Origin of the sequence: Brakhagea baltica, assembly GCF_052161605.1 — a bacterium.
In the GTDB taxonomy this organism is placed as follows: domain Bacteria; phylum Planctomycetota; class Planctomycetia; order Pirellulales; family Pirellulaceae; genus JBKCUI01.
Map to the genome: position 1 here is coordinate 6,516,877 of NZ_CP197409.1, position 57,671 is coordinate 6,574,547.

At 50.9% G+C, this 57,671-nt stretch carries 43 protein-coding genes (1 of these 43 running past the window's edge); 23 read left to right on the forward strand and 20 right to left on the reverse strand.

All coding sequences use genetic code 11. The annotated features are described in order from the left end of the window. The 3 genes in view from kdsA to SH449x_RS25370 are tightly spaced (at most 7 nt apart) and all read left to right on the forward strand, a layout consistent with a single transcriptional unit that may run on beyond the window. Positions 1–176: the end of a 3-deoxy-8-phosphooctulonate synthase gene (kdsA, locus tag SH449x_RS25360; protein ID WP_482378871.1), read on the forward strand. The gene continues 652 nt to the left of window position 1, outside the view; 176 of the gene's 828 nt are visible here — the last part of the coding sequence; its start codon lies off the left edge, out of view; the stop codon is at positions 174–176. Positions 177–183: 7 nt separating this feature from the next. Continuing rightward, complete coding sequence (locus tag SH449x_RS25365) at positions 184–2,016, forward strand: hypothetical protein (RefSeq protein WP_482378872.1); 1,833 nt, start codon at positions 184–186, stop codon at positions 2,014–2,016. Next, entirely contained in the window at positions 2,013–3,002 is a 990-nt protein-coding gene (locus tag SH449x_RS25370; protein WP_482378873.1) for a D-2-hydroxyacid dehydrogenase, read from the forward strand. The genes SH449x_RS25365 and SH449x_RS25370 overlap by 4 nt, the downstream gene beginning before the upstream one ends. Positions 3,003–3,101: 99 nt before the next feature. On the opposite strand, the gene SH449x_RS25375 is transcribed toward SH449x_RS25370, so the two are convergent. The 5 genes from SH449x_RS25375 to SH449x_RS25395 form a co-directional block, all read right to left on the reverse strand. Beyond that, on the reverse strand, positions 3,102–4,346 hold the full coding sequence (locus tag SH449x_RS25375; protein ID WP_482378874.1) for an FAD-dependent oxidoreductase: 1,245 nt from the start codon (positions 4,344–4,346) through the stop codon (positions 3,102–3,104). Positions 4,347–4,520: 174 nt separating this feature from the next. Then, entirely contained in the window at positions 4,521–13,337 is an 8,817-nt protein-coding gene (locus SH449x_RS25380; RefSeq protein ID WP_482378875.1) for a glycoside hydrolase family 94 protein, read from the reverse strand. 88 nt (positions 13,338–13,425) lie between these two features. Next, positions 13,426–13,599, reverse strand: a complete 174-nt coding sequence (locus SH449x_RS25385) for a DUF1328 domain-containing protein (RefSeq protein WP_482378876.1) — start codon at positions 13,597–13,599, stop codon at positions 13,426–13,428. A gap of 55 nt (positions 13,600–13,654) precedes the next feature. Beyond that, positions 13,655–14,644, reverse strand: coding sequence for an SPFH domain-containing protein (locus SH449x_RS25390; RefSeq protein ID WP_482378877.1), 990 nt, complete (start codon positions 14,642–14,644; stop codon positions 13,655–13,657). Positions 14,645–14,948: 304 nt separating this feature from the next. Next, positions 14,949–16,508 carry a B12-binding domain-containing radical SAM protein gene (locus SH449x_RS25395; protein WP_482378878.1) on the reverse strand — a complete coding sequence of 520 codons (1,560 nt, stop codon included), beginning with the start codon at positions 16,506–16,508 and terminating at the stop codon, positions 14,949–14,951. Between the two features lie 595 nt (positions 16,509–17,103). Between SH449x_RS25395 and SH449x_RS25400 the strand changes: the two genes are divergently transcribed. The 3 genes from SH449x_RS25400 (at position 17,104) to SH449x_RS25410 (ending at position 19,098) form a co-directional block, all read left to right on the forward strand. Then, positions 17,104–17,565, forward strand: a complete 462-nt coding sequence (locus tag SH449x_RS25400; protein ID WP_482378879.1) for a hypothetical protein — start codon at positions 17,104–17,106, stop codon at positions 17,563–17,565. A 458-nt stretch (positions 17,566–18,023) separates the two neighbouring features. Beyond that, positions 18,024–18,350 (forward strand): hypothetical protein, encoded by a 327-nt coding sequence (locus tag SH449x_RS25405; RefSeq protein WP_482378880.1) that lies wholly within the window; start codon positions 18,024–18,026, stop codon positions 18,348–18,350. A 271-nt stretch (positions 18,351–18,621) separates the two neighbouring features. Continuing rightward, the gene (locus tag SH449x_RS25410; RefSeq protein ID WP_482378881.1) at positions 18,622–19,098 is read left to right on the forward strand and encodes a Na-translocating system protein MpsC family protein; all 477 of its coding nucleotides are present in this window, start codon (positions 18,622–18,624) and stop codon (positions 19,096–19,098) included. Positions 19,099–19,117: 19 nt separating this feature from the next. Here the strand turns inward: SH449x_RS25410 and SH449x_RS25415 are convergent, their stop codons facing one another. Together SH449x_RS25415 and SH449x_RS25420 are read right to left on the reverse strand one after the other, a co-directional pair. Further along, positions 19,118–19,777: a response regulator transcription factor gene (locus tag SH449x_RS25415; protein ID WP_482378882.1), complete on the reverse strand. Its 660-nt coding sequence runs from the start codon at positions 19,775–19,777 to the stop codon at positions 19,118–19,120. Beyond that, positions 19,774–23,571: a chemotaxis protein CheB gene (locus SH449x_RS25420; protein WP_482378883.1), complete on the reverse strand. Its 3,798-nt coding sequence runs from the start codon at positions 23,569–23,571 to the stop codon at positions 19,774–19,776. Before SH449x_RS25420 ends, SH449x_RS25415 begins: the two co-directional genes overlap by 4 nt. 320 nt (positions 23,572–23,891) lie before the next feature. Here SH449x_RS25420 and SH449x_RS25425 point away from each other — a divergent pair, with 320 nt between their 5' ends. The 7 genes from SH449x_RS25425 (at position 23,892) to SH449x_RS25455 (ending at position 28,967) form a co-directional block, all read left to right on the forward strand. Continuing rightward, the gene (locus tag SH449x_RS25425) at positions 23,892–24,167 is read left to right on the forward strand and encodes a hypothetical protein (RefSeq protein ID WP_482378884.1); all 276 of its coding nucleotides are present in this window, start codon (positions 23,892–23,894) and stop codon (positions 24,165–24,167) included. An 83-nt stretch (positions 24,168–24,250) separates the two neighbouring features. After that, the gene (locus tag SH449x_RS25430) at positions 24,251–24,994 is read left to right on the forward strand and encodes a DUF4142 domain-containing protein (RefSeq protein WP_482378885.1); all 744 of its coding nucleotides are present in this window, start codon (positions 24,251–24,253) and stop codon (positions 24,992–24,994) included. 143 nt (positions 24,995–25,137) lie between these two features. After that, positions 25,138–25,311 (forward strand): DUF3309 family protein, encoded by a 174-nt coding sequence (locus SH449x_RS25435; protein ID WP_482378886.1) that lies wholly within the window; start codon positions 25,138–25,140, stop codon positions 25,309–25,311. A 397-nt stretch (positions 25,312–25,708) separates the two neighbouring features. After that, a complete protein-coding gene (locus SH449x_RS25440) occupies positions 25,709–26,374 on the forward strand; it encodes a TIGR03000 domain-containing protein (RefSeq protein WP_482378887.1) in 666 nt (221 codons plus the stop codon). Between the two features lie 59 nt (positions 26,375–26,433). Continuing rightward, a complete protein-coding gene (locus SH449x_RS25445) occupies positions 26,434–26,976 on the forward strand; it encodes a hypothetical protein (RefSeq protein WP_482378888.1) in 543 nt (180 codons plus the stop codon). Positions 26,977–27,235: 259 nt separating this feature from the next. Then, positions 27,236–28,345 (forward strand): site-2 protease family protein, encoded by a 1,110-nt coding sequence (locus SH449x_RS25450; protein WP_482378889.1) that lies wholly within the window; start codon positions 27,236–27,238, stop codon positions 28,343–28,345. 409 nt (positions 28,346–28,754) lie between these two features. Continuing rightward, on the forward strand, positions 28,755–28,967 hold the full coding sequence (locus SH449x_RS25455; RefSeq protein WP_482378890.1) for a CsbD family protein: 213 nt from the start codon (positions 28,755–28,757) through the stop codon (positions 28,965–28,967). 56 nt (positions 28,968–29,023) lie between these two features. Here the strand turns inward: SH449x_RS25455 and SH449x_RS25460 are convergent, their stop codons facing one another. Continuing rightward, entirely contained in the window at positions 29,024–31,195 is a 2,172-nt protein-coding gene (locus SH449x_RS25460; RefSeq protein WP_482378891.1) for a sigma 54-interacting transcriptional regulator, read from the reverse strand. A 338-nt stretch (positions 31,196–31,533) separates the two neighbouring features. Here SH449x_RS25460 and SH449x_RS25465 point away from each other — a divergent pair, with 338 nt between their 5' ends. From SH449x_RS25465 to SH449x_RS25500, 8 genes are all read left to right on the forward strand, one after another. Further along, positions 31,534–31,818, forward strand: coding sequence for a 4Fe-4S dicluster domain-containing protein (locus tag SH449x_RS25465; RefSeq protein WP_482378892.1), 285 nt, complete (start codon positions 31,534–31,536; stop codon positions 31,816–31,818). Between the two features lie 11 nt (positions 31,819–31,829). Then, positions 31,830–32,162 (forward strand): HesB/IscA family protein, encoded by a 333-nt coding sequence (locus SH449x_RS25470; RefSeq protein ID WP_482378893.1) that lies wholly within the window; start codon positions 31,830–31,832, stop codon positions 32,160–32,162. Between the two features lie 54 nt (positions 32,163–32,216). Next, positions 32,217–33,662, forward strand: coding sequence for a Fe-S cluster assembly protein SufB (gene sufB / locus SH449x_RS25475; protein ID WP_482378894.1), 1,446 nt, complete (start codon positions 32,217–32,219; stop codon positions 33,660–33,662). A 26-nt stretch (positions 33,663–33,688) separates the two neighbouring features. Then, positions 33,689–34,447, forward strand: coding sequence for a Fe-S cluster assembly ATPase SufC (gene sufC / locus SH449x_RS25480; protein WP_482378895.1), 759 nt, complete (start codon positions 33,689–33,691; stop codon positions 34,445–34,447). A 45-nt stretch (positions 34,448–34,492) separates the two neighbouring features. Then, on the forward strand, positions 34,493–35,812 hold the full coding sequence (gene sufD / locus SH449x_RS25485) for a Fe-S cluster assembly protein SufD (protein WP_482378896.1): 1,320 nt from the start codon (positions 34,493–34,495) through the stop codon (positions 35,810–35,812). A gap of 39 nt (positions 35,813–35,851) precedes the next feature. Next, positions 35,852–36,724 (forward strand): sulfurtransferase, encoded by an 873-nt coding sequence (locus tag SH449x_RS25490; protein ID WP_482378897.1) that lies wholly within the window; start codon positions 35,852–35,854, stop codon positions 36,722–36,724. A gap of 21 nt (positions 36,725–36,745) precedes the next feature. Then, entirely contained in the window at positions 36,746–37,198 is a 453-nt protein-coding gene (locus SH449x_RS25495; RefSeq protein WP_482378898.1) for a SufE family protein, read from the forward strand. A gap of 98 nt (positions 37,199–37,296) precedes the next feature. Beyond that, positions 37,297–38,370, forward strand: a complete 1,074-nt coding sequence (locus SH449x_RS25500; protein ID WP_482378899.1) for a DUF21 domain-containing protein — start codon at positions 37,297–37,299, stop codon at positions 38,368–38,370. A 22-nt stretch (positions 38,371–38,392) separates the two neighbouring features. Here the strand turns inward: SH449x_RS25500 and SH449x_RS25505 are convergent, their stop codons facing one another. The 7 genes from SH449x_RS25505 to SH449x_RS25535 all read right to left on the reverse strand — a co-directional run bounded on the left by SH449x_RS25505 (position 38,393) and on the right by SH449x_RS25535 (position 48,001). Further along, positions 38,393–39,145 (reverse strand): DUF502 domain-containing protein, encoded by a 753-nt coding sequence (locus tag SH449x_RS25505; protein ID WP_482378900.1) that lies wholly within the window; start codon positions 39,143–39,145, stop codon positions 38,393–38,395. Positions 39,146–39,373: 228 nt separating this feature from the next. Further along, complete coding sequence (locus SH449x_RS25510; RefSeq protein ID WP_482378901.1) at positions 39,374–40,852, reverse strand: DUF1501 domain-containing protein; 1,479 nt, start codon at positions 40,850–40,852, stop codon at positions 39,374–39,376. Beyond that, a complete protein-coding gene (locus SH449x_RS25515) occupies positions 40,852–44,184 on the reverse strand; it encodes a DUF1549 domain-containing protein (protein WP_482378902.1) in 3,333 nt (1,110 codons plus the stop codon). The genes SH449x_RS25510 and SH449x_RS25515 overlap by 1 nt, the downstream gene beginning before the upstream one ends. A gap of 216 nt (positions 44,185–44,400) precedes the next feature. Then, positions 44,401–45,798 (reverse strand): Gfo/Idh/MocA family protein, encoded by a 1,398-nt coding sequence (locus tag SH449x_RS25520; protein WP_482378903.1) that lies wholly within the window; start codon positions 45,796–45,798, stop codon positions 44,401–44,403. Positions 45,799–45,946: 148 nt separating this feature from the next. Next, positions 45,947–46,885: a TIGR04222 domain-containing membrane protein gene (locus tag SH449x_RS25525; protein WP_482378904.1), complete on the reverse strand. Its 939-nt coding sequence runs from the start codon at positions 46,883–46,885 to the stop codon at positions 45,947–45,949. A gap of 13 nt (positions 46,886–46,898) precedes the next feature. After that, on the reverse strand, positions 46,899–47,480 hold the full coding sequence (locus tag SH449x_RS25530; RefSeq protein WP_482378905.1) for a glycine-rich domain-containing protein: 582 nt from the start codon (positions 47,478–47,480) through the stop codon (positions 46,899–46,901). Further along, positions 47,477–48,001 carry a DinB family protein gene (locus SH449x_RS25535; RefSeq protein WP_482378906.1) on the reverse strand — a complete coding sequence of 175 codons (525 nt, stop codon included), beginning with the start codon at positions 47,999–48,001 and terminating at the stop codon, positions 47,477–47,479. The genes SH449x_RS25530 and SH449x_RS25535 overlap by 4 nt, the downstream gene beginning before the upstream one ends. A 228-nt stretch (positions 48,002–48,229) precedes the next feature. Between SH449x_RS25535 and SH449x_RS25540 the strand changes: the two genes are divergently transcribed. Both SH449x_RS25540 and SH449x_RS25545 read left to right on the forward strand, forming a co-directional pair. After that, entirely contained in the window at positions 48,230–48,910 is a 681-nt protein-coding gene (locus SH449x_RS25540) for a hypothetical protein (protein ID WP_482378907.1), read from the forward strand. Between the two features lie 67 nt (positions 48,911–48,977). Next, a complete protein-coding gene (locus SH449x_RS25545; protein WP_482378908.1) occupies positions 48,978–49,952 on the forward strand; it encodes a class I SAM-dependent methyltransferase in 975 nt (324 codons plus the stop codon). Here the strand turns inward: SH449x_RS25545 and SH449x_RS25550 are convergent. The 5 genes from SH449x_RS25550 to SH449x_RS25570 are packed head-to-tail and all read right to left on the reverse strand — an operon-like array spanning position 49,945 to position 57,658. Beyond that, positions 49,945–51,243 carry a glycosyltransferase family 2 protein gene (locus tag SH449x_RS25550; RefSeq protein WP_482378909.1) on the reverse strand — a complete coding sequence of 433 codons (1,299 nt, stop codon included), beginning with the start codon at positions 51,241–51,243 and terminating at the stop codon, positions 49,945–49,947. The genes SH449x_RS25545 and SH449x_RS25550 overlap by 8 nt on opposite strands. Next, the gene (locus tag SH449x_RS25555; RefSeq protein ID WP_482378910.1) at positions 51,240–52,487 is read right to left on the reverse strand and encodes a glycosyltransferase family 2 protein; all 1,248 of its coding nucleotides are present in this window, start codon (positions 52,485–52,487) and stop codon (positions 51,240–51,242) included. The genes SH449x_RS25550 and SH449x_RS25555 overlap by 4 nt, the downstream gene beginning before the upstream one ends. Next, entirely contained in the window at positions 52,481–53,848 is a 1,368-nt protein-coding gene (locus tag SH449x_RS25560; RefSeq protein WP_482378911.1) for a hypothetical protein, read from the reverse strand. The genes SH449x_RS25555 and SH449x_RS25560 overlap by 7 nt, the downstream gene beginning before the upstream one ends. Then, the gene (locus tag SH449x_RS25565; RefSeq protein WP_482378912.1) at positions 53,838–56,159 is read right to left on the reverse strand and encodes an efflux RND transporter permease subunit; all 2,322 of its coding nucleotides are present in this window, start codon (positions 56,157–56,159) and stop codon (positions 53,838–53,840) included. The genes SH449x_RS25560 and SH449x_RS25565 overlap by 11 nt, the downstream gene beginning before the upstream one ends. 56 nt (positions 56,160–56,215) lie before the next feature. Then, complete coding sequence (locus SH449x_RS25570; RefSeq protein WP_482378913.1) at positions 56,216–57,658, reverse strand: SDR family oxidoreductase; 1,443 nt, start codon at positions 57,656–57,658, stop codon at positions 56,216–56,218. Positions 57,659–57,671: the final 13 nt, after the last annotated feature.

Here is a 57,671-nt window from a genome sequence, read left to right on the forward strand (position 1 = left end):
AGCCGCTAGCTCGCGCTGCCGCTGCGGTCGGGGTGGATGGTTTCTTTTTCGAAACCCATCCCGATCCCTCAGCAAGCCCCAGTGACGGACCAAACATGGTACCGTTAAACGAGTTTGGTGGTGTCTTGGAAAGAGTGCACACAGTTTGGCGAACCGTTCGTCCATGGCTAGCGTAAAACAAAAATGGCACATTTGATCGAATCCAATAAAGCTTCATGTCTCAACAACTTACCTGAGGATCGCTCACGTTTGGTTTCAGCAAAAGGGACCGGCCGTTCGGGCGTGAAATCGGTGTTGGTCACCGTTGGTCTGATTTTGGTCGGTATCGCTGGGTGCGATAACACAGCCCATGACCGGATCATCGATATTGAAACTCGAAAAACCGTTTCGAAAGAACGAAAGGATGCACTCCGCGAGGCGTTTGCTTACCTCCCTCAGCTGATTCGTTTGAATCGGACCGCTGCCATCAAAGAGATTCGTATGCACCTAAATACTTGGGCGGGGAGCGTCGAGGCTCCGAAGGATTGGAATTCGCCAGACCTTTTGTTCTCGGTAGCACCTGCATTGAGAACGATCGACTTCGCACAGCGATTAGACAAGCTCGAGTTTGGCGAGGCAGAATGTGAGTTTTTGTTGCAGTGCCAGATCCTAACGGATGTTACCAAATGGGTATTGGACCGACCTTATCAAGATCCACTTTTTGAGAAGTGGCTGGAAGGCAAGAGGTCCGAGCTGGAGTCAGAGAATTGGCAGCGATTGGAAACTTCGCTCAAACTTTTTGATTGGACGATGGCTAATGTAGGGCTAATCGGCAATCCCAAGGACGTTGAGCAATTGGTTACCAATCCAACCTCTGCCAATTCGGATCAAGGAAGCGTCTATCGTCAACTACCATGGCAGACATTGATGTTTGCGAGCGGGGATCGATGGGAGCGGGCGCGGCTATTTACCCAATTGATGTTCTCGCAGGGAATCGATACCTGCGTGCTTGCCTTGCCAAGTTTGAGTGGAGCCACCGACGACTCCGCTTTGCGGTTGTGGTGCGTGGGAGTACCAGTTCAAGGGGAGCTATATTTATTTGAGCCTCAATGGGGAATGCCGATTCCGAGTCAGGAGACCGGCGGGGTTGCCACCTTACGCGAGGCACGTTCCAATCCCAATGTACTGCGCCGTGCCAAGGTGCCAGGTCTGTTCGATTATCCTGTCGAGCAAAAGGACATCGAACAACTTGTTGCACTGATCGATTGTGATCCTTTCGCGGTTGGCAAGTCCATGTTCACGGTGCAGCAATCTTTAGTTGGCTCCAATCGGATTCGCTTGAGTCTCGACGTAGATGCGTTCCAGGATGTGCTGTTAGCCTCCACTCCCAACCTGCAGGTCAGACTCTGGAATGCACCGTGGTTAGCTTATGTTTACAATAAATCGATCCGCGAGCGATTGAATGAAAACTCGCCATTCTCGGTAGGCTATCTCGAGCGATTTGGCGCCCTGGTTACTGATACGCCTATCAGTCGAGCAAGAATGCTTCACTTCAAAGGCAAATTCGAAAGTTCCTTGGAGGAGACGGGCGCTCTACGGGCCTACATGGACTATCGGGTCGATGAACAAACCTTGAAAGAGATGCTCATAAACAAGGACGTTCAAAAGGAACTCGGATTGGTTCGCGGCGAGTTCGAGCCGCTCGAGGTGTTCGACGCTCGCTTGCTTCTGGCGCAAACCTACTTCCGCCGTTCCAAATTCGACGTCGGTATGTATTTGGCGATGGCGAATCGAGATCTCGGTAAACCGACAACAGCCATAAATTGGCTAAAAGAACGAACGCTGCAATTAAAGGGGTCCGAGTTTTGGCATTCGCATGCAAATTATCTTCTTGGGCGAATGTATGAATTGACCGAAAATTTCGTTGCTGCGGAAGAAGCCTATAAATTCGAGTCATCGGCGCAAGCCGCCGGAAACAGGATCCGCTTGAGAAAGCTTCGGCAAGAATTCGCCAGTGCTTTTGAGGGGACGCAATGAGTGACCGGAGCGGCATGAAGTGCAGAGTATGGACCAACACCGACTTTCAAGGCGAAACGCTCAGCCAGTTGCATTCAGGACTCGCGGAAGCGGAATTGGTTTTCGCGACGCAGACGGTTTCGGGAAATTTGGTTAGTTCACCACCAGATCCGAGCTTAGAGGACGCAGTCATTGCATTCGGTCAACCGGATGTCGGGCAGCTGTTTCATCTCCCGAAGCTTCGCTGGGTGCATCTAACGTCAGCTGGATACACTAACTACGACCGAGACGACTTGCGAGACTCTTTTAAGTCGCGGGGCGTTGTTCTCACCAATAGCTCTAGCGTCTACGCTGAGCCTTGTGCGCAGCATGCTCTAGCTATGATACTTGCGTTTGCTCGTCAACTGCCAATGGCTTGGGCAGAGCAAACTACGGATCGAGCCTGGTCGGACTCCGTTATACGTCGCAAGTCGACTTTACTTAACGACCAGAATGTTATGATTTACGGTTTCGGGGCGATCGCTCGTCGGCTCACCGCATTGTTAAAGCCGTTGGGATTGAACGTCGTTGGAGTGCGGCGACGCCTCACGGGCAAGGAACCGGTACCCATGGTTTCGCTGGATGAGCACAAAGCATGGTTGTCACAAGCGGACCATGTGGTCAACATTTTGCCCGCGAATGGTGCCACTAAGGATTTCTTTGATCGAGAGGTCCTGAGCCTGCTGAAACCAACGGCCTATTTCTACAACATTGGTCGCGGAGTTACGGTCGATCAGGATTTCTTGGGTGAATTGTTAACAGCTGGTAAGTTGGCAGGTGCCTATTTGGACGTAACAAATCCCGAACCGTTACCAACAGATCATCCACTTTGGAAAGCACCGAGTTGTTTTATAACGCCACACACCGCAGGAGGGTTTTCAGATGAGATGCCGCGGTTGGTGCAGCATTTCTTAGCTAACTTCGACCGCTTCCAACTGGGCCAAGACCTCGCGGACAGAGTGTTCTAGGTCCGGCATCATATTATCTCGTTGCATAATGCAGCACCCGTTCGGTATCAGGGCTGTGGTCGGGTAATTAGAGTGCACAAGTTTAACATCGCAAGTCAATTATTGCAGCGCTAGTGCCTGTTGAACAGCATAACTCGAGTTCACGCCGCTTTCGAGTAGCGGGACGCCGTCGCTGGCATAGGACCCACAAAACCAAATTCTTCGTTGCTTCTCCTGATGCAGTTCGGCCAATTCCGCGAGACCTTCGAGAGACTGTGGGTTGACGATTGGGCGTTGCAGAACACGCTCGCAGAACATCTTGTCCGGATCGACCTCCACAAATGGCATAATCGTTTGAAAGATAGGTGTTTCGATTTTCCATTCTGGACAAAAACGATTCATCCATATGGTACACATGGCCGTGTTCCTGGAGGCGTTGGTAATAATGTTGAAAGTTCCCCATTCTTTCCGAGTAGGGGGCATCAACGACTCATCTCGGTGCAAAACAACTTTCACAGGTTCGTAAGTGAACGACTCGAGCATTTGACGTTCGCGGTCAGCTAGGTCATCAAGAATTTTTAGGGCCGTATTGGCTTGAGTCGCCATTACCAAGTGATCCACCGCGAGAACTTCACGTGAGCTTAAGTTCAATTGAACTTGATGATCAACGATTTTCACCGACTCCAAGCTGGTGTTACATCGGATATCGGCGAGCGGTGCAGTAAGACGCATCGCAATATCTTTCGCCCCGTTTCGTGCACGCAGCAAACGAACTCCAGATGTCAATGAAATCATGGCTCTCAAGACCGTTGCCGCAGGATAACGCCACAGGCTCTCGTAGGAGCAGGTGCACACGGTTGAAGCTAGCGCGGGAAAGAGAAATAGTTCGCAAAAAGGCGCTGAATATTGATGGGAATTGAGATAAGTTTGAAAATCGACGGGATCGCGTTCGCAGGTTGTCAAGTCTTGGTGGGCGGATGCCTTCATCCGCTTAATATCGTGCCGGATCTGCCGACATTCCGATTGCCAAAGTCGACCAGCAGCCCATTGAGAAAAGTACGAGTCATCGAGCCGAAATACGGGATCCCTCTTCCATTCTCCAAATGTTTGGGCAGGATCAATCTGTTCCGTTTCAACTCCTAGTTCAGAATACAGTCGACACAAATTTGGCCACAGAGCCGCGTTAAACATACGCGAGGGTATGTCAGCCGACAGGTTCACCCCGTCGATCAAGAGTGGCATTCCGTGTGCCGAAAGCCCAAGATCAGGAAGCCGTTCGATCAGCACCACGTGGTGTCCTGCACGGTTCAACAACCAAGCGGCTGTCAGACCCGCAATTCCACTTCCCACAACGGCAATTCTCATCAGCAGCCTTTAAGTTAGCGAGTTATGATATCTCGAAAACCCGCCTGAAATCCGGCTCAAGTCAAATCTGGACATCGATTACTTGGCACATTGTATCATGCTGCACAGACCCTTCTTAGGGGGCTTTGACCAATTGCCCTATTCGGTCGCGTTTAGGACATTCGACCCTCATGATCAGGCCGCATCGCCTGCCTCACGTGTAAGCTCGACCTCGACCTGATGATCTTGTCCATCATCCGTCAGTCGTAGCACATCTCCCTGTTGCTCAATTCCATCAACCGTAATTCGCTTCACGATTCCGCCCGGTTCCGGTTGCAGCACGGTGATGTGATATCGAGTTTCCCGATAACGATAATGGATTTTCAACGATTTCCAGTCGGCCGGCAGACAAGGGGTGAATCGCAACCGATCGACCTCCAAGTGCAGCCCCAACAGGGATTCGATCAACAAGCGATACATCCAACTGGCTGAGCCAGTGTACCAGGTCCATCCTCCTCGGCCCGTGTGGGGAGGAACCGCGTAGACATCCGCCGCGACGACGTACGGTTCGACTTTGTAGGTTTGCACCTGCGCTGGGGTGGTGCCATGATGGATGGGATTGATCATCGAGAACAATTCCCATGCGCGATGGGTATCTCCCAGTTTTGCGAATGCCATGACGGTCCAGATGGCGGCATGGGTGTATTGCCCACCATTCTCGCGAACGCCGGGGACGTAGCCGCGGATATAACCGGGATCTTGGTCGGACTTATCAAACGGAGGATCGAAAAGCTGAATGAGTGAGCTGTCGCGGCGAACGAGCCGCTGGTCCACGGCCTCCATGGCTTGGCGTGCACGCTCCGGATCGCCGGCCCCCGACAAAACGGACCAACTCTGCGCTATGGAATCGATCTGGCACTCCGAGTTGCTGGCCGACCCGAGCGGTTGACCGTTGTCGAAATAAGCCCGCCGATACCACTGGCCGTCCCACGCGTGCTGTTCGATGTTAGCACGGAGTTGGGCCGCTTCCGATTCGCAGCGAGTCGCGAAGAGATCATCTCCCCGTCCGTGTGCTAGGGCCGCAAACTGTTGCAAATTTTCATGCAGGAAGAAGGCTAACCAGACGCTTTCTCCCTGACCATGTTGGCCGACGAGATTCATGCCGTCGTTCCAATCCCCACAGCCGATCAGCGGCAGACCATGCACGCCGAAAGACAATCCGTTGGTGATGGCCCGGACCCCATGTTCGTAGAGTGTCCCGGATTCCGATGAGGTTGTCGGCAAATCGTAGTAAGCCTCTTCACCGGATTGAAGCGGTCGCCCCTCGAGGAACGGAATTCGTTCTTCGAGCACCCCCGTGTCACCGGTCGCTTTGACGTAAAGGCAGGTGACCAGCGGAAGCCAGAGGAAGTCATCCGAAAAGTGGGTTCGGACACCCCGTCCGAGCGGCGGATGCCACCAGTGCTGGACGTCTCCCTCAACAAATTGACGGGCGGCGGCTCTTAGCAGATGCTCCCGGATCCGTTGCGGTTGGGTATGTACCAGAGCCGCCACGTCCTGCAATTGATCTCGAAAACCATAAGCGCCACCGGACTGGTAGTAGCCGCTGCGAGCCCAGTATCGGCAGGAGAGCGTTTGATACAACAGCCAACCGTTACCCAGGACATTAACGGCCGGATCGGGGGTTTCTATCTGCACGGCTCCGAGCGTTTGGTTCCACGTACTCCATACCTCCTCCAACGCGCGGCGTGCAGGCTCAGCACCTCGATAGCGATTTACAAGTCGTTGCACCTCCTCAATGTCATGTCCCGCGCCCAACATGAAAACGACTTCGTGCTGGCGACCATCAGGTAGATCGAACGGAGTTTGAATCGCTCCACAAGGATCCAATCCCGCTCCCACCTTGCCTGACAATCGCTTGCGTCGCATGGCGGCCGGTTGCCCCAAGTCGCCGTTGCGTCCCAAAAACTCCGTCCTGTCTCCGGTGAGCGTCCGCGCCGGATCAGCCATGTCGAGAAAGCCAATGCGACCAGGGAACTCGATGCTATAGGGGTTTTGAGCCAGCAACGCACCGCACTGCGGATCGACTTCTGTCACCACGTGCATCATCCCCTTGGAACGCATTTCCCCCAACGCCCACTCGCAGTAAGCGGTAGCAGAAAGCCTTCGCAGTCGTCCCGAGCGATTTCGAACTTTGAGGACAGCAAACTTGATCGGTGCATCGACGGCAACATAGATCCACAACTCGCTCTCTATGCCATGTTGCGTTGTTTCGAATACACTGTAGCCAAACCCATGGCGGGTAACATACGGTTGATCGCCCCGGACCGGCAGCGGAGTTGGTGACCAAAATTCTCCGCTTTCTTCATCGCGCAGATAGAACGCTTCCCCGCTGAGATCACCGACAGGATCGTTGTACCACGGGGTCAGGCGAAATTCATGCGCGTTCTCGCTCCAACTATAGGCACTCCCACTTTCTGAGATCACCGTTCCAAAGCTCGAATTGGCGATCACGTTGACCCAAGGAGCCGGAGTCACTTGCTCAGTTCCGGTGCGGATCACGTACTCCCGTCCGTCGGCTGTGAAGCCACCGGTACCATTATCAAAGACGAGATCACTGCGTGGAGGTGCTGAGGGTGAGTGAGGGGCGATGCGGTGAGGGCGAGGCACAAGTTCTGGTATTTTCAAATCGCTCGAGTAGCGGCGTTCCAACTGCTTGGCGAGACTGCCAGCTCTGTCATCGATGATAACTCGAGCAACGGTTTGCAGAAGAACGCGGTCCTCTTCTGACATTTGTTCCGAGCGACGGACGAAGATGCCGCCGGGATGATCCATTGTCCGAGCTTCACTGCCAGCCGAAGCTAGACCGACAATCAGTTCCTGCAGTTCTTGCCGATAACCTTCGGGGCCTTCATTCCAGATAACCAAATCGACCTCGAGCCCTTTTATCCGCCACCAAGCGTGCGCCTGGACCAATTGCCGGACCAGATGAATATTCTCGACGTTGCCGATACGCAGCAGGACGATCGGCGAGTCGCCAGAGATACCGTGTCCCCACAAACCTGACTGACCACGACGGTTCCGCTTGAGGATCGCAGCCTCCGAACGTAGCCCGTGACTGGCATACACAACGAAACTAGCTAGCCGTCCAAAGAGCTGCGCATCTGCCTCGCTCGCATTCAACTGACGCAGTACCACTTGACCATGCGTCCAAGCCATGTCAAAGACTCGGTCCGCTAAGTGCCGATCGCGGTACTTGTTGATCAACTCCACGGCAGTATCGCGTGTGTTCGCCATGCCAGTGACGAAATCCACGCTTACCGTTTCATCCGGCAACAGTGTCAGCTCTATACGAATGGCCACGATCGGATCGAGCACAGAGCCGGCGCTATTCGATAACTTCCCTGAACTGTGCATAGCTACCGGTGCAGATGGATTGCTGCACCGACCGATAAACTTCAAGCGGTCGGTCTCGTAAGACGTTTCCCCGGTCTTAGCATTCACGACGGCAACCAAGTGCAACATCCAGGGTGGCTGCTCCTGGGATGACCGTGGCCGCCTAGTGCACAAGATGGCCTGGTGGGAATCGAGAATCTCCGTTTGCACGAATAGATTCGAAAAAGCTGGATGGGTGGCATCCGCAGCGGGCGTGGCCAGCACGACTTCTCCATAGCTAGTTAATTCGATCGTGCGCGCGACGCTGGAGTGATTCGTGATCGCACTACGACGTATCTCGATGTCGTCCTCCGGGGAAACTGCGATCTCGGTATGAATCGCGATGTCATGATCGCGTCGTCGGTACTCGGCGCGGGCTTGGGAAAAAACAGCCTCGTACGTTTTCGTCCCTCGTCGTGTCGGTTGATACGTGGTCGACCAAATTGTATTGCTCTCGACATCGCGTACGTAACAGAACATCCCCAGGTTGTCTCGCGTGGTATCCTCACGCCAACGCGTCACCGCCAGCCCTTGCCAGGAACTGTAACCGCCTCCGGCATTTGTCACCATGACGTGATAGCGGCCGTTGGAGAGCAAATGCACTTCCGGGGTTGGCGTATGGGGTGTCTTGAAAACCCTAAGTAATGCCTCGGGTTCATCGGTGAATTGCCCCTCCCCAGTTACTTCCGCCGAATGCGGATAAAACGGTGCCGCCTTGGGAACCCGTTCTTGCAATAACAGCTCGGTGGCCCGAAACTGCGGATCCGAACGAAAACGCTGCTGCATGGGTCGGTTCAAAAGCAGATGCGCAAGCGATAGAAAGCTCATGCCTTGATGATGGGCCATGTACGATCGAACTACCGCATGAGTTTGACCGCGCGGCACTCGGGAACGCGTATAGTCGATGGCTTCATAGAAACCATAACGCCCGAAATACCCATCTCGCGCCATCCGCTGCAAGTTCTCACAGGCATGTTGCGGAGCCACCATAAGAGCCATTACGGATGCATATGGGGCTATTACCAAGTCATCCACCAAACCCCGCTTGAAACCGAGTCCCGGAACGCCAAAGGCACGATACTGATAGATCAACTGGGCATCGGTCATGTTGTACCCCGATTCCGAGATCCCCCACGGTACACCGCGTTGTCTTCCATACTCTCTGTGTCGATCGATCACCGCAGCATAGGTTTGATCGAGCAAGGTGTCCTTGTAAGTCGGCATCACCAGTAATGGCATCAAGTATTCAAACATCGACCCACTCCACGAGAGTAATGCCGGCTGGCCATTCGCCGTTGTCAGCAATCGTCCGAGTGCGAACCAGTGCTCCTGTTCCAATTGCCCCTGAGCAATCGCTACGAAGCTACCTAAGCGAGCTTCCGAGGCCAGCAGATCGTAAAAACTGGCATCGCGACGACGTTCGCTGACGTTGTATCCAATTGTCAGTAAACGACGGGATCGGTCGTACAGGAAGTCGTATTCCATGGTTGCGAATTCACCGCATTGCATCACCAGAGACTCCACCTCCCGTATCCGCTGCTTGGCTACGTCCGCTCCCGAGCATACCGTTTCTCGTAAAGCCTTGAACCAAGCTTGAATTTTCGCAGCATCGCTTCCCTTTTCGCTACAGCATTCTTGAGTGAGTGTGTCGATCATCATCAAATAGCGTTCCGCATTGGCCACATCCTGTAGCGATCGAGACATGTCCATTTCAGCCAGCAGCGCTTGCAATTTCACCAACTGCTGGTCGTTAAGCAATAGTCCATTCTTCTGCCAATCCAACCGTGATGGATCTGCAAGCCAGGGTGCGAGCGATAGCAGGTCGCTTAAATGATCGGTACATTGTTCCTTCAAATCTCGAAACCACGTGGTGAGTTCCGGTTCATCGCGCTGAAACGGACCGATGGAAAGCTCCGCGAATCGTGTGCAAAGTGACTGCAATAGATCTCGCGTAGCCTTAAGACTGAGGAAGTCGCCGTTTAGGCGACTGGCTTGGGGTAGCTGTTCCCAAAGCTTCTGCCAGATAGATGGATCGATCGCGCTGGTGCGTTTTGCTTGTTGTGGATGTTCTAAGGAGTCCTCCACGATCTGCCGCATTATGCTCAAAGAAGTCCAGAGTTCGGCTCCGATCACCGGTCGCGCCGGGAGCTCCCTCAATCCTGCTCGAAGTGTCAGCAGGTAACCCGCGAGATTTCCGCTATCAACGGACGAGACGTATCGCGGCAGCAGTGGTTGCAACGTTCGGGTGTCGTACCAATTCAGAAAATGACCGTGAAATCGTTCCAATTGCCCCATTGTGGTCAACGCATCTCGAGTCCGTTCAACGAGCCGACCCATAGAAATGTAGCCGAAATCTGCAGCAACTAGATTGGCAAGCAGCGAGACGCCTATATTCGTGGGGGACGTTCGATGCGCAATCGCGGCGACGGGCTCTTCCTGGAAATTGTCCGGCGGCAACCAATTATCCTCCGCCCCAACAAATTGGGTAAAAAATCGCCAAGTCTTTCTAGACAGTTGATGCAGAAACAAATCTTGCTGCGGCGATAGCTTGGCCTCTTTAATTCGCGGCGGCCAACTGATTCGCCATGCGATGAGCGGCGCTAACAGCCATAGCACCAGCAGGCCGGCAGCCGACAATAGGGCCTCTGGACGAGCCAGCCACAGTAACATCGCCATGACGAGCGCGAAGACCGGCGCGCTCCACATCGTCCGATAGATAGAGACGATCCCACCCGGGCCTTCGAGCTCGGTATCGCTGGCCGTCTTCCACTCCAACATCCGAGCCCGCGTCCATCGCATTCGTACCATGGTGCGCGCAATAGCATCCCAGTTCACCCACGCTTCGTACGGGAGAAACGCAAGCGACATGCCCGCTTGCTGCAAGCTATTACTCAAAGCGTTTCCGACATCACGATAATGGGCCCATACCGGCACATCGACTGCCTTGCGATAGGCAGAAAACAATGACAACAAAACTGCGGGAATGAGCACGATCGCCAACACGAATCCAGTCCAAATCCAGGCGGGAGGCGTCGTCAACCAACCTAGTATCAGCAACAGCAACAAACCACACGGCAGCAGACTCCTTCGAAGGTTATCGAGGATCTTCCAGCGGGAGAGCAGACTGAGGGGATTGCGCTCGCAGCGATTTTTGGGCCCCAATATATAGGGGAGTCCCCACCCAGAAATCTGCCAGTCACCTCGCGTCCAACGGTGCCGTCGGCTGACATCGCTCAGGTAGCGATTGGGATAGCTTTCGTAGACTTGAATGTCACTGACCAACCCGCAACGTGCGTAACAGCCCTCCAACAGGTCGTGGCTCAGAATCTGGTTCTCCAGGAAACGTTTCTCGGTCGTGGCGGCGAACGCATCCACGTCGTAGATCCCTTTGCCAATGAACGAGCCTTCGTGGAACAGGTCTTGATACACATCGGAGATAGCTCGCGTGTAGGGGTCCAGCCCTGGCTCTCCGCAGTTCAAACGCGCAAACCAGGACAGTCCCTCCCGTTCCATGGTTGTCGCGACACCTGGTTGCAAGATTCCATACCCGTGGGTAACGATGTTGCGGTGGGGATCCAGTCGGGCATGATTGAGCGGATGCGCCAACGTTCCAATTAGTTGCTGCGCGATGCCGCGAGGTAGCATCGTGTCGGTGTCCAGGGTGATGACGTATTTCGCCCCTATCAGCAACGATGTATCTCCGACGATTTGAGAAAACGGTTCATGAGAACCACCGCGGAGGAGCGTGTTGAGGTCGCTGAGTTTGCCTCGCTTGCGCTCGTAACCCATCCAGGTTTTTTCCTGAGCATTCCATTGACGAGGTCGATGAAACAGAAAGAAAATCTCCCCCGCGCCGTTCGTGTATTTGGCATTGAGCGATTCCACCCCCGCCATGGCTAGTTGCAATAGCGATTCGTCTTCGGGCAAATGTTGCTGCGGCGCATCGCGAAAATCGGTCAGCAAACCGAAACTCAGGTTGTTGTCCCGATTAGCGAGATAGCGAACTTCGATTCCTTCGATCAGGTGAGCAATATTCTTTTCGCTGACGAGCATCGTTGGGATGACGACTAGCGAGTGCAGCTCCGGTGGGATGCCTCGCGAGAAATCCAATCTTGGCAGACGATTCGGCGGGATGCACAACGTTACCAGCCAATTGATCAGTCCGATCCCAAGTTGGGTGGCACCGAGGAACAGAAGCCCCCCCAGCACCCAAATGGGCCAACCCGTTGCGGTCACCAAGCCGAGCGTGCCGGCAGTTGCTCCCAACGCAAAGAGGACCAGCGCAACCATATACCACACGAGCGGCGTTTTCCGACCGAAGCGAGAGAAATGGCTCGTAAGCGAACGGCGCATGCGTGTCGCTTGCTTGAGTTCTGATAATCCCTGGTCGATTAAGAAATAGCCGATGTGATTCGACCTATGTTCCGTATCGGGAGCCCCTCCGGCCCGTTCGGCCAACTGAATCGCTTGACGGGCAACGGCTTGTTCGGTCAAAAGACTTCGTTTCGCGATGCGTTCTACGACGTGCCTGTATTGGTCGCGAGTGTCAAAGTCCATCTGGCTGTAGACCCCCGCCGGATCACCCAGCAAAGTCTGTTCGACGATGCTCAACGATTCCACAAAGGTTCGCCAGTCGATGGCATCCAGCTCCCGAAGGCTGATAATGCTGTTGGCAATCGAGACTTGATCGACCGCCTGTTGCTGCCCCTCGGACTGAACACGCTGCTCGATGGTCTGCCCATCCTCTCCCAAACGCTGCTCGATCCAAGTCAACGGGACCGACAGGGCTGGGCTTTGACCGCTCAATCGCCGAGTCATTTCTGCTACAAATGCATGGGAGAGTGGCGGATCCTGTTTGACCATTTCCGCTACGATCAGGATTTGCTTGGAGGGGGACAGTTCAGCACATTCGATAAACTGATCAGCCCATTGGCTGGCTCTGTTTCTATCCAAGGTGCCTTGTACGATCCGGACCGCAACCCGTCTCAGGTTTTCGATCAACGCTTGGCGAATCATGATGGGGATGGCCCATAGTTCACCTAAATTCAAATGCGACCGCTGTTGATAGGCAGTAACAAAACTTCGCAAGGATTCGTCGTCCACTCGGCCATCGACATGGGAGATCAATTCCAGCGCAAGATCGTAAACTCTTGGGTAATTCGCGGAGGGACCGTTCAGTAATCGTGGCAATCCTCGGCTGTACTGTTTGGGCAGGTGCCTACGGGTCGTACGAATCTGCTCTTCGATGACATGAAAGTTGTCCAGCAACCATTGCCCAGCAGGCGAGACCGGTCGCTTTTGAGCCACCACCTCCGTCACGACTTGGTATGCATGCAGTAGAACTCGTTCGTTATCGAACAACCGAGTCAGCAGACGATCGGGACCGGGGCGGTGATCGATCTCGTGCCAATCCGCAAGGGCATTGCCATGACGTGCCAACTGATTCAGACTAAATAGCTCCGAACGCAGTGGCAAATCATCACCAAATTCTCGGAATAGACCATCCATTCCGATTCGAGCGATAAGGTGTTGCCTACTGCGACGAATCTTTTCCTTCAAAAACGGCCACTCAATCATCTTCCAATGCAATCGTCTCGCGGGAAACCGCTCGCTATAAATAATTCGTTATCAGGTGGGTCGACGCATAAGCATCCTTCGTGTTTCTTTAGATTCGCCCCCGCCCAAGCCTACCTCCGAAGAGAAAGGAGAGCACCGCGAGAATGAGGAAGACAACAAACAGAATCTTGGCAACTCCGACAAAGGAACCGGCGATTCCCCCGAAGCCCAACACGGCTGCAATTAAAGCGATGACCAAACACACAATAGCTAGCTGTAACATGATAAAACTCTTCTTTTCTTGAAATGGTAAAACATCTTGTCCACAGAGATTCTTCTTACGAATGGTCTCTCGATAGCGCGTACATGGTCTCGGGTTGCTCGTTGCGATCGCGAGGCGTTTGTATATCAGTAACTTGGTTGGCTTCGATCATTGCATTTCGAATCTGTTCCGTTAGGTTGGAAAGATTTCCGGGACTGTGCGGAATAAAGATGGCGTTCGTTCTCGAAGAAGCACCAATATCCTTCATCGTGTCGAAATATTGTGTCATGAGCACTAGATTCATGACATCTTTGGCCGTAGTGCCTGGTACCGACCTTTGGAATTCGTCGACCGAATCTCGCAATCCCGCGACTATGGCTTGCCGCTGCTCCGCAATTCCGCGTCCTTGCAAGGCTTTGCTTTGGGCATCTCCTTCAGCTGACTTCACTTTGATGATACGCTCTGCTTCCCCTTTTTCGGTAGCCGCGACACGCATTCGCTGCGCTGCGTTAATCTCGTTCATCGACTGCTTTACTTTAGCATCTGGGTCGATATCGGTGACGAGCGCTTTGAGGATCCCATAGCCAAAGCCTTCCATGACCTGCTCCAATTCGGATTTGACGATATTGGCAATATCATCTTTCTTCTCGAAGACATCATCGAGCTTGATTTTGGGAACTTGAGCTCGCACGACGTCAAAGACATACGAGGTAATCTGACGCTGAGCGTTATCCAGTTTATAGAACGCGTCATAAGCCTTTTCGGGCAGGACGAAAAACTGGACCGCAACAATCAATTGAACGAATACATTATCCTCCGTTTTAGTCTCTATTTTCACATCCAGTTGCTGTACGCGAAGATTGATGCGGGCGACCACGCGGTCGATAAAGGGGATTTTAAGATTTAGTCCAGGTCCGGCTTCACGCTGGAATTTCCCAAAGCGCTGCACGATGGCTACCGTTCGTTGCTGCACCATAAAAAACGTATTCGCCAACAACACGATGACGACGAAGGCCACAATGACGACTATGCCGTATGGAAACCATCCATAATTGAGTTCGTTCATGGTTGAGACTCTTTCTATTTTCTTTTTGTGTATCCGAGCAAAACGTCCTGGGGATCGATGAACCGAGTCATCTTCTTGCCAAACGTGACCAGCATGAAACGGCTGGTGGTAAAAAATATCGATGTGCCAAAAGACCCGTAGGCTTCCTGGCGAGCTGGGATTGCGAACAAGTCGGTTTACTCGCTCACTAGCCCCCTGGCAAGCGCGAGGTTACTCTTGAATTAGTCTACCGATTGGTTGCTGATACCCGTGGACGTTTAGGCTGATCGCTCGCATTCGCGCCTATTGCTGCGCTCCCATTGGATTACCTTGGATCGCTTCCTACGAGATCGTGTTTTCGACTTGGAAGTGTTGCAAGTTCCGCTGCTGGAAGTTGTAAGCTTTGCGGAAGTGGCATTAGGGCGAAACCGTAGGTTTGCTGTCGGAGACGAAGGTAATCGTCCGCGCTGTCCAGCCGTACCCGACGAATCCCACCGGACATGGGATGACGTCGACGCGAGGCACAGTAACGACTGAAAAGCGACATCGCCAGGCTACCCACGGAACGACTTAGCAATCCCTTTTTGCGGAACCGAGTTTCGTCTCTGACATTCTGCAGTGAATGTCCTAGGGAAAAAAATTGACGGTAACAATCAAACAGAAGGTGTGACAACTGCTTCCGGGTGAAGTTGGGGTGTCTCCAAGTGAGGCAGGTCGTATCGAAACGGTCGAGGTTTCTCTCAGTGATCATGTCCCGAGCCAGAAAGTCGTCGTACTGTTCGGTTCCTGGGATAGGACAGAGGATATAAAAGGATGCCCAGGTGGGAGATAATTCACGGAGTATCGCCAGATGCTCCATCACATCCCTCTCTGAGTCTTGAGGGAAGCCAATAATATTCGAAAAATGGGAACTGATCCCGTGTGTCCGACAAAGCCGGACAATGTCGCGATACGTCTCCGGACGATTTTGTCCTTTGTGGGCTGCCAACAGCGTCTGTCGATTGAACGACTCGGCCCCCACAAACATTTGAAAACAACCCGCTTTAGCCAACAGTTCGACAAGATGTTCCTGTCTGGCGATTTGCGTATCACACTGGACGAAAAAATTCAGATCGAGTTTCTCATCGATCATTGATGTCAGCAACAATTCCGCATCAGGGTATTTGTTGAAATTGTCCGACGTAAACATGATGGTACGAATCCCAGCAGCCTTAGCTTCGCGAAGGCTAGCCAGCGTCGTGGAAATGCTCTGACTGCGAATCTTGCGTCCTGCGATCTTGATCACGGAACAGAAATTACATAGAAAGGGGCATCCACGCGCTGGATAGAGCCCGAGCATGGGAACGACATAACGTTTCAGATCTTCTCGGGACGGGGGAATAATCACTGGCGAGTCGAGTTCCTTTTGCCAACGTTGCTCCCGCCCGTAAACCGATTGCAACTCTCCGGCAACTGCATCGCGCAGAATCTGAGTCCAAATGAGCTCCGCTTCGGCTAATGCAAAACTGATCCCACAACCATGCAACGGTGATGTGTCACAGGTCATAACGTGCGGTCCACCAATTACCACCATGCATCCCTGGGAACGAGCCAAGGCCGCTAAATCCAGGGCGCGATGGAACTGGTGGCTCTGAACGCCAACCAAGGCCAGTAAGGTCCGCCCACCCTTTGCTGGTCGGAGCAGGGAGAGATATCGCAGGTCGGTGTGGACGTACTCATCAATCGTATGAACATCGATCGAAGTGTCGTCCACCATCGTTGGTGTGATACTCCGAACATAGGGAACGGTGCTGTTGGGCATAAATCCACGATGAAAACGCTCTACGACCCCATCAACGGCATACTTGCTGGGCTTGAGAATGATAACTTGCAGCGATTGCGACATCGGAACACCATGGAATGGAAACAAAAAAAGCCGACGTAGAAGAATGCCCAAAGGCTTTCTGCTACGCCGGCTTACTATACAACTCGCCTCCCGCTTAGGGGCTGCGATTCATTAAGTCATCCTAGCGGGCAGGTCTAGACATCATCGCTGATGCGTCTCCCGCCAACTGTCATTTCGATTATTCGCAACCCGGGGCCAAGCGTCAAGGGGCTTCGAATAAATTGACCGTGCTATGATGCCCACAAGAACTCCAGTGTTTGCCTATCAGTTTACCATCTGCCGCTATGCTACAACGTAAAAGGAATTGCGATTAGTAATTCTTGACTCCAGGCAAGCAACGGCATAATATCCCTATGGCGTGCAGATGAGCTTTCGCGACGCGAAAGAGCATATGGCAGCATGAGCGTTATTGGAAAACTAGTGTAGCAGCGGGCCGGTCCTTTCCGAGCTTCTGTGATAAGAGTTAGCCGACTCGGTGTGTTCCTCGAATATCGATGAGCAGACCGGGTCGTTTTTTTTTGTACAGTCGAATCGCGTTGGTCTCGTGCGTTGCGAGTTGCCATCGGAGTCGAATTTTTAGAGAAGAGTAGAAACCATGAAGTATGTAGTGATTGGTATGATGTTATTCGTGCCTGTTTTAGCAATTAGTTGCACCCGGGCGCCCACCGAGACTTCGAAAACAGGAGCGAACCAAGGTCAGGAGCGAACGGTAGCTAAAGTTCCGGTTAGTGGTGTAGCTGACCAAACGTTCAGTCTTAGCGTCCCGTTCGATACAGTCACCGTCATCCAGGGAGGACAAACGCCCATCAAGATTGGTATCAATCGAGGTCCAAACTTTGGAGAAGACGTTACATTGAAGGTGTCGAATCTACCTTCGGGCGTGACCATGGAAAAAGAAACTTCCATGATTGCCAAAGGCGATAACGATGCGTCGCTGAAGCTGATCGCCACCAAAGAGGCCGCGCTGGGTGACTTTACTATCAAGGTGACTGGTCAAACCAGTAGCAGCAGCGCCGATTTTTCTGAAGAGATCAAAATCAAGGTAACCCAAGAGTAACGATACGAGTAACGATAACCTGTTCGCAGCGGGTGTTGGCCACGGACAAAAAACCGGAGGCTAACGCTCCTGCGTAATTGTGTCTCCATTATTTCTGAGGAATTCTACCTAATTCCGTTCGGTTTCGATTCGACGAGACCCGCGAGTTGCTGCTGCCCTAACAGAACCAAGCTGCGTCACCATCAGTAAAACTAAGGTTCAATCATGGATGAAAAGCTGACCTTCATTGTAGTCGTCACAACATAAGTCTTCCTCTCATCTTCTCGCTGCAAGGGAACAGTATCCCAACGGAATCCGCCATACGCTGAATGGTTTTATTTTCGATTGGCCCCGACTCCATCTATAGAGAAAATACCCTACGTTCCAATAGGTTACCTAGAACCCAATTGGGGCAGCATAGGATTTTCCAGGAACGTTTCTGTTCTTCCAGACGTAATCAAACAAGAGGAGATTGCACGATGAGTCAATCTATGGTCGATAAGGAGCAAGAGCAGCGTGCCGAATATCGACACGACGAAGAGTGTAAACACCACTCAGATGGTCACGAGATGCTTGTGTCGGCTTTGTACCAATTTCAGTCCTGTCACTACTACCAGATTCGCTTGTTGAGTTGCGAAATTTTCGAGGGCATTCTGATAATTCGTGGTCAGGTTTGCTCCTACTATTTGAAACAACTTGCCCAGGAGAGACTTCGCCTACTGACTGGCATGGACCAGATCATGAATCAAATCGATGTGGTTTACGGTGCTTCGATGACGGTGGAAAAAGAAGAACACGGGGCGTGATTTCGAATTCGTCTTGGACAAACGAACGATCACATGTATTACTTGAGTAAAAACGACAGGGCAGAAGCAAGTCCAGCACGTAGTAATTTTCAGAAGAAATCGATAGCGAATCCCGCCATTCGTTTTTGGCCATTAACCTGATGGTACCCCGATACCGAATAGGAACAATCTATCGGGGATCAAGTTCAGCGGCCAGGTTACGGAGGGGAGCCTCCCCTGTCCGACGGACTTTCAGCAACTGACAACACGTAGATTCGAAAGAAAACGCACTATGCATACGGAAACCAGCAGCGAATCGCCCCCCTTCTCTCGACTCGCACCTGCACGCAATGGCACAATACGACCGGACCAGCTCACACAGAAACTACTGGAAAAAACGCAAGGCGAGATCGAAGCCGAGGTATGCGAGATCGCTCGGCGATTCTCGCTCGAGTATACAGGACGCGGCCCCAAGGACGTACGAGTGCATTTGGTAGATGAGCTTCTAGTTATTCGAATGTCGGGTGTATTGACCGTTGCAGAACAGCGTTTGGCTTCAACATCCTCCGATATAGACAAAAATGTTCTCCGGCAATTTCGCAGGCAACTGGTTGAGATTGCCAAAAACGAACTCTATGCGATGGTCGGGTCGTGTACGGTCGTAAATGTAGTTTCTCTGCATCACGACCTTTGCACAATCACGGGAGATGAAATCCTTGTTTTCACACTCGACGAACCCCCGATAACGAGGCCAATCAAAAGAAGGTGATAGCTACCCAACAACTGGTTCAGCCATCTTCTAAAACGGATTGAATCGCTTTGAGAGTTAATTCTGGTCCGCTTTTCAAACCCAATTTGCGCTTAATGTTCTCCCGATGGGTATCAATTGTGTGAGTGCTTAAGAACAGTTGCTCGGCGATCGCACCGGTAGACACTCCTGCACCAATCATCTTAAAAATCTCAAGCTCCCTATCGCTCAACAGATGAATGGGGTCTTGGGATTCGCAACGCTTTCCCAAAGCCTGCGACACTAATCGTTGCGTCAATTCTTCACTCGTATAGCGTTCCCCCTTGAGAACAGTGCGAATTGCTTCAATTAATTTCTCATTCGATTCCTGTTTGTTGAGATATCCATGCGCGCCGGCCCTGAGGGCTCTTTCCGCATACAAAGATTCCTTAAAGGCCGAAACCACTAACATCTTTGTGGAGGGAAGGTAGGCTTTGATTCGCTTAATCACCTCGATACCGTTTCCCTGCTTCAACGAAATATCGATAATCACTAAGCCAGGCTCGAGAGCCTTCACAAGTTCAAAAGCCTGATCTTCCGACACGGCTTCGCCACACACTTCTAGGTCTGGTTGCGTCGATATTCGCATACTAAGTCCATCTCGCATGATTGGATGATCATCAACGATCAAAATCCTTGTAACACTTCGTAGTTTACTCATAGTAATCCGTTCTCTGCTGGAATTGTACAACGAACCGTAGTGCCGGACCCGATACGACTGCTAATCTGAAGTTCTCCGCCGATGATGCCCGCGCGGTACTCCATGATGCGAAGTCCTACTCCGACCCCGTCCGACAAAGGCTGCGGAATGTGCTGCGTATCGAATCCCACTCCATCATCGCGGATTTCGAGAGCATTCATACCCTCCTGCTGCTTGAGAGCAATGAGAATCTCCGTAGCCTGACCATGCTTGAGTGCATTGTTGAGGGATTCCTGTGCAATTCGATAGAGTTGTGTCGCGACCACGCTATTCGGAAAAACAACCGTACCCTCGGTCTCAAACCGACAACGCACGCCTTGTTGCTCGTCGGTTGCTATGGCTAACTCGGTCAGTGCCGAATGAAGCCCACGGGCATCAATTTGTACTGGCATGATCCCATGCGATAACTTCTGAACGTGTAAATTAGCTTCCTTCAAACCTTTGTTTAGTTTTTCGGTTGTCTTTACAAGTTGCTGGTAATCGGATTCCACTAGGTTCCACTCCACACCACCTTGCACCTCGGCGCGTTTCGCATTTCCAAGACATTCGCCTAGGCTACCTGAAAACAAGGAAAGCCCAATAAGTTCTTGTTGCGTCCCATCATGGAGTTCTTGTCCGATACGACGTTGCTCCTCCGAAGCAATTTCCAAAATATGTGCTTGCAATTGCTTGCGATCCGAAATGTCACGCAAAATCCCGCAATAAAGATCGAGGTGATCAATTCTCGTAATCGCTAGATCGATGGGCAACACGGTTCCATCGCTACAACGTGCAAACAACTCACAACGTTTGCCGATGCTTCGTGTCATTTCGCTATTGTTTGTATCAGAACCCTCCGAATGCCCCGGACTCTCCAAAAAAGAGGGAATCAAAACCGAGAGATTCTTTCCTATAAGCTGGTCTGACTTATGACGAAAAATTCTTTCTGTAGCTTCGTTCACCGTTTCAATTTTCCCCTTCGAATCAAACGTCAAAATAGCATCCATCGCTGTATTCAATATAGCTTTGAGACGCTCCGCGCTTTCGTATAGCTCCGCGAAGTGTTTGGCGTCTGCCTCTCGCTGAAGGGACTCCGCTCTTTTACGCTGTGTAATTTCGACAAAGGTGATCACGACTCCATCTACGTCATGATCACCTGTTCTATAGGGTAGAATGCGGCGAAGGTAAAAGCGATTGTCGTCCGTTTCAATTTCCCGATCTAAAGTTGTCGGATGGATCAGAACTTCTTGGCACTCAGCCATCATTTGGTCATAAACGAATCTCGGAGCAATATCCCTTAGTGGTCGTCCAATATCCGTTGAGAGCAGATTCAGTAACGACTTCGTAGACGGTGTGAATTTCTTAATGTTTAACTGTTTGTCGAGAAAGATAGTCGCGATCTCGGTGCTCGAAATCAAATTCAGCAAATCATCGGTAGTCTTGTCTAATTCAGCAACCTTTTCCTGGAGTTCGCTGTTGACTGTACCTAACTCCTCGTTCAACGATTGAAGCTCCTCCTTGGATGTCTCCAATTCCTCATTCACCGATTGAAGCTCCTCGTTGATCGACATGATTTCTTCGTTCGAGGTTTTGAGTTCCTCATTCGAACTCTCCATCTCCTCGATCGTGCTGTATAATTCCTCGTCCTTTGATTTCAGCTCCAATTCGAGCTGCTGCACTATTCGAGAGTCCTCGGATTGAGAAAGCTCCATTTCCGCCAGCAAGGAATTTTGGTTCATTCCTAGGGGATCCGATGGGTCCGTGCACTCTTGGTCCGAATGCGTGTCAAAAACCCCCGAATCATGGAAAAGGACAAGTAACAATCCATGAGCCTCTTTCGGTTCGGTAAGGGGACGGACTGTGATTGAGCACCGAAGATATCGCCCATTCCGCTTTACCTTTGCGTTTCCCTCAAACGAAATCTTCTGATTACGCATGGCTTGATGGCAAACCGCTCGCAACTTGGTCCGTAAACCGGGTCTTGCCATCGCAAGCAAATCTTTTGTCAACTCGCCTCTAGGGAACTCAAGGTAATTTACTAAAGGTCCCGTGACGTAAAGTAATTCCAGATTCTGGTTTATCAACGCAGATGCAGGAGCGAATTCATTGAGAACGATCTGTTCGGTCAGTTCCTTGTAATTTTTTCGTTGGGGTGCAGAACCTACGTGATGTGGGAGCATTCTACGACGCTCTTCGGTCTTAGTTAATGGAAAGCTCACCAAATCCCGGCGCGCCGAACCGGTACGCCGGTAGACTCTCCAGGTTTTAGAAACAGTAGTAAAAATGTCGGTCGATCTGCCAATGGTCTCTGAGGGACCGAGCAAAAGGTACCCGTCCGCCTCGAGAGCAAAGTGGAAAAGCGAAATAACTTTTTGTTGCATTTCCGATTCGAGATAGATCAACAAATTGCGGCAGCTAATTAAATCGAGTTTGGAAAACGGCGCGTCACCAATCAAATTCTGATTGGAGAATACAATCGAATCGCGAATCTGTTTGTTGATTTGATAACGATCTTCGTCAATCATTACAAAAAACTTATTTAGTCGTTCGGGCGAAACATCACTCACAACACTACTCGGATAGATTCCTGCACGTGCGACTTCTATCGCATCCGCATCAATGTCACTTGCAAAAATTTGAATTGCCATTGGGAGTTTTCGTTCTGCAACTCCTTCAAACAACAACATGGCTATGGAATAGGCCTCTTCCCCCGTGGCGCAACCTGGAACCCAAACACGGATCGCCATATCCCCTTTTTGACGTGCGAGCAGATCAGGAATAATCTCGTTCTCCAGAATACGAAAGGCTTCTGGATCTCTAAAAAAAGCTGTAACACTGATCAATAAATCCCTGCACAGGGCGACAACTTCTTCGGGACGTTGCGCGAGATGATCCAAGTATGACGCGATACTCGAAATGTGTACCAGTCCCATCCTACGCTGTATCCGTCGCAGCACCATCGGTTTTCGATAGGGACGGAAATCATGTTTCATTTGTAAATGCAGTATGGCCAAGACTCGGTTGAGATAGTCCGACGAGGGGTCTGACACTGCAGAAGCTTCGTCGATATTCTTCAGAGTCGGAAGGTCTAAAAAGCTGATCAGTGCTGCGGGCATTTGCTCTGGCGGTAACACGCAGTCAACCACTCCGGTGTCGATCGCGCTCTTCGGCATCTGATCATATTCTGCAGACTCAGGTTCTTGCGCTATCACCATTCCACCAGCAAGTTTAATCTCGCGGACACCCAGTGCGCCGTGACTGCCAGTGCCCGACAAAACGATACCAATCGCCCGTTCGCCATGGTTCTGAGCAAGCGATCGGAGGAAAAAGTCAATCGAGGTTTGCCATCGACGGTCTTTGGGCGGTTGACTTAACTGCAGTCTCGCATCGGAAATAGCGAGAAAGCTCTGAGGCGGAATAATGTATACTCGATTCGTCAGAACAGACATCCCATGCTCTGCCTCGACGACCGGCATCGAAGTGTATTTGCTCAAAAGCTCCACCATTAAGCTGTCATGAGACGGGTCTAGGTGCGGAACCAAAACAAATGCCATACCGCTATCTGTAGGCATCGACAAGAAAAATTTCTTAAACGCGTCTAATCCACCCGCCGAAGCAACGATTCCTACAATGGGGAATGGCTTGGGCATTTCACCATCCGTGTTTATCTTCCTGCTTTTAGGTTCTAGACTCTGCAATGCTTCGCTGTTTACGTTGAGAGGTGACTCGTCCTCGTTAGACCGACTCCCTGCCGAGAGATTAGAACTGTTTTTCATGCAGAAGGACCGTTTATCCGTGGAAACTCACTAGATTCAATCTCAGGAAGATACCATATAACCAAGATTCTTCTACGTTACCTTCCCCCGAATGGTGGAACTCACCATCCCAGGAGCGCTTGGGTGCTATGCGTCCTGTCTCCCACAAAGGATCCGAACTAGCTCAATCCACCAGGATTCTTTCATACATCCTTCGATATTCGAGCCGATCGACGATTGTGATACTGGTCAGGACGGCAAATCAACCTGTTTTTTTTCAACGTCTTTCCAAGCGTGAAAACAGGAATGACTCCCATGCCGACAACATCAAGGGATTTGATATGAAGAAAAGCACAACGAAAGATGCTACAGCAGGGTGCTGCGATGGAAAGTTCGTCAAAGTGTCAGGCGAAAAGCTTATCTTCACCTGTGAAGAGGGTGAAGAGCATCAGTACTCGGTTGACAAAGAGACGAAGGTTATGCGTGACGGTAAGCCAACCAAGTTGGTGAACATCAAAAAGGGGGAAACAATCCGCATGACCATGTGTAATGACGAGAAAAGCAAGGTGAATCTCGTGGATTGTGGAGAACACATTCCCGATTTGGCACTCACCTAGTACTAGGACGAAATCGGAAGGGGATCAATCGGATTGTCCGAGCGACCCCAAACGTGAATAAAAAAAACCTAAGGATAGAAAAAATGAAAATCAATCAATTTGCAATGGCAGCACTCGTTACGATACCTTTCGGTGGAGTTGTCGTAGCTCAACAACCCCCAACCAGGGCCAACAATCCCCGAGATGTTCCAACTCAGAAAAACCGTTTATCTGCTCAGCAATCTAAAGAGCAGACTTTTGCGGATTACTTGGTGATAACCAACAAAGAGCAAGTTGCGTTTTCACGCCTCGGACAGAAACACGCAACAAATGATGCGGTGAAAGCTTTTGCAAAGCTTTTGGAAAAGGATCATCAGGCGTGTGTGGACGAACTCAAAGGGTTTGCGTCCAAGGGGGCAACCGCGAGCCTCTCGGAGAGCTCCCGGACGACGCGACAAGAAAACGGTCGTTCGGAAACGAATCCATTGTTAGCTGAAAACAGAGCAACAGATGTTACCGCTCTAAAGCCAAGTATCCCAAATTCAGAGGTGGATTTTCTGCAACTCTACCAAGAAATTTCGGAACAGTGTCTGAAGGATGGCGAGGAATGGCTAGGAAAACAGGAAGGGATCGAACTTGATAAATGCTTCATCGGTATGCAAATCGCAAAACATGCAGCGATGAAGTCCAGTCTCACCGTTCTCGATCGACACGCGACGGGCGACGTACAAGGAATGATTCGAAAAGGACTGAAGATGAATGCTGCCCATATGCAGGCAGCCGTCAAATTGATGGAAGATCTAGCAGCTAGCGACCCTACTAAGGTTGGCGTGCTCCCATCCAAGTAAGAGGCTCTGTTCGGTAATACCTGTGTCTCGCAGGAAACTATCGAAGAAAACGAGTGTGCGAGAGGGAGCTTGAGAATCTCAGCTCCCTGTACTCGCACTCGTTTTTTCCCTTCAAATCTTTCCTCCTAAGTGTGGCTCTTTCAATGCTTCAGACCATTTTGATCGTCTTACTGATTTTATTCCTATTTGGTGGTATCGGAACTCTGCCCAGATGGTCGCATAGCCGTAACTGGGGCTATGGTCCGAGCGGAGGATTAAGTCTTCTCAGCATCCTGGTTGTTGTGTTGCTGATTTTAGTACTCACAGGTCGTCTGTAGGAATGCTCGTCGAAAAAAATCGGGCGCCTACATAACATCAGTGACTCTCGTCGGTAGGGTTGTAGGATCAACTAAGAGAACACTCAATTCGACCGATGGTCCTATCCGCCATCACAGTTTCGTAGTCTGCTCGATATTCGCTTCTTGGTTCATTATCAATAATTGCAACCATAGAGGCTCCTGTCACACGACGCGGCAGAACTAAACTCATACTCGTTGGAAATTGAACATGATGACTAAATGCACTAAAACTTACGGAGCAACAACGGAGAATACATTCCGATGTGTTCCTTCACCATTGAAGCTCGCTGTTGCACTCTCTCTGCTGTCCGTAACCCTCCCTAGCGCAGCCTTTGCTCAGTGGGGATCTAGCGGCGGTTCAAATGGTAGTTACTCAATGTTGAGTTATGGCAGCAATGGAGGTGGATACGGAAGCAGCGGCAGCTTCGCGGGTGGATCGTCAGGAGGTGGAGGGGCTGTTGGGCGTTTCGTATCGCGAATTCACGAACGCCATGCTGCACGACGAGCAACAAGGCAGAGTACTGGCTACGGATCGTCGGGTGGCTACGGATCGTCGGGTGGCTACGGATCGTCGGGTGGCTACGGATCAGCAGGTGGCTACGGATCAGCAGGTGGCTATGGATCAGCAGGTGGTGCAACTTTGCAGCACCATGGCGTTTCAACAAGACTTAACCGTTCATCGAATCAACCTTTTGTCCAATCAGCAGTATCAACATCACCTACGGTGGTCATCGATTCAAGAAAGAGCACGTCAGTTAACCTTGTTGCCAAGGTTCCTGCTGGCGCAAAAATCTACATCAACGAGAAGCTTACGAGAACCACAGGAAGCCACCGTTCATTTGTCAGCAGAAACTTGCAGCCAGGGAGTGTGTACCAATTCACAGTTCGTGCAGAAATGCCAGACGCCAGTGGCAAGCTTATTTCTGAAACTCAGCAGGTTTCGGCAACTGTAGGTGAATCTAAGTTTTTGGAGTTCATGTTGAAAGGTAGCTCACCGATGCTGTTGGTGACTAGTCAGCATTCCGGTAACAAGCAACGCTAGAGATACAAAACTGAATTGATGGTTTCAGATAGAAAATGGAAGAATCGTAGGAGACAATCATGACGACCACTGCTGGAGATGAAAAGCTCGGTGAGCCTAATGGACATGTGATGATGCGACATGCAAGAATGTTTTTTGGCCTGTGCCTTGTTGTTTCGCTGATCGCAACCATAGTACTGTTCATCTTCAATCGTCAAGCAGCTTACATCGCAGCCTTGCCAGTGCCACCTCTTTTTCTTGCTCTCATCGTCGTAAGCTATTTGGAGAAAAAATCGCGAGTAAAAAAAATTCGAGTCAGGCATCAGGCTACGATTTCGCCCGAGGAAGTTGAAATGAACGTTCAATACGCGGGCATCTATACGGCCATTGGCCTCATCATGCTATTCGCTACCGCCACTTTTATTGTCGCTGCGACCATGTTTGATGACTGGGCAAAGGTTGGGCTCGCCGCAACCGTTCTGTTCATGCTAGTCGTCCTGATTATCCTCCCTTATATCCCTTTATTCATCGAGAATGCCGCCCAGGATGAACGCGATAAGCTTGGGCGTGAAGCTCTAAAGGCTGAAGGCGACGACCGCAACGGGCATGATCCAACCTCATAAGTCAGGCTCAAGAGAACCCACCAAGGGCATGTTTGCCTAAAACTGAAGGCGAATTACAAACAAGACGAACGCCGAATAAGACAATAAGACGAAGATACGGACGATCGAGAATCACCAAACCTCATAATCTATGGAATTGACCGCAATGCTTACCTCTTAGCTTAACGCTTGCGCGCTGAATGACTGGGGAATGGGCTGTTGACAACCAATTGCTCTCAGTTCAGACTCTAGGAAATCCACAAAATGAAATCGGTAGATTATGAAATGGTCTTGGAAACTCGGTGAGATTCGTGGCATTGGCGTTTATATGCATGCCACGTTCTTAATTCTGATCGGCTTTGTTGTTCTAAGTCATTACTCAGCGGGTCATAGTTTGGGGAAAACGCTAGAAGGCGTTGGCTTCATTCTCGCTATTTTCGCGTGTGTGGTGCTGCACGAATTTGGACATGCGTTCATGGCAGCCCGCTACGGAATCAAGACAAAGGATATTACGCTGTTACCCATCGGAGGCATCGCACGCCTGGAACGCATGCCAGAAAAACCGATGGAGGAGTTGTGGGTAGCGCTCGCTGGTCCGGCGGTCAACGTCGTCATTGCCGCGGGCTTGTTTGCCTGGCTTTGGTTCGCTAGCGCGCTCGCACCTCTAGAACAGGTCAGCGTAACCAGCGGACCGTTTCTCGAGCGGCTACTGTTTGTCAACGTCATTTTGGTTGTCTTCAACATGCTTCCTGCCTTTCCAATGGATGGTGGGCGTGTACTGCGGGCGTTGTTGGCGACAAGACTCGAATACGCACATGCTACCCAGATTGCTGCAAATATTGGCCAGGCGATGGCATTATTCTTCGCCTTCATTGGCTTCTTCGTCAATCCGTTTCTAATTTTCATCGCTCTATTCGTTTGGATCGGGGCAACACAGGAAGCTAGCATGGCGACGATGAAATCCGCACTTGGCGGCATTCCTGTGAAGCGCGCGATGATGACCGATTTTCGCTCCCTAAATCCAAGTGATACTCTGCAGCGTGCAATCGAACTTGTCTTGGCGACGCCGCAGCAGGATTTCCCGGTCGTGGATGATGGCACGGTAGTTGGCGTTCTCCCTAGTCGCGAACTGATGTTGGCATTGCAAAGACAAGGGCAAGACGCTCTGGTAAGCGATGTCATGCGTCGTGACTTTCTATCTGTTGATGCCAATGACATGCTCGACAAAGCCCTTATGCAAGTGCAAGCGTCTGAATGTTGCTCGACGGCTCCGGTAATGCAGCACAACGCCATGGTTGGACTGTTGACTGCCGAGAATGTTCGCGAATTCTTACTCATTGCTGCAGCTCTCGGCGAGCAACAGAAGCAGAAAGCTGCTTTATTGTCATAAATCCTTCGCAAAGCGAAGAACTTATTCAGACAATTTGCGTAAGCGAACGGCGTGGTGGAATCAACTATGAGATTATCCGATTCTACTCTATTCAACTCTTGCTCCGCATCTGTAACAATCCTAGTCATGCTCGCAGATAGCGAGCTGAATCTATGTTTGTAAATCCGCCTGAGTAAAGGATGCCTCAATGCCACTTCTAACCCCCTCCAATCCCGATCAAAAACGACTTGGGAAAGTATTGTATCGGGCGTCAAGAATCACGACCGATGAAATTAAATCGCGAGCAGCTCGGATTGCGCGTAAATGGACGGTTGCTCAAAGAGCTGAACGTCAACGTCTGGGCGTTGCGAAACGCGAATGGCTATTTCGATTCATTAACAACTTTTCCAACGATAAGGATTAAATCACGATGGCAGGTATAGCAAAAAGGTCAGCAAGGCAGCGATTCCATCATGGAATCATTACCACCTTTGGAAAACTTGATACTCTGGATATAGAGCAACTCGATGGGTCCTCAGCACAGTTGGTGGGGCTCGTGATGACGAGGTACGGCTGGAGTAGCGCTGAAGCGCAGCATAAGGTCGAGCAATTCATGACGCGAATGTCTAATGGCTCTTTGTGATGGCTGCGTAATGACTCTCGCAGCCTATCCAACGAAACCATCCATCAACTCCGTTGTCAGGGGCTGTTTACCTGCCTGATTTGCCGAGTTGTGGCAATTCCTAACTTTCGCATTTTGCCGTAGAGAGTGGTCGGCTTTAGCCCAAGCAGCGTCGCAGCTCCATTGGAACCGTAGATCTTACCGCCCGTGCGTGCCAATGCGTCTCGAATGGTCTCCCGTTCCATGTTGGCGAACGATCGATTCTGACTTGGAAGCGATGAGCTGTTCGGAACAACTCCGGTTAACCATGAGGCATCGACGACTAAGTTGTCGTCGCTGCTGACAACCATGGCACGCTCGACGATGTTCTCAAGTTCACGAATATTGCCGGGCCAGTGGTAACTCATCAACAATTCCATTGTTTGTCGCGCCACGCCTTTGATTCGCTTGTTGAGCTTCCGGCTGAATCGCTCAATGAAGTGATTTAACAATGCTGGGATGTCCTCCCGGCGCTCTCGCAACGGAGGGACATGAATCGGAAATACGTTGAGACGATAATAGAGATCCTCACGAAAACGACCTGCATCCACGGCATTTTTCAAGTCGCGATTAGATGCGGTGATAACCCGAATGTTGATAGGAATAGGCTCACTGCCCCCCACTCTCTCGATAGTCCGCTCCTGGAGAACGCGAAGTAGCATGACCTGCGTCTCAAGTGGGACTTCCGATATTTCATCCAAAAAGATGCTTCCGCCATGAGCCAGCTCAAATCGGCCCTTACGCCGCTCGGAGGCACCGGTGAACGCACCCGACTCGTGACCAAACAACTCACTCGTTATCAAATTGGCGGACAAGGCAGCACAATTAACTTTCACCATCAGCTGTTCGCGTCGCTGGCTAGCGTCGTGGATGGCACGAGCAATCAGTTCCTTTCCGGTGCCCGTCTCGCCAAGGATCAGCACGGTCGAGTCAACTTCCGCGACCTGTTCGATAGCGACGCGAACCTGACTCATGGAACGGCTATCTCCAATGATATTCGTTATGCCTTGGGTCGAACGGATCTCATCGCGGAGGTAGACATTCTGTTGTTCCAGATCCGCTTTCAGGCGACTGATTTCGTTAAAGGTTGAGGCATTGGCGAGCGCGATGGAAAGCTGACCGCAGACTTCGCTCAATAATCCCATGTCCCAATGATCCGGCTCGTTGGCGCGGCGCGAAATGAGCCCCAAGACAGCCACACTCTGCTCGCGAGATTGCAGGGGTAGGTAGACCATTGAGCCGTAGCCCATGTCCCGCAACATCTGATCTTCTGGGAATTGCGATGTCTCCTCCAAGCGACGAACGACACGAGGCATGCCATGCTGCATGACCCAATCAAACGCCGAACCAGGGAGCGCCCGAGTGGGGACCTCAACGCAATGACCATCGGCACCCTGATATTCGATGGCAAAGCCATTGCGAGCCAATCCAAATTCATGGGTGGTGAGGAGACTTATTCGGTCGCACCCCAGCAGCTTTTGGATCTCAGCAGCAGCCAATTGAAAGATCTCCCGAATGTCCAAACTAGAATTGATGATCCGGCTTAGCTCTACTAACAATCGGTATCGTTGTTCGGAAGCCCGCAATTCACGAGTCTGCTTTTCCACTTCGCTCTTGAGAAGATCCAGAAACTCGTCCTTCGTCTTATTGGCTTCCACTAACTCCGCCTGCTTTTGGCGAAGCTCGTGGATCAACTGTGTCCGCTCTACGCTAATGGCGATATGACCTGCTAGTGGTCGCAACAGTGCAACGTGCTGTTCGGTGTAAGTATGAGGTTGGCGGCTTGAAAAGAACACAACGCCAATTGGCTGACCATTGGCGATAAGCGGCAGAGTTAAACTGGATCTCATGCCTTCCCGAACGATCAGACCAGTCGATGCAGAATTAGGTTTGTTCTGCAAGTAAACCTGTAAATCCTCAATGATTCGAGGCTGTCCGTGCTCTAGCAAGAGAGCAAGAGTGGAACCTGCGATGCGGGCTGCGTAGCCGACTTTCAGAGCAACCGGCCCATCCGAGCGACAGGAACTCAGTCGCAACAGGCCAGTTTTTTCTTCCAACAGTGCGACCGCAATCCGGTTGTAGGGAACGAATCCTTGGAAACGGTCAAACACGGAATCGAATAGCTCTTCAAAACTCTGCCCCATATTGAGCTGTTCGAGCAATCGCTCATTGAGGCGCTCTACCGGATGGGAGCTTGTTGATAGAGGCATTTGCCTTCTTTCCCTTCAACCAAATATAGATATTCGACGAAATGTGGTCAGCGTGCTGAGCGATACCGCATTATAGGTCATTTGCACAGGGAAAAACTGCAGATGCGAAGAATTGCAAGAGGCTTGTCTACTAAAAATGCTATGCACAGGGCATCAAAATGTCCAAATATGGTCATTGTGTACGCTTTTGATGGAAGGCAAGGAGATGCTGCAAGTTGCTTTTAGACAAGGACTTATGGCTTTTGTTTTCCTTTTGGTCGGTTTGGCGCGCCATTCGCTTCTTAGTCCTGTTGAGAAAAGTGTTTCCTCGGCTGAAAACCGTATTCGGGGTGAAAGCAATGGCTCATGTCGTGACGGAAGCGTGTCTTGATTGCAAGCACGCAGAGTGCGTAGCCGTTTGTCCTTCGAACAGTTTTCGCGAAGGGGAGCGGATGATGTTTATCGATCCAGAACAGTGTATTGACTGTGAGGCTTGCGTGGCTGCCTGTCCGGTAGACGCCATTTTTCACGAGGATGATTTGTTGGCGGAGTGGCTGCCGTACCGAGATTTGAATGCTACGATGGCACGCCAAAGTCCTGCCGCATTACCAACACTAACTAACCCAAAAAACTTCAAAAATTAGGGAGAATGCCAATGGCTGTCCAATTAACCGAGCGGGCTGCGGACGAATTGAAAAAGTTTATTGCTGACCAACAGTTACCAGACACAGTCGCTCTGCGAATCGGTGTCGTAGGTGGTGGCTGCAGTGGTTTTGAATACAAGCTTGGCTTCGATGAAAATGTGAATGAAGAAGCTGACTCGGTTAGGGAGCTACACGGAATCCGGGTAGTTGTGGATAAGAAGAGCTCGCTGTTGCTAGACGGAACCGAGGTCGATTTTCACGAGTCTCTGGAAAAGCGAGGCTTTGTGTTCAACAATCCCAATGCTGTGAAGTCTTGTGGCTGCGGCAGTTCGTTCTCGGCTTAGCCCCAAACCATTTGACTATTTATTGTCCCAGAGAACCGATTTGGAGTATCTGCAATGACAACGGAAAATGCGTTGCTGAAAGAGTATTCAGAACGCGAATACCAACATGGCTTCGTTACTGAGATCGAAGCGGATGCGATTCCGCCCGGCTTGAGTGAAGATGTCGTTCGGCTGATTTCAGAAAAGAAAGATGAGCCTGGATGGTTGCTGGACTGGCGTCTGAAGGCGTATCGTCATTGGTTGACGCTCGAGGAGCCCGTGTGGCATAACGTTCAATATCCGCGCATCGACTACCAGAAATCAGTTTACTATTCAGCGCCGAAACAACGTCCCAAGCTCAACAGCTTGGACGAGGTGGATCCCGTATTGCTAGAGACCTATGCGAAGCTTGGCATTTCGCTGGAAGAGCAAAAGGCTTTATCCGGAGTTGCCGTCGATGCGGTGTTCGATAGTGTTTCCGTAGCAACCACCTTTAAAGAGACATTGGAAAAGCATGGTGTTATCTTCTGTGCGTTCTCGGAAGCGGTTCACAAGTATCCGGACCTAGTGCAAAAGTACTTGGGATCGGTCGTGCCCTATTCCGACAATTTCTTTGCGACCTTGAACTCAGCGGTCTTCAGCGATGGCTCCTTCTGCTTCATTCCCGCCGGGGTTCGTTGCCCTATGGAGCTGTCAACCTACTTCCGCATCAATGCGCAAAACACCGGACAGTTCGAACGGACGTTGATCATCGCGGAAGCGGGCAGCTACGTCAGCTATCTGGAAGGATGCACAGCGCCGAAACGAGATGAGAATCAGCTTCATGCTGCGGTGGTCGAGTTGGTCGCGTTGGAAGATGCCCAGATCAAATACTCGACGGTGCAGAATTGGTACCCTGGAGACGCAGAGGGGCGTGGTGGCATCTACAACTTTGTAACCAAGCGTGGAGCTTGTCGAGGCGATAACTCCAAAATCTCTTGGACCCAAGTTGAAACCGGATCGGCGATCACTTGGAAGTACCCCAGCGTCATCCTGCAGGGTGACAATTCCGTCGGCGAATTTTATTCGGTTGCTTTGACCGCCAATCATCAGCAAGCGGATACGGGGACCAAAATGATCCATATCGGCAAGAACACCAAGAGTACGATTATCTCAAAGGGTATATCAGCCGGTCAGGGGCAGAACAGCTACCGCGGTCTGGTCAAGATTCAGAAGGGTGCGACCAACGCTCGCAATTTTTCTCAGTGCGATTCGTTGCTGATTGGCGATCAGTGTGGAGCCCATACCTTTCCCTACATTGAAGTTCGAAATACATCGTCAAAAGTGGAGCACGAAGCTTCGACTTCGAAAGTGGGTGAGGACCAGATCTATTACTGTCGGCAGCGCGGTCTGCCTACAGAAGACGCGGTGAATATGATCGTCAACGGATTTTGTAAGGAAGTCTACGATGCACTTCCTATGGAATTTGCCGTGGAAGCCCGAAAACTCCTCAGCGTCAGCCTCGAAGGTAGCGTTGGATAAACAATACATCAAAAGGAAAACTAAAAATGCTTGAAATTAAGAATCTGCATGCTCGTTCCGAGGATCGAGAAATCCTGCGGGGTATCAATCTGACCGTATCTGCTGGTGAAGTCCACGCGATCATGGGTCCCAACGGCTCCGGCAAAAGCACTCTGGCGCACGTGCTGGCTGGTCGTGAGGACTATGAAGTGACCGATGGTGAAGTGCTCTACTGCGGTAAGAACCTGCTGGAAATGGAGATCGAAGAGCGCGCGGCGGAAGGGATCTTCTTGGCCTATCAATACCCTGTCGAAATTCCTGGTGTTAGCAACAAGTATTTCTTGAAGGCCGCCATCAACTCCATTCGCAAGTATCGCCAACAACCACTGATCGAAACGGTTGAGTTTTTGCGATTGCTCAAAGAGAAAATGGCTTGGCTGGGAATGGATAAGAGCATGATGGAACGCTCTGTCAACGAAGGCTTCTCAGGCGGGGAAAAGAAACGGAACGAAATTCTTCAAATGGCCATGTTGGAACCAAAGCTAGCGGTGCTAGACGAAACGGATTCCGGGCTGGATATCGACGCCTTGAAGATCGTGGCAGATGGGGTGAATCGATTGCGAAGCCCTGACCGGGCCATCATTGTTGTGACGCACTATCAACGTTTGCTTGACTACATCGTGCCGGATTACGTTCACGTTCTGGCAGAAGGCCAGATCGCGCGGTCTGGCGACAAATCGCTGGCGCTTGAGCTAGAAGAGAATGGCTACGCATTTCTAGGGCCAACCGCTTCGGCGGGTGTTTGAGATTTTTAAACACTTTGACATTCTTTGAGGAGAGAAAACAAGGACATGGTTGCTACAGAAATATCGAGCTTTGAACAGCAACATGCGAAATTCCAGGGGCAACAGTCTGTGGAGATTCCTGATTGGGCCAATTCGATCCGATTGGAAGGTATGAATGGCTTTCGCCAAAAAGGGCTCCCTACAACTCGCGATGAGGAGTGGCGATTCACCAACATCGCGCCACTGCTTCGCCGTCCCTTTCAACTACCAGTCCACGATTCGTCGATAGATTCCCTCGTTGGCCCATTGGTGGAACAGGCGGCGTTGACGGAAAACTGCGATCGGCTGGTGTTTATCAACGGTCGCTACAGTCAGCGTTGGTCGCGTCGTAGCCAGGTTGACACGCAGTATGCGGGCAGTTTGGCAGATTCCATTCTTAAGAACCAAGGCTCGGTCCGGCAACGGCTGTTGGATGCTTCGGTTTCACCGCAGTCCGTATTTAGCTCACTCAATTCGGCCTTCATCGAGGATGGAGCCTTAATTGATATTCCAGACGATGTTCAATTGAGTCAGCCGATTCATTTGCTTTTCATTACTGTCGGCGACCAGTCGATCGCTTGCCATCCAAGAAATTTGATCTCGCTAGGTAGGAACAGCCAAGCCACGATTATTGAAAGTCACGTTGGACATAGTACTGCTGGCTATTTCAACAACTGCTTTACGGAGATTAAGGTAGCCGAATCGGCAAAATTGTATCATCACAAACTGCAGCAGGAGCAAATCGACGCCTTGCACGTTGCTACAACTCGCGTTCAGTTGCAATCTCACAGTTCTTACGACTCCCACTACTTTGCGTTCGGCGGTGCCCTTGCAAGAAACGAGGTGGATTGTTTTTTAGATGGCGAAGAGATTGATTGCACGCTGAACGGTCTTTATATGCCTAGCGGTGAGCAATTGATGGATTGTCGTACCAGGATCGACCATGCGAAACCCAATTGCCGCAGCAATGAAATCTACAAGGGTATTCTCGACAACAAGGCCAAAGGCGTATTTAATGGCAAAATTTACGTTCATCCGCAGGCACAAAAGACGAACGCCATGCAAAGCAATCAGGCTATATTGCTCTCCGACGATGCGGTCATCGACACCAAGCCTCAGTTGGAGATCTATGCCGATGATGTGCGATGTACGCACGGTGCGACGGTAGGAGAACTCGATGCTCAGGCTCTCAATTACCTACGTTCGCGCGGTATTCCTATGGACTTGGCGAGGGCCATGCTGATATTCGCGTTTGCCAACGACATCGTACAGAGTGTCAACGTGGCCGAGGTTCGTAAGCATCTGGAATCCCTCCTGCTAGCTGATCGCGGCTTGCCCGAGGTTTGAAAATTTAGCCGACTAAAATAGTTCCAACATTAACAAGAGATGAGATCGCAACAAATGGATGCCACACTACTAAAAACAGAAGTACTCGTTAGCACCGATTGGGTCGCAGAGCATGGCAACGACGAAAACGTAAGAATTGTAGAGTCGGACGAGGACGTGCTGTTGTACGGACAAGGTCACATTAGCGGGGCCGTGAAGATCGATTGGCAAACGGATTTGCAAGATCAAACGGTCCGAGACTATATCTCAAAAGAGCGGTTTGCTGAACTTTGTGCCTCCAAGGGTATTTCCAATGACACAACAGTCGTGTTCTATGGCGACAAAAGCAATTGGTGGGCATGCTACGCGCTGTGGGTGTTCAAGCTTTACGGGCACGAGAAATGCCTGATTATGGATGGTGGTCGGAAACGTTGGGAGCTAGATGGTCGCGAATTTGTGCGTCAACCGGAGCCTGTCTATCCTCGCGGTTCCTACGTCGCTAAAGACGCAGATCTCAGCATTCGTGCATTTCGCGACGAGGTACTCAAGCACCAGGCCGCCGGTCGCCCTTTAATTGATGTGCGTTCGACGGGTGAGTACACGGGTGAACTGCTGCATATGGACGATTATCCGCAAGAGGGGACTCTGCGGGCTGGTCATATTCCAGGTGCTGCCAGCGTACCATGGTCGCGCGCGGTCAAAGAGGATGGGACTTTCAAGTCCGAGGCCGATCTGGAACAACTCTACGTCGATGAAGCCGGCTTGAAACGCGATGGAGAACTGATCGTTGCCTATTGTCGGATCGGTGAAAGGTCGAGCCATACGTGGTTCGTATTGAAGTATCTGCTAGGATTCCCTAACGTGAAAAATTATGACGGCTCATGGACTGAGTGGGGTAACTTAGTCGGCATGCCCATTGAAAAGAATGTTTAGACGCATTGAAAAAGGAATGTTGTGATCGACGAGTCTTCTGATCAAACAAGCAAACTCGATGAAATTAAGAGCACGTTCCGCGATCTAGATGTTTCAGATCGGTTGGAGGTGTTGTTAGAGTATTCGGAGAACCTGCCCGATTTACCGCAGCGTTTTCAGTCGAAACGCCAAGCGGAAGAGAACCGAGTGCATGAGTGTCAAACTCCAGTATACCTGTGGATCGAAGTGGTCAACAATCAGGTTGCGATTTACGCCGAAGTGCCGAGGGAATCGCCGACAGTGCGCGGGTTCATCAGCTTGTTGGTGAGCTCGCTTAGCGGAGCAGCACCTTCAGAGGTTTTAGCGTTGAAACCAAGCCTGCTGCGTGAACTGGGGCTAGCAGAGGCACTCGGAATGGTTCGGACGCAAGGGCTGCAAGCCATTTTGCAGCGAATCAAATTGGAAATAAAAAGGGCCGTTGGCGAAGCGATTTGAAACACACCCAGGCGGTCCGTTTTTAGCCACCGACGCGCTTTTAGCCAACGTCGCGGAATGTGGAAACGAATGGTGAAAATTTTTAGGCAACCCGTTTCATGACCGATACCCTCATTTGGCTGGGCATCGTAGTGTGTCTATCTCAGTCCGCGATGTTTTCAGGGCTGAACCTCGCGTTGTTCAGCTTGAGCCGACTGCGGCTCGAGACTATAGCCATGGCGGGCAACGTCCAAGCCCAACGCGTGCTAGCTTTGCGAGGAAATGCCAATTTCGCACTGACCACCATTCTGTGGGGCAACGTCGCTATCAACGTGCTGTTGACTCTGTTGGCGGAGTCGGTATTGACCGGGGTGGCGGCTTTTCTGTTTTCCACTGTCGTCATCACCCTCGCCGGTGAAATTGCGCCGCAGGCATATTTCTCACGGCACGCGCTGCGGGTGGCATCTTTTTTGTCTCCGGTACTGCGGTGCTATCAAGTGCTACTTTGGCCGGTGGCGTGGCCCTCGGCCAGGCTGCTCGACGTCTGGCTAGGCCCAGAGGGGAGGCCGTGGTATCGGGAGCACGAGTTGCGTGAGATGCTGCAGCACCACGCGCGCGGACAGGGCACGGAAATCAGCGCCGTTGAAGCCACCGGTGCGATTAACTTCCTCGCGTTGGACGATGTACCGGTGGGGCATGAAGGCGAACCTCTGGATCCGCGCAGTATCATCCCTTTGCAGTTCTGCGACGGGCACCCGGTGTTTCCAAAGTTCACCCGCACTTCCGATGATCCGTTCCTTTGCCAGATTGCCGCCTCGGGAAGAAAGTGGGTCGTGCTCACTGACGAAACCGGCGAACCGCGGTTGGTGGCCAGTGCTCCCAGTTTTCTCCATGCTGCGTTGTTTGGCGGGGAGACATTCCAACCTCACTCACTTTGTCATCATCCCTTGATCGTGCGGGACGCGAGCCAGCCCCTCGGGCAGGTGCTGGGTCGGCTGACGGTACAGCCTGAGAGAAGCGATGATGACGTGATTGACTTGGATTTAATCCTCGTTTACACCGACACGGAGCGCCGGATAATCACCGGCTCGGATTTGTTGGGAAGATTGCTGCGGCGTATTGCTCGAAGAGATTTCCATCATTCGAATGCTTCTTGGGCCGATAATAGTCAGGCGAAGCAGTCGCGGTTGTGAGTAGACAAACGCATCGCCTAGCCTACGACTGGTTTTTTACGCCTGCTTCGATGGATTGTTTTCTCTTCTTAGCATTCTCTGAAGCGTTGCGCATATACTGTGGGGTCGTGACGCCCATTGAAACGTAAATGCTGATAAAGTTGTCTACGCTCATATCGAGCGTCTTGACTTGGTTGGCGGGTACGTAAACTAAACCGCCACCAAAGGGGATAGGTGCGGTTGGGATCATGACCACATGGTATTCAACGTCATCGATCAGGATTTTTTCAGGCGAAGGCATCAAGGCCAACACGCCCGTTCCTCCGACTCCCCCGGAAAAAGAACAAAATACCACACTCATGGCTTTGATTTCTGCTTCTTCTGGTTGATCGAATAAGTCAACCATCTTTTTCATGCTGCCGTACAGACTGCCGACGATTGGAATTTTCCGAATGAGTCGTTCGGTTAGATTTTGTAAAAAACGCTTGGCACCTAACTCCAAAAACAAGCCCAGTAAAAACAAAACCATCAGAACGATCAGAATGCCCGTGAAATAGCCAAAGGGAGTTGCTGATTCGATGGTTTCTTTGCTCAATCCCGTTTCGAGCCGAAACAATCGAACGCCAATCGAGGCGAGGCTTTTGCCAATATAAGTGTTTGGCCCAACGATTCCACGCAGGAAATTGAACACCCACGATACGATCGCAATGGTCAAAACAAGTGGTAGGACCGCCAACAGTCCGACCATGAAATATCGGACCAGACGCTTCCAACCAAAATCGAAAAACTGATACATGCTCGTTCTCTCATGAAGTCTGTTCATTAAGGCAATACCGCGATATCACAGGTAGGCTGCAACGACCGCAGAAGCAACCCAACAGGCGAACTGGTGGATATCGGGCTGTTCTGGTCGCTGTTTCCATTTATCAACGCCCCTGCCGCAACGCAAGCCTCGGTCGATCCATAGTTGAGTTTCCGGAACAAGAGAATGCCATCGCCATGGGCTGTCGGCAATCACCCTGGGTCAGATAAGAATCTCTTCGATCGCTGCGCCGTGGTCGACCTCCAATCTTTTCCGTCCAGGCAGCTCAAGCTTGCGAGAATCGAGCCCCAGCTGTTTCAAAATCGTTGCGTGGATGTCGGTGACATAGTGCCGATTCTCCACGGCGTGAAATCCAATCTCGTCAGTCGCTCCGTGAGCGATGCCACCTTTAATTCCTCCCCCTGCCATCCAAACACTAAAGCCAAAGATGTGATGATCCCGGCCATCGGAGCCTTGGCTCCCCGGAGTTCGGCCGAACTCGGACGCAAAAACAACGATGGTTTCATCTAATAGACCTCTCTGATGAAGATCTGTGAGCAAGCCACCAATGGGCTGATCGACTGCCGCTGCATTGGCTGAATGGTTCGCTTTGAGGCCGCCATGAGCATCCCATGCCCCGGCTCCACCTCCACCGTGCTGGATCTGAACGAACCTCACACCTCGCTCTACCATTCGACGCGATGCCAATAGTTGCATGCCGAAATCACGGCACTCGGAGCGATCCAATCCATACATGGTCTTGGTCGCCGCCGTCTCGTCCGAGAAATCAACCACTTTGGGAATGCTGTCCTGCATGCGATAGGCTAGCTCATAAGAGGCAATCCTGGCTTTCAACAATTCGTCGTCTGGCTGCTCATTCATTCGCGCGGCGTGCAACTCGCGAAGTAAATCCAACGACCTGCGTTTAGCATTGCGCTGAACAGGAATCTCTTGCTTGGCAAAATCGAGCGGATTGGACGGATCGATTTTCAGTGGTACAGCATCATGCGATGGTCCTAGATAATAGCCATCTCGTTTATTCCAGTACTCGCGAGTGCCGATAGAAACGAACTGCGGTAGTTCCTCGTTAAGCGAACCAAGCCCATAGTGCACCCATGCCCCTAGAGTCGGAAATTCGCCATCGTTTCGATGTCGCCCAGTATGAAATTGCGTTTGCGCCCCGTGATTGCTGTCAGTCGTCCACATGGATCGAACCACAGCAATCCGATCCGCATTCTTTCCGATATGCGGGAACCAATCACTGATTTCGAGCCCACTCTCGCCGTACTTTTGGAAGCCAACTTGGAGCGGGTAGAGTTCGGTTCGTTGATTGCCATTCGCATCCGGCACCACCAAGCGTTCGATGGCGAGCTTGTCCGGATCCAGAGTCGACGCAAAGGGAGTCTCGGAAATCGTCTTGCCGGCGTACTTGGTCAGCATCGGCTTTGGGTCAAAGCTCTCCATATGACTCACCCCTCCGTTCATGAAGAGCCAGATTACACTCTTCGCCTTGGGTGGAAAATGAGGCAGCCCGTCGGGTGCATTTCCTCTCCCTAGCTTCTCACCAACTACTTCGTCACGGTAGCTGGCTCCCACACCCTCGCGTTGTAGCAAAGTCGCGAGCGCGATGGATCCAATCGACGACAAAGCCGCTCGTCTTGTGTACCGCCCCTCATAAAGACTGCTGAGTTTACGATTCATTAGGGCACCTGCAAAAAGTGATGATGGTTTAACAAGACCCAAACCAATTCTTCCTTGTTGGAAAAGGATTCTTGAGTTGGATTGGCGACGGTCCCATCGGACGGGACATCGGTTTCAGAAAGCATCGCTAGACACAAACTCAATTCTGTCTCAGTGGGCTCTAAGCCTATGATCGACGCGAAGGCTAACCTGACAAACTGTTCATGCGAGCCTTGTGCGAGTTTTTGGATTCTCGCAGCGATTGCAGGAACGCTTTCCAATACCATCCGGCTGTGGCTGAGCGCTAACGCTTGCTGCGGGACAATGCTCTCCTCTCTGCGGTAGCATTCGGTGACAAGAGCTTCATCGAACATCGACAGGAACAGGTTTCTTTCATTGTTGGAATGAAAGAAATATAAACTTCGTCTCGGTGACGTCGCTTGTTCGGAAGCTGGAATCGTCGGCCCACCGAGTGTTCGGTCCAGTTTGCCCGCTAGCGAGAGCAGAGAATCTCGTACTACTTGGGATTCTAAGCGGGGTACGCTTCGGTGATGACTCTTGTAATATTCCGACTGTACGATCAAACGGTGCAAATGTTTCATATCCCACCGGCTTTCGATGAATTCAGCCGCGAGCCAATCAAGCAGCGCCAAATGCTCCGGTCGCTTCGCTTTCATGCCGAAATCAAAAGTGTCCTGTACTAAGTGCTCACCAAAATGACGTACCCAAATATGATTCACGGCGACTCTGGCTGTGAGCGGATTGTCGGGAGAAGTGATCCACTGGGCCAAGGCTTTGCGGCGACCGGTGCTCGTTTCCGGAAACTCTTTGTCGGGGTCATCTTTGCCGGAAAATTGAAAACGAGTTGCCGACCACTTCGCACCAGGATAAGCAGGATCGAATCCGGATAGATCGCCTTTAGCAACCTGTTCGAGAAATTGCTTGGCTTGATTCCATTCTTGCGTTTTCGCATCTTTCGAATCTTCACCTGCCAGGTCTAGTGCCCGTTGTGCTTGGGCCAACTTATGTGATGCGGTAGCCGACGCCCAAGAATTAAACTTCGCCTTATCTGGATCATTCAAACGGAGTTCATGGAAAGCCAATTCCTCATGTGCTACCGCTGACTCCAGTTCTAACAGTTCCAACTCACGACGTAATTCCTGAACCTGGGCGTTGATACCCGCTGGCGAACGATTGCTGAATGCCAGCTCACCTGTTGGTCGCTTCATAACCGTCTCATCGTCGAGGGCTTCGACCCGGAATCGATCGAAGCTCGCCTGTGCGTCAAAGGTGGTTAGTTGCAAGACTCCGTCTTGTCGGGGAATAGGCAAATTCCATGCCAACACCAGCTTCCCATTCCACATCACATTGATGAGCTGGTCTCGAACAATGACTCGCATCGTGTTAAGCTGATTGAGTTCAATAGGTTGTTGGACTTTGCCCTCGCCCGGATAAACCCATTGCCCGTTGGCAACGTAGGATATCTGAATCTTTTGCTCCCCCGCGTAAGCACTTGCGTAGACCGAAACTTCGTTGTCGCTGCTTTGAAAACCGTCGAGTGGATTTTCGTCAGTGCAGTCGAACGAGATACCTACACTCTTCCATTGATTGCCGCCCGTGTGTTGAAACGTTATCTCGGCATCTAAATCTCGAGGCACTTCACCTTTCCAACGAGCGATTGCTCGATCTGAGGACCTGGCGGACTGATGAAGCATGCCGTTCGAGAGTGACCACTCGCCGGAATACAACTGCCAGCGGTCCATGAGGCTTGCCAGATCGTCGGTTCCGTTCCATTCCTCAGTGAAACTCATAGAGGGGGCATGCGATTCTTGGGCGATTTGGTCCGTGTCGCTAAGGTCACTCTGCAACGCGTCAAACCTCTTTGTAAGTTCGTCGATTCTTGCCTGTGCAGCAGCTCGCTTTTTGTCGAGAGACGCAAGCCGCGTTTCCGACTTGTTGATATACGTCTTGATGGCGGCTCTATTCGTTTCCGGTTGAAAAGACGCTTTCGGTAACTGGATTGGCTCGGGCGTATACGGGGCAAATGCAAAGAACTCAGGCATCCCAGGGGCCATAGGTTTGCTTTCATCAGGTTTTGATTCTTCGCCACGGACAAAGAGATAAGTTGCAGTATCTATTTCCCGATCAAAGATACGAGGGACAGCATTCTTTCGCACGTCTGCCTCACCTTCGATTAGATCCAGTCGAACGTGATAGGGCTCGAATATGGCCCGCATGCGGTAGTAATCAACCTGTGAGATCGGGTCGTATTTGTGATCGTGGCACTTGGCACAGTTCATTGTTAAACCGAGTAGCCCTTTGCCGACATGCTCAACGGTTTCCTCCATCCATTGGTTGCGATTGAACAGAAAGAAATTGCGAGCAAGAAAACCGGTCGCTCTCAGTTTTTGTTGATCATCTGGGTAGAGTTCATCCGCAGCCAGCATCTGACGTACCATTTCATCGTAAGGGACATTGGCAGTGAGGCTTTCGATGATCCAATCTCGCCAATGCCACATGTGCAACTGGCTGTTCCGAAGCTCTTCGCCCAGTCCCCACCAATCGCTATATCTCCAAATATCCATCCAATGGCGGCCCCAACGCTCGCCGTACGCGTCGTCAGCCAACCACTTTTCCACCAGCTCGCTGTAAATGGAATCGGAGTCGTTCGATAGGACGGAAACGAGCACTTCCTCTTCGATCGGCAGGCCACGCAAATCGATGGACAAACGACGAAGTAAAGTAACAAGGGCAGGAGGTTCCCTTTGCTGCGATGATTCACCGAACGCATTGGAAGAGAGTATTTGATCTATGGGATTATGGCTGGGACTCGTGGCAACTTTGGTCGGCAAAGTCGGACGCTGGATCGGTTGAAAGGCCCAGTGCTGAGAAGGCTCCATCGATGCTGCTTCATCAGGGATCGCTTGTACCCCAGAGGCAATCCAAGATGCGATCAATTCTACTTGCGCTGGAGAGAGGCGTTCTCCCTCGTGCTTTGGGGGCATCAAGGAATCGTCGTTGGCCGAGATTCGCTTTAGCAGTTCGCTGTTTGCCGGGGTTTGTTGGTCGACGATTTCACCTGAGTGCCCACCAGCCAGTATGAATTTGGCCGTATCGAGACGCAAGCCTGACTCTTGTTTCAACCCTCCGTGGCAAGCGTAACAATGTTTCTCAAGAATCGGCTTGATCGATTGGAGGTAGAGTTTATCGGAATCGTTCGAGTTGCCATCGCTAAAGACGAGACGACTTGAAACGAGCGGACTGATACCGGCCAAGCATAAGATAGCGAGCCAGTGGAAATCGTTGACAATGAGCCTGAAGTACTGCTGAACGGAGGAAGACGATAGTCTCATGATTGGGAGACGTCCTAAAGTAGGTTCGGACGGGAATGGTAAGTACCGCGCTCAGTCTTGTAGTGGACGAGGCCACAAGACCCTCGGACATGTAGTGGGCGAGGCCACGAGACCCTCGGACATGTAGTGGACGAGGCCACGAGACCCAGCATCCCGGATACGCCCCGTGTCATCGGGACTCGTTGCCTCGTCCACTACTCAACGATTTGCGAGCCCTTAGCCCATGTATTCCTGGTCAGTAACAATACCAGGCTGTGGTACCGGATAGAGTCCATTAGCGAGCCGCTGTAGCGGAGCAGGTGAGTCAAAGGTCAGATTCTCAATCCCCGGTGCAAATTCGTGCGGGCAATTGAGCATGTCCTCATAGGTAATCTCCACGCCAGTGTGAGCTGCCATACGTCCCATGCTGGTTACGACCGAGGCCTGAACGCCTCGCTCGACCTCGTTGTAAGGCTCATCGTCTCGAATTGCCGCAATGAGATGGTTCCATTCGAGTTGGTATGGGTTTGGCTCTTCAGGGGTTGGATATTGCCAAGCGAGCGACTGTTTTGACATGGTATGGTCGCTGTAGATTCGGCAGCGAGCAGGGGTGTGTGCGGCAGTCGAAATGACGCCTAGCCCCTTGGTACCGTGCGCGAAGCTGGCAAAGTCATTCTTGCAGCCAGGAATCGTTCGTCCGCTTACAAACAACTTTGTGCCGTCGGCAAAGGTGTACTCCATCGAGTAAGAGTCAAAGTTCTGGTCAACGCTGTCACCGCGATAGTGACGCCCACCGTTGGCCTGTGCCTTCACCGGCCAAGCATCCTTCATCCAGCAGCACTCGTCGATGTTGTGAATGAGGAAGTCGCTGACGGCACCGCCGCTGGCCCAAAGGAAACCGTGGAATCGATTGATCTGGTACATCAACTCGCTCATCCCTTCTGGCTTGGGACCTGTAGCCGCTGAGCCTGTAGGGCCTGCGTTTCGATAAGCTCGCATAAAGGTGATATCGCCAATCATGCCGTCCTTGATACGTCGATAAAGCTCATGGCGAGCATCGCAGTGGCGACACATAAGACCAACGCCGACTTTGAGATTCTTCTCGACTGACTTCTTTGCCAGCTCAAGCATTCTGACGCTGGTGGGGCCGTCGACGGTGACAGGCTTTTCCATAAAGACGTTGACCCCTTTTTCAATCGCGTATTCGAACATCATGGTACGAAATGCGGGAGGGGTCGCCATGACAGCAATGTCACCTGGTCGCAAACAATCAATCGCCTTCTTGTAGCCGTCGAAGTCGACAAATTTACGTTCGTCGGGGACGTTCATCTTGTCCTTGAATTGTTGATTCAAACCGTCGAAGGCATTCTTGAGCTTGTAGTCAAAAACATCGGCCATGGCCACCAATTCGATGGGGCCATTCTCTACGCTGAGGGCATTTGCAGCAGCCCCCGATCCACGGCCACCACAGCCGATCAACGCAACTCGGATCGTGTTGTCTTCACCAGCGTGCACCATGCGGGAAAAGTTAGCGGTTGCGGTTCCTGCCGCTGCTGCGGCTACCGTGGATGTTTTCAAGAAATTGCGGCGATCAGTTGGTTCAGCAGGGGCAGGTCTCGGTGCAGGCTTGGTCATCGTCTAACTCCAGTCGTGGAATAGGGAGGGGAAGGAAGGTCATCTGCGATTATAATCCATTTGCTGAGCCAGTGGAGTCGAATCGATTCCCGGTAGTTAAATAAACTTTCACTCAGCCTACTAAATCATCCGAAATCTTAAGAAAAAGTTAGCTCCCACAACCTCCACAGCCACCCCCTCCACAGCCTCCACCACCTCCGCCACCATCTCCACCACCGCAGCCTCCTCCCGTCATAGCCCCGTCCGCGCCGGAAGCCGACGACCTGAGGTCACGCGTCATTTTCAACGTAGTGAGATCGACAAATTCGTTTCCGGAAATGCTGTTAAAACCACCTGCTGCAAAACCAATGGCGATAGGATGCAGTGCCATCAACGCAAAGTCCGAATTGGCCGTACCGGAAGGCGATCTTTCCATTTCTGATGGTCGCTCTTGCCCTCCACTTCGGACTCCTTTCTCCATCGCCAGTACTCCCCGCTTGGTCATTCGAGAGGTATAGTTCAAGACGATCGCTAAAACAATCGAGAGGATTAGGAGCAACAGAAGATAACCGACAGGTTTGCCACGAAGGATTCCGACAACCAACTTGGAAATGCCCAGGATGATTACACCACCAAACGCAACTATGCCTGGCCATACCGCTCCAAGTCTCTGACTAGCCGAGCGGAGCACCCCCATATCAATCAACTCTTCCTTGATCTTTTTGCATTCGTACTGGATCACATTCAGAATCTGCGATGGCTTTACACCTTCACCCATCTGGGCTGCACGAAGTATGGCCCTGGAGACGGGAGCTAAACGAATTCGTTCGTTGCCACCGACTGCTACAAATTTCTTACGACTCGGTGCAGCTTGGATAAGCTTCTTGGCGGACAAGTCGACAATCGCGGTTTGGGCTACGGCTAGAGGCCCTTCGCGAAGATAGGCCAATTGCCACGGATCTAGCTGGGCAACATCAGACTGCTGATCGTCACGATTCCAAGAACTGGTCAGCATGCGGTAAACAATGGCTAGCACCGAAGCGATCGCGATCAACAAAGAAAACAGCTTGAGAAAATCAGGCCCGTCCATGTTCAGAGGATTTGTCATATGCTGCTATCCTTTATGTATTGCCTTTGTTGTTTTTGTCTTTACGGCTTTTGCGTTTGAAGGGAACCTTGGACTTGAACCAGTCTTTCAACCAGTAGCTGATGCGAGGCACAAGCACATGAGTCATGGGGTTGTACCACTGCCCTGCCCCTGCATGCGCGAAGCGAGCATCCACATCGGGCCAAATATCCGGAGGCGGAGTCCCGAACGACTCGCAATAAGAGTCTAAGGTCTTTTGGTACCAAATTCGAAATTTGTCCCCTTCTTCTTCGCCACCCGCTGTTGGTTGATGATGGATAATGAAACCAGCAATTCCCTGACACAATTCCTCGTAGTAGTTCCTAGTATACAGTAAATGCAGGTGCCACGCCGCATCGACAGCTTCTGAAGGCGTCACCGGATGTTGGCAGGTCAAAAGCAGGAATAGGAATCGGCGGTATTCTTCAACAACCGCTAGAGCCTTATCCAAACTCCAGGCTTGCTCGCGAGCCAACCTCGCCTCAAAAGTCAGTGAGTAATGGTGAGGCGTGATATCCAGTTCTGACAGTTTGCGCCAGATCACCTCCTTTTCCGATGCGTTCCAGGCCTTGTTCACGCGAGTCGCTTTTTGATGATTTGCATATGGTAGGTCACGTGTCCAACGAGCATAAATCCTAGGGCGCGTACCGTGACCGGATGACCTGATGCGACACCGCGCAGGTCCCATTGTGATTCCTTGAGTCGACGCATCAGCCCCACATTCGCACTTCGCAGGCAACACAATTCGTCCACGAGCGATGCGATGGTCGGCGTAGTATAATCGCAGTTTGCCACATACGGTTCTTGGTCCATGCCGGGAAGGGATTGGTGTTCGCCACACGCGAATCGATGTAGCCGATCCGCAAATATCCGTTCGGTGTCGATCATGTGCCCGACTACTTGTTTGATTGTCCACTTGTAGGGGGAATGAACCTTGGACGCCTGCTGGTCGGTAACTTGACGAAAGAAATCTCTGACTTCCTGATTCTGCACCTCCGCTAACTCGAAAAGGTTGCCTGGCGGCACAAGCCGAATATAGGTCCAGTAAAACTCATAGGCCTCATCAGCTGCTGGGGGATCAAGGGAAATAAGGGACATCTCAGGATCAGCTTTCGTAGTGCATACACAAAATCCTACCAAAACGGCTATTGGAATGCCGGAATGCATAGAATACCTACATCAGATAGGTGCGCAAACCGGGATGCTACGGGACGGAACCGGTAGTTTCTGCGACGTTTCGCCAGATTACAAAGTTGCTTTACGCGAATAAGCGGATTTGATACACTTATATAGTTCTGTTCTTCCGATCACGGCGAGGTTTTAAAAATGAGAAAAGTCTTTGGGACGATCTGCGTTGTTTTTTGCTCGTTGGTTTCGTTCACTGGTTGTATGAACGACCAAGTTGACGTGGTGGATTTGAACAAGGTACTGGAAGCGGTTGCCGCAGTGCTCGAGGAATCGGACGGCGGGCGATCGTCGGAAACGGCAACAATAGAAGCTTCTGCGGAGGTGGATTCTCAGGAAATTATCCTCGCGGCGATCGATCCGGCTTCTCAAGATTCCGAAAAGGAGAAGGAATTTCTCACCAAGCTTGCCGCCAAGATGAATGAGCTGAAAGTCATGGAAAGCCAGGTCGGCGTTTCCATGGCGGCTGGAGGAGAAATCGTCGGCTTCTTAGATCCAAACGGTAACAACATCCAAGAGGCTGGCGAGAGCACTGAGTTCAAGGTAACCATCGACGTTGAGAATAGCCGCTTGATCGCTTCCGACAACAATGGACATCATCGCCCCTACGGCTTCCGTCCCGGAGGATTTCTAATGGGATATATGCTGGGTTCGATGCTGGGACGTCAGAATAGTTTCTACGGCGGGGCTCCTCCTTCCGTAACAAAAGCTCCGATGAGCCCTCAGAACTATCACAAAACTGCCGTAAGCTCGGCTCGAACCGCACGTGCCTCGAGCGCCAGAATGACCACGGGATCCAAGGGCTTCAGTTTCGGAAAGTAGTTCTTCCAGAAACTTGGGTAATTTTTTGGCTGACGCCATTCGACGAACATTCATGCGTTAGCTCGACATGACGATTTCTGTTCCCGATCCCGACATCGATTTGTTAAATGACGCGCCAAAACTGCTTCAGTATGTTGTTGACACTACAGGACTGACACCAGTCGAGGCGTTACGTAAATTACGGATGGAATTTGGTCGTTCGGGCTTCTTGGTCTCGGAAGAACTGCGGCGTCTCAACATACCAGCCTATGTCTGGAGCGATAATCTGTCGGATTTTTACGAGAACACAGACGCATTTCTATTCGAATCCATTTGCTGGAACCGTACTGCTACCAAAAAGAAGATGCGACTATGGATTGCTGAGTTCTTGGCTACGCAGTTTACTTCGCCTGCTCGAATCGTGGTTTTCGGTGATGGACAAGGGTTTGATAGCTTCTATCTCGCACGCGCAGGGCACCAAGTCGATTATTTCGAGGTATCAAAGAAGTCATCGCAATTCGCAAAAAGGATGTTCGATGACTATCGAGCCCCAGTTCAAATGCTTTCGTCGATTGAACAGCTTGAACCAGCCATCTACGACGTCGTGGTGTGCCTAGATGTGTTGGAACATGTCCCCGAGCCAGCAGAGGTGGTTCGGCTATTAAGTAACACGTTACGCCCCAATGGCAAGCTGATCTTGCATGCCCCATTTTGGTACCTATCTCCCAATGTGCCGACCCATTTAGCATCCAATCGTCGCTACAGTGGAGACTTGCGGCAGCTTTTTTACCCACTGGGGTTAGTGCCGATCGACGGTGCCTTTTTCTGGAATCCAATAGTGCTAGAAAAGGTAGGGGTGGCAAATGTGCGTGAAAAGTCGGAACTTCCTAAGGTCCGGAACAAATCGGCGATCCATCTCGGCGGAGCGCTATTAGCCGCAGCAAGATACTGGTCATGGCCACATACCGCTTTTGCGAATTTCCTCAATGCCTTAGGACGAGAATCCTGGGAGGAAATGAGAGATTTAGAATCGGCCCAACAAGAGCAACCGTTTCTCAAATAATGCTTTCCCCTTCAGTCATTGAAGCTGGGTTTCTGAACGTCCGATACTCTCGCATTCGAACTGCACCGGACCGTTCGATGTCATACTCAATTCCACGCCAAGATATGCGACTGCAAAAATGCGCTCGAACCAAACAGACCCAATATAAAAAATGCGAACCAACGATCCCTGGGAGACACCGGATCAGAAATGCAAAATTCATTCGGATCGGTTCGTGTCCATTAATTCTCAATCGATATCTCATCCCCATCTCCACTAGCCATGATGCGAGCAGTGCAAGGCTCCAGTGAGTTGCAATGGAAATGAGATTTACTTGAACTGCTTGAAGGTTGCGGGAAATCACTGATACGCACAGCAAGAATACTGGCAAACAAACGCTACCACAAATCAAAGACGCATGGAAAAGCACTACCGCCCAGCCCGCTCCCGAAGAACGTGCCGCAACCAATTGTCGGGTCGCCCATGGAATGAATTGCCCAACACGCATGCTCTCTCGATTTGGCATAATGACTGTCGGCTCGAAATGAGCACGATAGCCAAACTTTTGTATCTGCTGAATGACCGCCCCATCATCGACGAAAGATACTCTGAGCGAATCGATCAGTTGGACCTGTTCGATAGTGTTCCATCGGAGAGCCATGCTCCCTCCCCAGGTCAATCCATTCCACCAAACTTGCACAACTGCTCCGATGTTCCAAAAATAGCGAGCCATCGTTCCTGGTTTCAAACTAACTGGTACGAACCAACGATTGCCAGCCGATACCCCAACGTTTGGATCTGCGAGCGGTTTCGTCAAATCTGAAATCCATTTTGAATGGGGATGAGCATCTCCATCAATGAATGCCCATACATCATAGGCCGATCCGAATTTCTCCAAGGCTTCAGCAATCGCGGAAGACTTAAGGCTACATGTTGTCTGTCGATTCTCCAATGACCAAGCCGTAATTCGGTCAGGAGCCTCTGCAATCCAGCGGTGAACATCTTGCCAAGCTGAATCGTCGGGGTGGTCGACAACAACAAAAATATGGTAGTTCGAGTAATCTTGGCAAAGAAGGTTTTTCAAATTATGACGCAAATCAGGATCAGAACCACGCAAGGAAAGGACAACCGCGACCTTAGGATCTGCGGTAAGCGAATCTTCATCCCTGCCTGTTTCTCGTTTCGGAAAAACTGATTTGCGAAATCGCAACACCAAAAAATAGAGGAACGCAAAGAATAACTGCAAGGATCCTACAAAGGTAACCAGACCAAACACGAGCCAGGAAACGTTCAATAGATTCAATTCGATCACAATGAGTTCCCATGACTCGAGGCGGGCGGGGAGGATTCGAAGGGGAGATAGCTTTGCTGCTCAATATCGAAGGGACCAAGAACTTGGTACTCGATTCCTCGCCATTCCACTTTGCGCATTACAAGACACTGGAGCAAAGCGAGCGTATAGACCCATTGTGTCAACCAGACCGACCAACACAAACGCAAAAAATTTCCTTGCCCCTCCCATTGATGAGCCTCGCCACGTGCACGCGCCATGGCTGAAACAGGGCGTTCCATCCATGGTATCAGAGCACACAAATACAGATGGAATAATAGCAGGAGGGCAGTCAACCAGACACTATGGCTCCAAACTCCTGTCCAAGCACTCCAAGCGACATAGCCCCAGCACAAAATCAGTAGGGCAGCCGAAGAGATCCCGTGCCCGACAACCGCCCACCACATCGGATGATACAACCTAGCGGTGAGCAATTGACGTTTAACCCAGGAATAGAAGCTCGAAACGCCGCAGTTCTCTCGATTTATCATCATCAAGCTAGGTATAAATTCCACTCGCAATCCTACCTTGCCCAGTTGTCTCTTTAGCATTGTGTCCTCGCACAAGGACCGAGACCATTTTTCGAGTAAACCTGCTCGTTCAATTGCCTCCGTTTTGATCGCTAGAGTTCCTCCCCAAGCAATACGGTACCACGCCATCTGCACGACTGCGGCAGCGTTCCAAACGTAACGAATCCATGCGCCATTGGTTTCCTTCTCAGGCATATACCATCGATTCCCGGTTGCTGCTCCCACGGCTGGTGATTGGATCCCGGTCGCCAACTCTCGTAACCACGATTTGTGCGGGACGGTATCCGCGTCGATCAAGGCGATAAACTGTGTCTCAGACCGCAGGCACTTGATAGCCGTCAGAAGACTGGAACACTTTAGACTGCAGGTTTGTATCCGATCCTTCAAATAAAGGACTCTTGCATTTTCCCATCCGTTCTCAATGTAAGGATTGAGGACGGAAACGCTGGGGTCGTTTTCATGATCCACAACGAACAAAACATCATAGTCTGGATACTCTAGATTCTTGATGCCTTCAATACAACGCTCCAAAAAGGGATCTCCACCCCGCAGGCACAAAATAACGGTCGCCGGAGGGCATTCTCTATCCTCTAGTAGTTTGCGTCGCCAACCCCACAATTTTCGTACAAATCCGAGGACAAGAATTCCCTGGACGAAAGCTGAGATTACAACGGCACCGACAAGAACTGTTAACACTCAGTTGCCTCTTGATCATTTATCTGCCGAAAAAGGTCCCGTTGCACGTGTTGCATTAGGTCTTGCGCTTCCGATCGGTCAAGGATGCGATCGTCGTACCTGAGAGTCAGGCGACCTCTTTCTCCAAATTGCACGAATGTAAAGGCAGCAACCATATACGGATTGAGCGGCGCTAAGATTTCGAAATCCTTGACAATGATATCGCCTGACATTAAAGCAGAATTGTGATTTTTTGCTGAATACAAAGGGGACTTTGCAAACACCTTTCCGAGATTTGAAAAAACAAAACTCGTTTCACAGCGTCTAACTCTCTTCGAGGCGTGTCGCCCCCACGAAAGAATCTTTCGAAGCCAAATCGAGAAGATAAACAGCAATGCCAGTTTGTTCTCTTTGATCAAATTCATCTCTGCATGAATCCCTTGTAGCAACGAATCCGGATCCCTAATCTGAACAGGAGTTCGATCAAGAAACACCGCACTTACGACATTGCAGGCGGAAAGTGTTTTCATCTCGTGAGCGGTCCTCATGTTGACCGGGATCATCGCGCGTATCCAATCGTTGTCCAATTGTAATTCCCGTGAACCGCGAAAAGCGGCGATACCTCTAAATAATCCGGTGGCAAGGCACTCGTTCATGGAAACCCGTTTCCATGTTGCATGACGTTTTAGTCTCTGAATATCGCTTTCGGAAAGAGAAATACTTTCGGTCGCAACTTGTTCCGGTTTCTCTGAGCCTCTTTCGTGCGGCACAATGGGAACAGGATGCCGCAGTAGAAATTGGCGAACACCCGCGAGGCCTATAGCTTGTTGAGGGAGAATCCGAATGATTTTACCCCAACTCAAACCAAACCGATTCCTTAGAAACAAGTCCTCTATAGATCGCTCGGGAGGGTTGTGCAAAGCCCCACGAAATTCCGCATCATAAATGAGAAGCAGTTCATGGATGGCTCGGATTATGCCCAGTCCGTCAGCTTGAGCGTGATGGTACTGGATAAATAGAGTCGAACTCGCCTTGCCCTCGATTGACTCCGTTTCCACCACAAACAAGTGAAGCGCTTTACCCGTCTCCAGCGATAGCGTTTTTGGCTCAGGCCAGCCCGACGAGGTTAACGCGGATTCGGTTATCCAATGAACCGAAGCCACGGACTCATGGATATGCCATTGATGTCCATTTCGTTGTCTTGTGACCTTTGATGAGAGCAGGGGATGAAGCTTCAACCAGCGGAATACAGAGCGTTCGAAAATGTTTCGATTCAAAGATCCTATTAGAGTCAGCTTGACCCAAATGTCACATGGATATTCCCGAGAATCCTGGGCCACCATTAGTTCTTCAAAGGGAGTAAAGGGGATTTTACGGTTCATGGCCGCTCTGTCCGGACGGAGACTGATTGGTGACCGGCCCAAGATCTTTACGTCTTTCCCAATAGAATAAATGGTGTAGCGGTGATAGAAGAATAGCGGGAGTGAGGATGAGATCGCTGAGCAAGCCTACGAACAGTAATGCAAAGGTCAACCAAGCGAACCGAGCCACCGGCACAAAAGAACTCCACGAAAACACAAGCATCCCTAGACCGCACACCAGTGCGGTTTGTACGATCGCCCCCCCACAGCACCGAATCGCTTCATCGACTGCATGCGATGGGGATAGGCCTTGTTTTCTTGATTCGCGAAAATGGGTTATGAAATGCAAAGTATCATCAACACAAACACCCATCATCACACTGGCCGTGAGGACCGTTCCGAGTTCCACCTCCAATCCATACCATCCCATCAGACCAAATACCATTAAAGCAGGAGTGACGTTAGGAATCATGGTCAATAGACCACCAGAGAAGCTTTTGAAAAGTACAGCCATCGCGACAGCAATAGAAATAAATGCGAAAGTAAAGCTGTTCAAGAGATCGAGCAACAGTTGCCGCTGCGTTCTGTAAATGAAGGGAACACCACCTCCAACCTCCACGGTTACGGCTCCGGATTGATCCTCCGCGAGAAACTGATCGATCTCATGTTGTAATCGATCTAGAAGTTCGGAATACTCAACGGATTTGGAGCCCGCAACGCGTCCGCTAATCCGCCAGCTTTGTTCTACCTCATCTTCATAAAGATATCTCGAATCCTGAAATCGCCCTGTAGCATCACTAATTCGTTTGCCAATTAGCCCGCGTCTCGCTGCATACTTGGCTCCTCGTTCCGTGGGAATCGACGGGACGAAGTTAAGCACTGAAAGGGTACTTTCGATCTCTGGGATGGCAATAACCCGATCTCGCAGTTTTTCCAAAGCTAGCAGCCTGGTCGTGTAATCGGTGTTTAGTAAGCTCGAATTCCCATCGTACTTCAGTACAAACTCAACCGGCACTAATGGACCGATACGACTTTCCAGCCATTCATAATCTTGTACAAGTTTCGACTGTGTCGAGAGAAGCTTGTGCGTTCCAACGCTTGTCTTGAGCTTCGTAACACCGAATGAGAATCCAATCAGAGTTATTAGCCAGACGACGATAATCGTTCGAGGTGCGCGACGCACTATTCGGATGATGTACAGTGCGAATGACTGGTCAGTTTTTGTTTTATCTACAATTCCTTGAGATTCAGGAATTAACCTCCCATACCATCGCCGAGAGCTAGTCCATTTCCCGTGAATGGAAAGAATCGCTAGTACGGTCAAAGCATTGATCGGAACCAAAATGGCAGAGTAGAATCCGAACGATCGAATAGGAATCAGTTCACTTGAGCAAAGAGAGAGAAAGCCGAGGGCTGTTGTCAATGCTGCGAGCAGTGACGGTGTCCAAGCAACTCTCAATGCAATGAGTGCTGGTTTACTACGGCTGACTTTTTGAGCTTCCCTGAAGTAACCAAGATAATGAAGACCTGCTGAAATCGTCAAAACGAAGCAGAGGTTCGCAACAAGCAGTTGCACTGAATCGATGTAACCGTTACTCAAGTAGATGCAGGCCAAAGCCACATGCTGACTAAAGACGGCACAAAGGAACAGTGTTGCGACGAGCAAAAACTGTTTGAGCGATACAACGAGAATGGCGAGGCATACTATATAGGATACGGCATTAAGTAACAGGAGATTTTCGCCAGCTGCTTCGTCAACAGCAACAGAATCTGCCGTTGTCCCTGCGATATGAATTTCATCACGTGGCAACCCCGTCACCGAGGTCGATGCTTGCCATGCCCACTCGACAGCAGATCGACGATCTTGCATTCCAGCATCGGAGATTAACGCAATGATGCATGTCTGTTTGCCATCTGCGCCGATGAAAATACCCTGCATCCCTGCCTTGGCCCTCGCCGAAGTCAAATCCTTGAGTGACTCCAACGCATCGTCCGCAGTTGTCGCTCTTTGAAAGTAAACGACACCATCATCCGCAGGTGAAGTTAAGCGGGTCGCGAGTGCTGCGGCACGGGCATCCGAAAATGTGCAGCCCTCCCAGCTGATCATCAGAAATTCATCGCTACCGAATCGTTCCACAAATCGATAAAGACTTTGGGTTTCGGCAAAGCTCGCGGGTAGCCAGTCCTCAATTCGATTCTGACTCTTCTGGATCGCTTGTTGTGCAAACCAACCAGCGACTGGCCACACGCAAGCAACGAGAATTATCGCCAATACAGGGAGCCAGCGAGGCGGCCACGCCTTGTTGGTTTCGTCGTGCCTATTGATTGCCATTTTCGAGACTTTGACCTTAAGAGATGAAAATCACGAGGGGCAATGGCTTGGCTTGTTTAATTCGGTGCGTTTTCTCGCCGTATTTTGGGCATATTGCTAGGAAAGAAGTGATCCAAAAAGTCCGGGTGAGCATTTTGCCCCTCTTTCCGTGGTGCAGAGGATATCATTTTTTCAAACTCTTCGATCGAAACCCGCACCGTCATGCTGTCATCCGCCTTAATGCCAGGTTCGATAGCTAACGACTGATCGGATTGTCGATGGAATGTCCATTGCCCACCCCCTGGACCGAGGATATCAAAAGCGATTTTGGAAGAGCAAGGTGGATCGGAGGAGACCATCCGGTAGTTTTCAAAGAATTTTTTTGCATCGAGCTTTACCGTCCCCTTTTTAACCCGTCTTTTTCCCCAACGATCTTCCTCGCCATATCGCATGTAAGTGTGAATCATCGATTCATCGATAATCGGACACGGCAGTTCGGGAGCATAGGTTTTTGTGTTCATGCAGTCAAAGGTAGGATCCGTTCTCTCGTAGTTGGAATACATGGTAAAGGCGGGCAGTATCTCAGCTTCGAAATCGCTGTAGGTTGAGGGATCCGGTTTCTGCTCTCCTACGTATTCAACCCCAGTTGAGCCGAAATAACTGTAGCCCGCATCAATCAGGAGTTTGGGGGTAAGACAAGTCTCTGGAGCCAGATGAAAGGTTCGCCCATGTGCTTCCGGAGAACTGTAGAGCTTTGCGATAACTTTCGACACCCAGTCAACAGGAATCACATTACGTCGTTCATCACCTGTCATAGGTAGACGCAAACGAGTGACACGTTTGCCGTCTGGTCCCAAGGGTTGGCGAGGGACCAATAGAGCCATTAAACGGAGGTATAGATAAATCCCGTGATAGGTATTCGTGTAACCCGTCTCAGAGTCACCAGCGATCACTGCGGGGCGATACACAGTAAGATTTTGAATTTGACGATTTTTTCGAACTAAAGTTTCCGCTTGGAACTTACTCTCCTCATAGTCATTGCGAAACGCTTGATTGCACGCAAGCTCAGACTCCATGATCGTTCCTTGCCTTAGTCCGCAAACGTAGGCTGTGGAAACATAATGTAACTCTCGAAGATTGGCCGCCTCACATAGAGTGAGCATGTTCTCCGTACCACCCAAATTGGACCTGTGTGGTTCTCCAGAGCCGTCCGACAAGAATTGAAGCGACGCAGCACTATGTAGTACTGCTTCGCAATTTCGAGCCAACCACCGAATATCGACCTCTGTGAGGCCAAGGTTGGCTTGGCAAATGTCTCCTTCGATCACCACCGGTCGAGGCAACGTCTTCCCTATTTTATCCTCCCAGTGTTGCATTATAACCTCAATTCGTTCACGCGAACTTTCGCGTTTGCTCCCACGAACCAACACTGCGAGCCTGTGTCCCTGCTGCATCAAATCACAAAGCAAATAACGCCCAAGCAGACCTGTAGCGCCGGTAAGAAACAAATATCTATTCAAATCAATACTCCTC

What these genes read in the sequence shown, in the direction of transcription:
- SH449x_RS25365 (WP_482378872.1), top strand. Translation starts at nt 184, where the DNA reads ATGGCACATTTGATCGAATCCAATAAAGCTTCATGTCTCAACAACTTA.
- SH449x_RS25370 (WP_482378873.1), top strand. Translation starts at nt 2,013, where the DNA reads ATGAGTGACCGGAGCGGCATGAAGTGCAGAGTATGGACCAACACCGAC.
- SH449x_RS25375 (WP_482378874.1), bottom strand. Translation starts at nt 4,346, where the DNA reads ATGAGAATTGCCGTTGTGGGAAGTGGAATTGCGGGTCTGACAGCCGCT.
- SH449x_RS25380 (WP_482378875.1), bottom strand. Translation starts at nt 13,337, where the DNA reads ATGATTGAGTGGCCGTTTTTGAAGGAAAAGATTCGTCGCAGTAGGCAA.
- SH449x_RS25385 (WP_482378876.1), bottom strand. Translation starts at nt 13,599, where the DNA reads ATGTTACAGCTAGCTATTGTGTGTTTGGTCATCGCTTTAATTGCAGCC.
- SH449x_RS25390 (WP_482378877.1), bottom strand. Translation starts at nt 14,644, where the DNA reads ATGAACGAACTCAATTATGGATGGTTTCCATACGGCATAGTCGTCATT.
- SH449x_RS25395 (WP_482378878.1), bottom strand. Translation starts at nt 16,508, where the DNA reads ATGTCGCAATCGCTGCAAGTTATCATTCTCAAGCCCAGCAAGTATGCC.
- SH449x_RS25400 (WP_482378879.1), top strand. Translation starts at nt 17,104, where the DNA reads ATGAAGTATGTAGTGATTGGTATGATGTTATTCGTGCCTGTTTTAGCA.
- SH449x_RS25405 (WP_482378880.1), top strand. Translation starts at nt 18,024, where the DNA reads ATGAGTCAATCTATGGTCGATAAGGAGCAAGAGCAGCGTGCCGAATAT.
- SH449x_RS25410 (WP_482378881.1), top strand. Translation starts at nt 18,622, where the DNA reads ATGCATACGGAAACCAGCAGCGAATCGCCCCCCTTCTCTCGACTCGCA.
- SH449x_RS25415 (WP_482378882.1), bottom strand. Translation starts at nt 19,777, where the DNA reads ATGAGTAAACTACGAAGTGTTACAAGGATTTTGATCGTTGATGATCAT.
- SH449x_RS25420 (WP_482378883.1), bottom strand. Translation starts at nt 23,571, where the DNA reads ATGAAAAACAGTTCTAATCTCTCGGCAGGGAGTCGGTCTAACGAGGAC.
- SH449x_RS25425 (WP_482378884.1), top strand. Translation starts at nt 23,892, where the DNA reads ATGAAGAAAAGCACAACGAAAGATGCTACAGCAGGGTGCTGCGATGGA.
- SH449x_RS25430 (WP_482378885.1), top strand. Translation starts at nt 24,251, where the DNA reads ATGAAAATCAATCAATTTGCAATGGCAGCACTCGTTACGATACCTTTC.
- SH449x_RS25435 (WP_482378886.1), top strand. Translation starts at nt 25,138, where the DNA reads ATGCTTCAGACCATTTTGATCGTCTTACTGATTTTATTCCTATTTGGT.
- SH449x_RS25440 (WP_482378887.1), top strand. Translation starts at nt 25,709, where the DNA reads ATGTTGAGTTATGGCAGCAATGGAGGTGGATACGGAAGCAGCGGCAGC.
- SH449x_RS25445 (WP_482378888.1), top strand. Translation starts at nt 26,434, where the DNA reads ATGACGACCACTGCTGGAGATGAAAAGCTCGGTGAGCCTAATGGACAT.
- SH449x_RS25450 (WP_482378889.1), top strand. Translation starts at nt 27,236, where the DNA reads ATGAAATGGTCTTGGAAACTCGGTGAGATTCGTGGCATTGGCGTTTAT.
- SH449x_RS25455 (WP_482378890.1), top strand. Translation starts at nt 28,755, where the DNA reads ATGGCAGGTATAGCAAAAAGGTCAGCAAGGCAGCGATTCCATCATGGA.
- SH449x_RS25460 (WP_482378891.1), bottom strand. Translation starts at nt 31,195, where the DNA reads ATGCCTCTATCAACAAGCTCCCATCCGGTAGAGCGCCTCAATGAGCGA.
- SH449x_RS25465 (WP_482378892.1), top strand. Translation starts at nt 31,534, where the DNA reads ATGGCTCATGTCGTGACGGAAGCGTGTCTTGATTGCAAGCACGCAGAG.
- SH449x_RS25470 (WP_482378893.1), top strand. Translation starts at nt 31,830, where the DNA reads ATGGCTGTCCAATTAACCGAGCGGGCTGCGGACGAATTGAAAAAGTTT.
- sufB (WP_482378894.1), top strand. Translation starts at nt 32,217, where the DNA reads ATGACAACGGAAAATGCGTTGCTGAAAGAGTATTCAGAACGCGAATAC.
- sufC (WP_482378895.1), top strand. Translation starts at nt 33,689, where the DNA reads ATGCTTGAAATTAAGAATCTGCATGCTCGTTCCGAGGATCGAGAAATC.
- sufD (WP_482378896.1), top strand. Translation starts at nt 34,493, where the DNA reads ATGGTTGCTACAGAAATATCGAGCTTTGAACAGCAACATGCGAAATTC.
- SH449x_RS25490 (WP_482378897.1), top strand. Translation starts at nt 35,852, where the DNA reads ATGAGATCGCAACAAATGGATGCCACACTACTAAAAACAGAAGTACTC.
- SH449x_RS25500 (WP_482378899.1), top strand. Translation starts at nt 37,297, where the DNA reads ATGACCGATACCCTCATTTGGCTGGGCATCGTAGTGTGTCTATCTCAG.
- SH449x_RS25505 (WP_482378900.1), bottom strand. Translation starts at nt 39,145, where the DNA reads ATGTATCAGTTTTTCGATTTTGGTTGGAAGCGTCTGGTCCGATATTTC.
- SH449x_RS25510 (WP_482378901.1), bottom strand. Translation starts at nt 40,852, where the DNA reads ATGAATCGTAAACTCAGCAGTCTTTATGAGGGGCGGTACACAAGACGA.
- SH449x_RS25515 (WP_482378902.1), bottom strand. Translation starts at nt 44,184, where the DNA reads ATGAGACTATCGTCTTCCTCCGTTCAGCAGTACTTCAGGCTCATTGTC.
- SH449x_RS25520 (WP_482378903.1), bottom strand. Translation starts at nt 45,798, where the DNA reads ATGACCAAGCCTGCACCGAGACCTGCCCCTGCTGAACCAACTGATCGC.
- SH449x_RS25525 (WP_482378904.1), bottom strand. Translation starts at nt 46,885, where the DNA reads ATGACAAATCCTCTGAACATGGACGGGCCTGATTTTCTCAAGCTGTTT.
- SH449x_RS25535 (WP_482378906.1), bottom strand. Translation starts at nt 48,001, where the DNA reads ATGTCCCTTATTTCCCTTGATCCCCCAGCAGCTGATGAGGCCTATGAG.
- SH449x_RS25540 (WP_482378907.1), top strand. Translation starts at nt 48,230, where the DNA reads ATGAGAAAAGTCTTTGGGACGATCTGCGTTGTTTTTTGCTCGTTGGTT.
- SH449x_RS25545 (WP_482378908.1), top strand. Translation starts at nt 48,978, where the DNA reads ATGACGATTTCTGTTCCCGATCCCGACATCGATTTGTTAAATGACGCG.
- SH449x_RS25560 (WP_482378911.1), bottom strand. Translation starts at nt 53,848, where the DNA reads ATGAACCGTAAAATCCCCTTTACTCCCTTTGAAGAACTAATGGTGGCC.
- SH449x_RS25565 (WP_482378912.1), bottom strand. Translation starts at nt 56,159, where the DNA reads ATGGCAATCAATAGGCACGACGAAACCAACAAGGCGTGGCCGCCTCGC.